Origin of the sequence: Streptomyces sp. NPDC004111 (assembly GCF_042874215.1) — a bacterium.
Taxonomy (GTDB): Bacteria; Actinomycetota; Actinomycetes; order Streptomycetales; family Streptomycetaceae; genus Streptomyces.
The window spans coordinates 168,768-209,251 of sequence record NZ_JBIAMU010000015.1; the positions used below are offsets into that span (position 1 = coordinate 168,768).

Consider the following 40,484-nt stretch of genomic DNA (forward strand, 5'->3'; position numbering starts at 1 on the left):
GCTGATCTCAACAGAGTGCCGTTGCCGGATCAAGAAAACGGATCACCGGAATTGATCACGGAAAAGCTTCCCGAAAAGATCGAGAAATACGAAAGGCCCTGCTGAGCAGGGCCTTTCGAAAATCATCGGGGCGACACACAGGAGATCCGTGCGCCTGCGAAGAATACCTTCAGGGCATTACCGCCGCGGAAGCGGTGGGCCAGCTCATCCGGATCACTCCGCCGTTTTCCCCGTCAATGACCTGGAGGTCGTCGACGAGCCCGCTGATGACGGCGAGACCCATGTCGTCCTCGCCGTCGGATTCGAGGTCCACCGATCCCGGTGCCGCGCCGGGCGCCACACGCGCCCCCGGCACCGCCCCGGCCGGCCCGGGAAGCTCGTCGCCGACCTCGATGGAGAAGGACTTCTCCTCCTCGGTCAGCGCGACCCGGACCGGTGCCGCGATGTTGTTCGTACGGTGCAGACCGACGGCCCGGGAGCACGCCTCACCCACCGCGAGCCGGACCTCGTCCAGCACCGCCTCGTCGACCCCGGCCCGGCGCGCCACGGCGGCCGCCACGAGGCGGGCCGTCCTGACGTGCTCGGGCTGGGCGCTGAAACGGAGTTCCACGGTGGCCATTGCGCTCCCCCTCGGACGTACGGGCGTGCGTCCGCAGGGGCCGGGCGGCAAGGCCCGGCACCCCACGTCGTACTTCTTGTTCTGCTCTTGGTTCAGCCTGCTTCCGGAAACCGGAAGCCGTCAGTCGGTGGCCGCGACGGCTTCGTCGACCGTGGTGTGAATCGGGAACACCTTGGTCAGCCCGGTAATCCGGAAGATCTTGAGAATGCGCTCCTGGTTGCAGACCAGGCGCAGCGAGCCCTCGTGGGCACGCACGCGCTTCAGTCCGCCCACGAGCACGCCGAGGCCGGTGGAGTCGAGGAAGTCCACGCCCTCCATGTCGACGACCAGGTGATAGCTGCCGTCGTTCACCAACTCGACCAACTGCTCGCGCAGCTTGGGCGCGGTATACACATCAATCTCGCCACCGACCTCGACGACCGTACGGTCGCCTGCGGGTCCGGTCACGTTGCGAGTCGACAGGGACAGGTCCACGGATCCTCCAGCACCTTGCTATCGAGCGGCCGTCCCCCTGTTGTCTCCCCGGCGGAGCCAGAGGACGGAACGCCAGCCGCGATGGCATTCAATCACTTACCAGCAGGCGAGCACGACGCCTTGGGTCCATTGTCCGTCACGCCAGTGACACACTCGGCGGTGATGGCCAAGAATCCCCGTCCCGGACGACCTCCCCAGAGCAGGGCCGATGCCCCGTCTCCCGGTGAGGTCCTCGCCCGTCTCACCGCAGGGGAGAGCCGGGCCGCTCGCGTCACTCATACGGAGCACTTGCCCCCGCGGGAGGGCAGCCATGCAGTATGGCCCGACCGCATCCGCGGCGAAGTGATCGCGGCGATCCAGGAAACCGGGATCGCGCACCCCTGGACCCACCAGGCACGGGCCGCGGAGCACGCGCTGGACGGCGAATCAGTGGTGATCGCCACAGGAACGGCCTCGGGCAAGTCGCTCGCCTACCTGGCGCCGGTCCTCACCGCCCTCCTGGACGGCTCCGAGGCCCCGAACGGCCGGGGGGCGACCGCGCTCTACCTCGCCCCCACCAAGGCGCTCGCCGCCGACCAGCGCCGCGCGGTGAAATCCCTCGCCGCGCCGCTCGGCAACGCGATCCGCCCCGCGGTCTACGACGGCGACACCCCGGTCGAGGAGCGCGAGTGGGTCCGCCAGTACGCGAACCTCGTCCTGACCAACCCCGACATGCTGCACCGCGGGATCCTGCCCTCCCACCCCCGCTGGTCCTCCTTCCTGAAGGCGCTGCGGTACGTCGTCATCGACGAGTGCCATACCTACCGGGGCGTCTTCGGCTCGCACGTCGCCCAGGTCGTACGCAGGCTGCGCCGCCTGTGCGCCCGCTACGGCGCCGAACCCGTCTTCCTGCTCGCCTCGGCCACCGCCGCCGATCCGGCCGTCGCAGCGAGCCGCCTGACGGGCCTGCCGGTCCAGGAGGTCGCCGACGACGCCTCCCCGCGCGGCGAACTCGTCTTCGCCCTCTGGGAGCCCCCGCTCACCGAGTTCCACGGCGAGAACAACGCCCCCGTCCGCCGCACCGCCACCGCGGAGACCGCCGACCTCCTCACCGACCTGATCCTGCACAACACCCGCACAGTCGCCTTCGTGCGCTCCCGCCGCGGCGCCGAGCTGATCTCCCTCATCGCCAAGGAACGCCTCTCCGAGGTCGACCGCACCCTGCCGCGCCGGGTCGCCGCCTACCGGGGCGGCTACCTCCCGGAGGAACGCCGCGCCCTGGAGGCGGCCCTGCACTCCGGAGAGCTCCTCGGCCTCGCCGCCACCACCGCCCTCGAACTCGGCATCGACGTCTCGGGCCTGGACGCCGTCCTCATCGCCGGTTACCCCGGGACCCGGGCCTCCCTGTGGCAGCAGGCCGGCCGCGCGGGCCGCTCCGGCGACGGCGCCCTGGCCGTTCTGGTGGCCCGCGACGACCCGCTGGACACCTACCTGGCCCACCATCCCGAGGCCCTGTTCGCCCAGCCCGTCGAGTCCACCGTCCTGGACCCCGACAACCCCTACGTCCTCGCCCCCCACCTGTGCGCCGCCGCCGCCGAACTCCCGCTCACCGAGCCCGACTTCACCCTCTTCGGCCCGGCCTCCGCCCCGCTCCTCCCGTCCCTCGAAGCCGCGAACCTGCTGCGCCGCCGCTCACGGTCCTGGTACTGGACCCGCCGCGAGCGGGCCGCCGACCTCACCGACATCCGGGGCGGCGGCGGCAACCCCGTCCAGATCGTCGAGGAGTCCACCGGCCGTCTGCTGGGGACCGTGGACGCCGAGGCCGCCCACACGGCCGTCCACGAGGGCGCCGTCCACCTGCACCAGGGCCGCACCTACCTGGTCCGCCGGCTCGACCTGGACGACTCCGTCGCCCTCGTCGAGGAGGCCGCCCCGCCGTACTCCACGACCGCCCGTGACACCACCGCCATCTCCATCCTCGCCACCGACGAGACCGTGCCCTGGGGCACCGCCCGCCTCCACTACGGCTCCGTCGAGGTCACCAACCAGGTCGTCTCCTTCCTGCGCCGCAAACTCATCACCGGCGAGGTGCTCGGCGAGACCAAACTCGACCTGCCGCCCCGCACCCTGCGCACCCGCGCCGTCTGGTGGACCCTCACCGAGGACGACCTCGACGCGGCCCGGCTGAACCCCGAGATCCTCCCCGGCGCCCTGCACGCCGCCGAACACGCCGCCATCGGTCTCCTTCCGCTCTTCGCCACCTGCGACCGCTGGGACATCGGCGGCGTGTCCATCCCGCTCCACCCGGACACGCTCCTGCCCACGGTCTTCGTCTACGACGGCCACCCGGGCGGCGCGGGCTTCGTCGAGCGCGGCTTCCACACCGCCCAGGCCTGGCTGACCGCCACCCGCGAGGCCATCGCCTCCTGCGAGTGCGAAGCGGGCTGCCCGTCCTGCATCCAGTCCCCCAAGTGCGGCAACGGCAACGACCCCCTCCACAAACGCGGCGCCCTCCGCCTCCTCACCACCCTCCTCAACGCGGCCCCACCCCCGAACACGCCCTCACCACCGCCCCCGACCCCGTAGCACCGCCCCTCCGGGCACCATGAGCAGCAGCCCGTTGCGGCCACAGTGGCCCTCCCCGTCCGCCCCGGAACTCCCAAGAGCCTCCCGAGCGGCCCAGCGGCCCAGCGGCCCAGCGGCCCAGCGGCCCAGCGGCCCAGCGGCCCAGCGGCCCAGCGGCCCAGCGGCCCAGCGGCCCAGCGGCTGCGGGAGCCAATCACATGCGGACCCGCCCGGCCCCGCCGCCCCCGGTCCGTCCCGACCGCTCCGCCTCATCCCGGCCCCGCCCGGGACCTCACCACCACCTCGTACGGCCCCACCTTCGCCCCCACCGAAACGTCCGCCACCTCCCCCCGCACCGCGCACCCCACCACCCGTACTCCCTGTGCCCGCGCCACCTCCGTGGCCCTTCCGCAGGCCGCGCTCTCGCCCCGTGTCCACTCCCCGGCCGCCGCCAGTGCCGCGAGGTCGGCGCCGCCGCCCGCCCGGTGCCGGGCCACCACCGCCTGGCCCATGGACAGCACCCCCGCGAACACCAGCCCCAGCACCGCGATCACCCCGAGCGCCCACACTGTCGCCGAGCCCCGGTCCCGGCCCGGCCCGGCCCCTAGGCCGCGCTCCGTCGCCGCCGCCCCTCGGTCTCCCTCCGCTGCCGCCCCTCGGCCCCGGCCGCTCCCCGTCCACCGGCCGGCCCGCCTCATGTGCCCGCCCCCACCGTCTCCTCGGCGAGTGCCACCGCTTCCGCGCGCAGTGTCAGCCCCAGGCCGCCGGGGCCCGGCGCGGGGGCCGTCACCGACACCCGCACCAGGTCGCCCTCCCGCCGGAGCGCGACACTCGCGCCGTCGGGTGCCGCTTGCCGGACCGCCGCCTCGGTCGCCGCCGGAGGCTCCTGGCGGGCCGCCGCCCGAGCCCCTGCCCGCGCCGCGTCCACGCACTGGATCTGCGCGGCAGCGGCCATCAGCGACCACACCAGAGCCATCCCGAACACCACCAGCACCGGCAGCACCAGCGCCGCCTCCGCGGTCACGAACCCCCGGTCCCCGGAGCCCGGCCCCGCACGGCCCCGCACCCCCGTCCGCTCAGAACTGCACATCGAGCGCCCTGCCCACCGCCGCCTGCAACGCCGCCGAAACCGCGCCACTGTTGACGACCTTGTAGAGCACCGCCGCGAAGGCACACGCGGCGATCGTTCCCACCGCGTACTCGGACGTGGTCATCCCCTCGTCACGAGCCCTCCGCCGCGCCGCCCAGGCACCTCGCACACCCGGTACCACCCAGCCCCGCATCCACTTCCGCATGACAACCTCCGTGATTTCCGCCTCAGTTCGTACGACTCCGCTCGCCCCGCCCCGTCCTGTCGGGCGGAACCCGTCCCTCACCCACCTCCCAGCAGCCCGTCCGCCAGACCGATCACCACCGGCGCGACCCCCATCACCAGGAACGCCGGCAGAAAGCACAGCGACAGCGGCATGACGATCAGTACGGCGGCCCGGTTGGCGCCTGCCTCGGCCCTGCGCGCACGTTCCGCCCGCAGCCGGTCCGCCACCCGGGCCACCGGTCCCGCCGCCGGAGCGCCGCTGCTGCCGGCCCGCTCCAGGCACCTGGCCAGCCCCTCCGCGCCCGGTATGGACCCCAACCGGCCCCACGCCTCGGCCGGTTCGCCACCGAGCCGCAGTTCGGCCGCCACCCGCGTGAGCCGCTCCCCGACCGGACCGCCGAGCGACGCCCCCACCGCCTCGGCCGCCTCCCTGGGCCCGGCCCCCGAGGCCACGCAGGCCGCCAAAAGGTCTGCTGCCAGCGGAAGTTGCCGCCCTGCGGCGGCCTCCTCCGCCGCCGCCTCACCCCGTGGCCGCCGCCCCCGCTGCCACCGCCGTACGCCGATCGCCGCGGCAGCTCCGAGCAGGCACCCCCACACCCCGCCCACCAACACGTACCCGGTGATCACCGCTCCGGCAGGCCCGCCCCAGTCCCGCGCCCACGCCGCCCCGCCGCGAAACCCTCCGCGCCGCCGCTCGGCGTACAGCGCCGCCTCGACCGCCAGCAGTGCCGCGAGCCGCCGTTTCGTCTCCTGCTCCCGGCGCCGGCCCGCCACCGCGAAGAGCAGACATCCCGCGGCCGAACCGGCCGACAGAACTACCCCCAGCCTGTGGACAACGTCCCCGTTCACGCGCCCTCCCCCTCTCCGCTCCGTACGATCCGGCGGGCCCACGCCAGGCCCCCGGCCTCCAGCAGTCCGCCCGCGACCAGGCATCCGAGCCCCAGCGGCGTGTGCAGGAGCACCCCGAGCGGGTCGGCGCCCATCGCGCTGCCGATCACCACCCCCACCACGGGCAACAGCGCGAGCAGCGCCACCGTCGACCACGCTCCGGACAGCCGGGCCCGCAACTGCTCGCGGCGGTCCCGCTCGTCCCGCAGGGCGGCCTCCAGCCGTTCCAGCCCGGCGGCGAGCCCGGCCCCGCTGCCCACCGACACCTGCCAGCAGACGGCGATCCCGACCAGTCCCCCGGCCCCCGGTTCGCCCGCCGCCCGGTGCAGCGCCACCGGCACATCACCCCCGAACCGGGCCGCCGCCAGCACCTCGGCCTCCGCGGCCCCGAGCCCTCCGGTGTCCGCGGCTGCCGCGCACAGGGCCTGCCCCGGCTGGCTCCCGGCCCGCAGTTCCCCGCTCACCGCACCGCACAGCGCGATCACCCGGTCCCCGCGCGCACCTCGTGCCCGCGCCAGCTCCCGCGCCCGCAACCGCCGTCCCACCAGGGGCACCGCCACCGCCCCGAGCACCAGCGGAATCACCGACTCGGCGAGCACGGCGACCAGGGCCGCCACCGGCACGCACAGCCACTGGGGCGGCACCCGCTCCCGCAACCGGCGCCACCACGCCTCCCACGGGGGCGCCCCCCGCTCCTCCGCCGGGCCACCGGCCACCACCAGGCGGGCCCGCCGCATCTCGTGCTCCCAGCCGACCAGCAGCCACGCCGCCAGCCCCGCGCACAGCATCGCCGCGTACCCGGCGGCTCCCACCGGGCTCACCACGCGTCCCCGATCAGCTCCCGCAACCGGGGCCAGCCGCGCTCCCGCACGAACCCCTCGGCGCCCCAGCGCAGCGCGGGCACCGTCACCACAAGCCCGGCCGCGTCCCGCCCGAGCACGTGCACCTCGGCGAGCCTGCGCCGCCCGTCGCGGTCCCGAACGAGGTGCAGCACCACCGACAGAGCGGCCCCCAACTGGCTGTGCAGCGCCGCCCGGTCGAGCCCCGCGGCCGTCCCCAGCGCCTCCAGCCGGGCGGGTACATGTGCCGCCGCATTGGCGTGCACCGTGCCGCAGCCGCCCTCGTGCCCCGTGTTCAGGGCCGCCAGCAGGTCGGTCACCTCGGCCCCTCGGACCTCCCCGACCACCAGCCGGTCGGGCCGCATCCGCAGCGCCTGCCGCACCAGGTCCCGCAGGGTGACCCGGCCTGCACCTTCCTGGTTGGGGGGTCTGGACTCCAGACGCACCACGTGCGGATGGTCGGGCCGCAGCTCCGCCGAGTCCTCGGCCAGCACGATCCGCTCGCGCGCGCCGACCAGCCCCAGCAGAGCCGAGAGCAGCGTGGTCTTGCCCGCTCCCGTGCCCCCGCTGATCACGTACGACAGCCGGGCCTCCACCAGCGCCCGCAGCAGTACGTCCCCGCCGGGCGGCACCGTGCCCGCCGCGACCAGTTCGTCGGGCCGGAACGCCTTCGGCCGCACCACCCGCAGCGACAGGCAGGTCGCCCCGACGGCAACCGGCGGCAGGACCGCGTGCATCCGCGTCCCGTCCGGCAGCCGCGCGTCCACCCACGGCCGGGCGTCGTCCAGCCGTCGTCCGGCGACGGCCGCGAGCCGCTGCGCCAGCCTGCGCACCGCAGCCGCGTCCGCGAAGGTCACCCCGGAGAGTTCCAGGCCCGCACCCCGGTCCACCCACACCCGGTCCGGCGCCGACACCAGTACGTCGCTCACGGACGGATCGGCGAGCAGCGGCTCCAGCGGCCCCGTACCCACCAGCTCGGACCTCAGCTCCGCTGCCGCGCCGAGCACTTCGGCGTCGCCCAGCAGCCGCCCCTGGGCGCGCAGCGCGGCGGCCACCCTGGCCGGTGTCGGCTCCGCGCCGCTCTCGGCGAGCCGCTGACGCACGGCGTTGAGAAGTACGGTCGCGCTCATCGGGCCGCACCCCCGACCAGTGCGCGCTCCCAGAAGGCCGTGCAGAACCGGGCCAGTGGCCCGCGCGTGCTGCTCCCCGGCGGGTCCCCGCCCGACAGGGCTTCCCACAGGCCGGGTTCGGGAGGAAGCTCGCCCACCAGTGGCAGGTTCAGGGTCTTGGCCACCCACTCCTCGTCGAGCCCCGCCGCGTACGGGCCCCGTACGACGGTGCGCAGGTCCGCCAGGACCATGCCCGCCGCCGAGGCGACCCGTTTGGCCGCGGCCACCGCCCGCAGTTCGCCCGGCACCACCAGCAGCCCCACGTCCAGCTGGGCCAGCGCCTCCGCCACGCTCTCGTCCACCCGGCGCGGCAGGTCCACGACCACCACTCCGCCGGCCCGGCGGGCCGCGGCCAGCACGGCCCGCATCGCCTCCGGCGGGATCACCACGGCGTCGCTGCGGTCCCAGCTCAGCACCCTCAGGTCGTGCAGCCGGGGCAGCGACTCCTCCAGCGCGGCACTGGCCACCCGCCCCCGGGAAGAGGCGAAATCCGGCCACCGCAGACCTTCCACCGCCTCACCGCCGAGCAAGACGTCGAGCCCGCCGCCGAGCGGGTCCCCGTCGACGAGCAGCGCCCGGCGGCCCGAGCGGGCCGCCGTGACGGCCAGCGCGCAGGCCAGGGTGGACGCCCCGGCGCCGCCGCGTCCGCCCATCACGCCGACGGTGAGTGCCTGACGGCCGACGCCCTCCGCCGCGTCGGCGATCTGGTTCACCAGCCAGTTCTCGGCGTCCGGCAGCCGCAGCACGTAGTCCGCGCCGATCTCGACGGCCCGCTGCCAGACCGACGGGTCGTCCTGGTCGTGCCCGACGAGCATGACGCCGCGTCTGCGCACGGCCCCGCGCACCCGGGCCGCCGCGTCGTCCCCGACGAGGACCAGCGGTGCGGACTCCCAGCTTCCGCGGCGCTCCGGCACTCCGTGATGGACTTCCGGCTCCGCTCCCGCCGCGGCACACAGCCTCAGCAGATCGTCGAGCAGTTCCACGTCCTCGGTGACGATCAGCGGTCCGCCGCGCCGCCCTTCGACGGCCGACAACCTGTCGGGTGTCATCGATCCAGCCACGATCCCCGCCCCCTCTCACTGCGATCTCAAGTGATTTGGACATCCGCTGAGTTCGCGGACTGGAATCACCGTGCAGCGATCTGGAAATCAATGTGGATCTTGCTCGAAAACTGTGGACAACTCCGCTCTTGTGAATATTCCGCTCACCCTTACCAGTGACTTCCAAGGGGAACGGAACAACTACACAGAGTAACGAGTTCACATCGTACGAAGCGAACACCGGAAGCCGGACAGCAGCGAGGGAGTCGAGCGATGAACACGTACGAGGGGCCGTACCGGAGCCGCAAAAAGCATCCGGACATGCGACGACCCCCGCCGGGGGGGAGAGCGGGGGTCGTCTGCCACGGTCCGACTCGGGGGGGGAGGAGCCGAACCGGGGTAGCACGGTCGCGAACGATCCGTGACTTCCATGGTGTACCCGAGAGCCTTCTCAGGCAAACCCACGCGCCCCAGCGTACGCCGAATGGTGGGCGCCTATGCTCGCCTCGTGGAAAACCACTCGTTGCCTCGTACCGCTGCCTTCTTCGATCTGGACAAGACTGTCATTGCGAAGTCGAGCACGCTGACCTTCAGCAAGTCCTTCTACCAAGGCGGACTGATCAACCGCCGGGCCGTTCTGCGAACGGCCTACGCACAGTTCGTCTTCCTGGCGGGCGGCGCCGACCACGATCAGATGGAGGGCATGCGCGAATATCTCTCCGCGCTCTGCAAGGGCTGGAACGTCCAGCAGGTACGGGAGATCGTCGCCGAGACCCTGCACGACCTGATCGACCCGATCATCTACGACGAGGCCGCCTCCCTGATCGAGGAGCACCACGCGGCCGGCCGGGACGTGGTGATCGTCTCGACGTCGGGCGCCGAGGTGGTGGAGCCGATCGGCGAGCTCCTGGGCGCCGACCGGGTGGTGGCCACCCGGATGGTCGTCGGCGACGACGGCTGCTTCACCGGTGAGGTGGAGTACTACGCCTATGGCCCCACCAAGGCCGAAGCGGTCAAGGAGCTCGCCGCATCGGAGGGGTACGACCTGACGCGCTGTTTCGCGTACAGCGATTCGGCCACCGACGTTCCGATGCTGGAGTCGGTCGGCAACCCGTTCGCGGTCAACCCGGACCGCGCGCTGCGCCGCGAGGCGACCGCCAGGGAGTGGCCGATTCTCGTCTTCAGCCGACCGGTCCGGCTGAAGCAGCGGATCCCTTCCCTCTCCATGCCGCCCCGCCCCGCCCTGATGGCGGCAGCGGCGGTGGGCGCGGCAGCCGCCACCGCCGGTCTCGTCTGGTACGCGAGCCGCCGCCGCGGCAGGCTCGCAGGAGACACCTCACTCGGACGCTTTGCCCGTATTTGAGAGTAAAAGTAAAGAAGTGCTGCCGGGGGTTCCGCTTCTCCGGCCAGGGGAGTACAAAGGACTCAACGGCCCGCGAGACCAGGGACATCCGAGAGGATCACCTTTCTACGCAGCACGGCCCCACGGACCGAAGCATGAAAGCCGAGCACCCACGCGACGTCGACCCGTCGATTACGGGCCAGCCGCACCAGGCCACGGGCGAAGATCCCGACCTGATGGGCAATCATTCGAGGACGCTTGGTAACCCGGCGGACATGCCAGCGGCGGTACCGATTCAGGTACCGCCGCATCTCTTTTCCGGCCACAAACCCCGGCGCGGCAGGGGCAGTTGAGGATCACCCCGGGACACCCCGACGCCGCACCCGACCTCGGCCGCGCTTCACGCCCCGGTCACGCCCCGCCTCGGGTGCCACTCGCACCCCGGCCGCACCGAGCGCGTCCGCCGCACCCCGCGCCCCGCTGCGCGAGAGCCTCAGGCCGCGCCCCGCTGCAGTGCCTCGCAGACCGCGGTCGACTCCCGGGCCCCCAGCTCCGCCGCGCGACCGCAGTGCGCGATCCACGCCGCCACACCCTCCGGCGTACCCGACACGTACCCCTCAAGGGCACCGACGTAGGCAGCCCGGCCCAGTTCCGCGTGGCCGACCTCGGCCGGGCAGACGGACTTCGGGTCGAGACCGCTGTTGATCAGGACGATGCGCTCGGCGGTGCGCGCGACCAGCCCGTTGTGCGAGCCGAACGGCCGCAGCGCCAGCAGCTCACCGTGCACCACCGCCGCAGTGACCAGCGCGGGAGCCGCGGCACCACCCGCGATGATCAGCTGGGACAGCCCTTCCAGCCGGCCCGCCACCTCGTCGGCACCCGGCAGCGGAAGCTCGATCAGCGGCTCGTCCACCGGTTCGCCCGCGAGCCGCGGCCTGCCCACCAGCTCGTCGGCGATCCCCGCACCCCCGGCCGCCACCAGGTGCAGACGCGCCAGCACCCGCAGCGGCGACTGGCGCCAGATCGACAGCAGCTGCCCGGCCTCGGCAGTCAGCCGCAGGGCGCCGCCGACCACCCAAGACTCCTCGTCCACGCTGAAGTCGGTACGCCGCCGCACCTCCTCCAACGCCCAGTCGGCACCGGAGAGCGCCGCCGAACCACGGGCTCCGCGCAGTGCGGCCTCCGCGGTGATCTCGTTGCTGCGGCGCCGCATGACGCGGTGTCCGTACACCCGGTCCACGGCCTTGCGCACGGAATCCACGGCCTCGGGCACACCGGTCAGCGCACCCAGCGCCGCGAGCGGGTCAGCGTTCGTACTCATAAGTAAGGAGCGTACGCACCGATCCCCCGCGCCCCTCCTCGCGCCACCTTGGAGTGGTCTTCTTCACTCATCGCGCACACCCAGCGCGTTCATGCAACTACGCTTGGTGAACATGAAGATCGCTTTCGTCGGGAAGGGCGGCAGTGGCAAGACCACGCTGTCCTCACTGTTCATCCGCCACCTCACCGCCAACGAGGCACCGGTCGTCGCCGTCGACGCCGACATCAACCAGCACCTGGGCGCGGCACTGGGCCTCAGCGAGGAGGAGTCCGCCGCGATGCCCGCGATGGGCGCGCACCTCCCGCTCATCAAGGACTACCTCCGCGGCACCAACCCGCGCATCGCCTCCGCCGAGACGATGATCAAGACGACCCCGCCCGGCGAGGGCTCCCGGCTGCTGCGGGTCCGCGAGGACAACCCGGTGTACGACGCCTGCGCGCGTCCCGTCAGGCTGGACGACGGCGAGATCCGGCTGATGGCGACCGGCCCGTTCACCGAGTCCGACCTGGGGGTGGCCTGCTACCACTCCAAGGTCGGCGCGGTCGAGATGTGCCTCAACCACCTGGTGGACGGCCCCGACGAGTTCGTGGTCGTCGACATGACGGCGGGCTCGGACTCGTTCGCGTCGGGCATGTTCACCCGCTTCGACATGACGTTCCTGGTGGCCGAGCCGACCCGCAAGGGGGTGTCCGTCTACCGGCAGTACAAGGAGTACGCCCGCGACTTCGGCATCGCGCTCAAGGTCGTCGGCAACAAGGTCCAGGGCCAGGACGACCTGGACTTCCTGCGCACGGAGGTCGGTGACGACCTGCTGGTCACCATGGGCCACTCGGACTGGGTCCGTGCCATGGAGAAGGGCCGCCCGTCCCGCTTCGAGCTGCTGGAGGCGGACAACCGGCAGGCCCTCCAGGTCCTCCAGGACGCCGCCGAGGACAGCTACGCGCACCGCGACTGGGCGCGCTACACCCGCCAGATGGTGCACTTCCACCTGAAGAACGCGGAGAGCTGGGGAAACGCGAAGACGGGCGCCGACCTGGCTGCCCAGGTCGACCCCGCCTTCGTACTGGACGAGCAGCTGGCGGTCAGTGCCGCTCAGCCGGCCTAGCGGCGTCAGGGGCACCCGGCGCGTGCGCGGCAGGTGCGTGGCCGGCCGGCCCTGCGGCGGCACCGGGGGCGAGGAAGGCCGCCCAGTCCGTCTTCGGTGCCTCGCCGACCTTCAGCGTGCGGAGCTTGGCCAGGACCTGCGGGTCCTGGGCGTCCAGCCAGTCGGCGAGCTGACGGAACGACACGCACCGCACCTCGCGCTGGGTGCAGACGCGCTTGATGGTGTCCTCGATGGCGCGCATGTACGTGCCGCCGTTCCAGGACTCGAAGTGGTTGCCGATGATCAGCGGGGCGCGGTTGCCCTTGTACGAGCGCTGGAAGGCCTGGACCAGGCCGTCGCGCATCTGGTCGCCCCAGTACTGGTGCTTGTCCTCGTCGCCCCGGGTCGCGCCGGACTGGTTCATGTAGAAGTTGTAGTCCATGGACAGGGTCTGGAAGGCGCGGCCGGGGACCGGCACCAGCTGCATCGACAGGTCCCAGAGGCTGCCCTGCTTCTCGGGCCAGATCTGGTCGTTGACGCCGCTGGTGTCGTAGCGGAAGCCCATTTCGGAGGCGGCGCGCATGAAGTTCTTGCGGCCCTCCAGGCAGGGGGTGCGGGCGCCGACGAGTTCCTTGTCGTAGTCGAAGGGCAGCGGCTTCAGGGAGGCCAGCGCGGCGTTCGTCTTCCAGTTCTTGACGAAGGACTTGGCCTGGGAGATCTCGCTCTTCCACTCCTCCTTCGACCAGGTGCCGACGCCGCCGTCCTTGCCGCAGAAGTGGCCGTTGAAGTGGGTGCCGATCTCGTTGCCCTCGAACCAGGCGCCGCGGATCTGCTCCACGGTGTCCTTGATTCCCTTGGCGTCGTTGAAACCGATGTCCGAGCGCCCGGCGGAGTGCTGGGGCGGGTCGTAGAGGTTCTTCTTGGCCTCGGGCAGGAGGTAGACCCCGCTCAGGAAGTACGTCATCGTCGCGTTGTACTTCTGGCCGACGCGGCGGAAGTGGGAGAAGAGCCGCTGGCTGTCCTCGCCCGCACCGTCCCAGGAGAAGACCACGAACTGCGGCGGCTTCTCACCGGCCTTGAGCTTGTGCGGTACGGGCTGGAGCGGCTGGACGCCGGTGTACGCGGTCGAACCGTCACCGATCAGCCGGACCGCGCTCTTGGGGGCACCGGCCGGCGCGTTCTTCTTGGCACCGTGGGCACCGCCCTGGCCGCCGCCCGCGGGGTCGGCCGAGCCGGCGCAGCCGGCCAGGGCCAGGGACAGCGCGGCGGCGGTGACGCCGAAGGTGAATCTCTTCGTGGCGGCCATCATCCGCCCACCCTCTTTCTCGAACGGCACTGTGATCGGGCTGTATCGGCCGATGCACAAATCAGCCGAAAATGCGCGGTAAACCTCGCACGCGCCCACAAACCCATTGATGCGACAAGCCGCACGAAACGCTTATTCACTAATTTGGGTGAAGAGTTAACCCAAATGCCCGCTATAGCACTGCTTGTTCTTTACTCTGAATTACGATTCATTTACCGAGAGTTTTAAGTCCCCCGCTGCATGCCGTGACCCACGGCCGCGATCCCTTGTTCCGCGACCCGCGCTGCCCCGGAGGAGACAGAAGCAATGTCTGCTTGCGTACCCACTCGCCCCGACCACACCTCTCGCACCAACCGAGCATCACGGTTCCAACGACCGCACAGCCCGCCGTCCGGCGACGGCGAAGGACCCGGGGGCCGGCGCCGCTTCCGTATCGCGGGCGGTGACCTCTCCGCCTCGATCACGGTCTTCCTGATCGCCGTGCCCATGTCCCTCGGACTGGCCGTCGCCATCGACGCACCGCTTCAGGCGGGCCTGATCGGCGCCGCCGTCGGCGGGATCGTCGGCGGGCTGCTCGGCGGATCGCCCCTCCAGGTCAGCGGCCCCTCGGCCGGGCTGACCGTCGTGACCGCCGAGCTGATCCAGCAATACGGCTGGCGCACCACCTGCGGAATCGTCATCTGCGCCGGTCTGGTGCAGATCCTCCTCGGCTCGCTCAGGGCCGCGCGCAGCGCCCTGGCAGTCAGCCCCGCCATCGTGCACGGCACCCTCGCCGGCATCGGCGTCGCCATCGCACTCGCCCAGCTGCACATCGTGCTCGGCGGCTCCCCACAGAGCTCCGCGACCGCCAACGCCCTCGCGCTGCCCGAGCAGTTGACGCACATCGGCCCGGCCGCACCCCTGATCGGCGGCCTCACCATCGCCGTCCTGGTGCTCTGGCCACGCCTGCCGGGCCGCGCCGGAAGAGTCCTCCGCAAAACCCCGGCCGCACTCGCCTCCGTGGCCATCGCCACTGCGGTCGCCGCCCTCACCGCCCCCGGGATCGCCCGGGTCGACCTGCCCTCCTGGCGCAGCCACGCGCTTCCCGAGATGCCGCAGGGCCCGGTGCTCGCGCTGATCGCGGCGGTACTGACCGTCACGCTGGTGGCCAGCCTGGAGTCGCTGCTGTCCGCGGTCGCCGTGGACAAGCTCGCCGCCGAGCGGCCGGGCACCGCGCCCGTGCCCCGCTCCGACCTGAACCGCGAGCTGCGCGGCCAGGGCGTTTCCAACATGGTGTCCGGGCTGCTGGGCGGACTGCCCATCTCCGGCGGCGCCGTCCGCTCGACCGCCAACGTCCGTACCGGGGCGGTCAGCCGGGCCTCCACCGTGCTGCACGGCGTATGGGTGATGCTCGCCGCCGCCCTGCTGGTCGGCGTACTGGAGTGGATCCCGCTGGCGGCGCTGGCCGCCCTGGTGATGATGGTCGGCATCCAGATGGTGAGCTTCGCCCACATCCGCAACGTCCACCGGCACCGGGAGTTCCTGGTGTACGTCACCACCGTCGGCGGCGTCGTGCTGTTCGGCGTCATGGAGGGCGTGGCGCTGGGCATCGCGGTGGCCGTCGCGGTCGCGATGCACCGCCTCGCCCGGACCCGGATCGTCACCGAGACCACCCCCGACGGCATTCACCACGTCAGGGCGCGCGGTCAGCTGACCTTCCTCGCGGTGCCCCGACTGACCCGCACGTTGACCCAGGTGCCCCAAGGAACCCACGTAGTCGTGGAGTTGGACGGATCTTTCATGGACCACGCCGCGTACGAAGCCCTGCAGACCTGGCAGGACTGTCATGTCGCGCAGGGCGGCCGGGTCGAGGTCACCGGGAGGTCCGGAATCCGGGTCTCCGGACCCGCGTCGACCGCCCCGCACACCTGCTGCCGCCCCTGGACCCCCTGGCGCAACCACCACTGCGACGAGCACGGCGGCCCGGTCCAGGAGCCGGTGTCGCGGCCGGCCGGGACGCGTCATCTGGCCAACGGGCTGAGCGCGTTCCAGCGCAACACCGCCCCGCTGGTGCGGGACGAACTGGCCCGTCTCGCCCGCGAGGGACAGAAGCCCACCCAGCTCTTCCTCACCTGCGCGGACTCCCGACTGGTCACCAGCATGATCACGTCCAGTGGTCCCGGTGACCTCTTCACCGTGCGGAACGTGGGGAACCTGGTTCCGCCGCCGGGTGCCGAGGGCGGGGACGAATCGGTCGCCGCGGCGATCGAGTACGCGGTGGACGTACTGGAGGTGGAGTCCATCACGATCTGCGGGCACTCCGGCTGCGGCGCCATGCAGGCCCTGCTCAACGGTCCCGCCGAGGGCAGCGAGGCGACCCCGCTGCGGCGCTGGCTGCGGCACGGGGCGCCCAGCCTCAAGCGGATGAAGAGCCGCCACCACGCCTGGGCCCGGATCTCCGGGCGGCTGCCCACCGATGCGGTGGAGCAGCTCTGCCTCACCAATGTGGTCCAGCAACTGGAGCATCTGCGGCGGCACGAATCGGTCCGGCGCAGGCTCGCCGAAGGGAAGCTGGAGCTGCACGGAATGTACTTCCACGTGGCCGAGGCGCAGGCATATCTGCTGGTGGACGGGGCACGGGTGGGAGAGACCATCGAGGTCTTCGACCGTGTCGCACCCCAGTCGGACACGGAGTTGGAGGACCTCAGCGCCTGAGCGGGCCGGTGGCCGCACCCGCCGCGGTGCACCGCCATGCCTGCCCGGCGCCCGAACCGTCGTGCCAGTACGTCCGTGAGACCTGATGGCCCCTTTTCCGCGTGCGTCCGCGGAGGGGGCCATTCGGGTGTCGCACCTGCTCATAGGTCTAAACCAATTTCCGGATGGCTCTTGTCACCCGGCCCACGGACTGATGAGCTAGGCCCCGGGACACATCGGACGCCCTGGGAATGGGAGATGTCGTGAGCAACGAAAGCCTGGCCAACCTCTTGAAGGAAGAGCGTCGATTCGCTCCTCCCGCCGAGCTGGCCGCGAACGCCAACGTCACTGCGGAGGCGTACGAGCAGGCCAAGGCCGATCGTCTCGGCTTCTGGGCCGAGCAGGCACGCCGGCTCACCTGGGCCACCGAGCCCACCGAAACGCTCGACTGGTCCAACCCGCCCTTCGCGAAGTGGTTCGCGGACGGCGAGCTGAACGTCGCGTACAACTGCGTGGACCGCCACGCCGAGGCGGGCAACGGCGACCGCGTCGCCATCCACTTCGAGGGCGAGCCCGGCGACAGCCGCGCGATCACGTACGCGGAGCTCAAGGACGAGGTGTCGCGTGCCGCGAACGCCCTGACCGAGCTGGGTGTGCGCAAGGGCGACCGCGTCGCGATCTACCTCCCGATGATTCCCGAGGCCGCCGTCTCGATGCTGGCCTGCGCCCGCATCGGCGCCGCGCACTCGGTCGTCTTCGGCGGGTTCTCCGCCGACGCCGTCGCCTCCCGCATCCAGGACGCGAACGCGAAGATCGTCATCACCTCCGACGGCGGCTACCGGCGCGGCAAGCCGTCCGCGCTGAAGCCCGCGATCGACGAGGCCGTGGCCAAGTGTCCGCAGGTCGAGCACGTGCTGGTGGTGCGCCGCACCGGGCAGGACACCGCATGGAACGAGCGCACCGACGTCTGGTGGCACGACGTCGTCGGCCGGCAGTCCGCCGAGCACACCCCCGAGGCGTTCGAGGCCGAGCACCCGCTCTTCATCCTCTACACCTCCGGCACGACGGGTAAGCCCAAGGGCATCCTGCACACCTCCGGCGGCTACCTCACCCAGGCGGCCTACACCCACCACGCCGTCTTCGACCTCAAGCCGGAGACCGACGTCTACTGGTGCACCGCCGACATCGGCTGGGTCACCGGGCACTCGTACATCGTCTACGGCCCGCTGGCCAACGGCGCGACGCAGGTCATGTACGAGGGCACGCCCGACACCCCGCACCAGGGGCGCTTCTGGGAGATCGTGCAGAAGTACGGCGTCAGCATCCTCTACACCGCGCCGACCGCGATCCGTACGTTCATGAAGTGGGGCGACGACATCCCCGCGAAGTTCGACCTGTCGTCGCTGCGCGTCCTCGGGTCGGTCGGCGAGCCGATCAACCCCGAGGCATGGGTCTGGTACCGCAAGCACATCGGCGCCGACAAGTGCCCGATCGTGGACACCTGGTGGCAGACCGAGACCGGCGCGATGATGATCTCGCCGCTGCCCGGCGTCACCGAGACCAAGCCGGGCTCGGCGCAGCGCGCGCTGCCGGGCATCTCCGCGACGGTCGTCGACGACGAGGCGAACGAGGTCCCCGACGGCGGTGGCGGCTACCTCGTGCTGACCGAGCCGTGGCCCTCCATGCTCCGTACGATCTGGGGCGACGACCAGCGCTTCATCGACACCTACTGGTCGCGCTTCGAGGGCAAGTACTTCGCCGGTGACGGCGCGAAGAAGGACGACGACGGCGACATCTGGCTGCTCGGCCGGGTCGACGACGTGATGCTGGTGTCCGGCCACAACATCTCCACCACCGAGGTCGAGTCGGCCCTCGTCTCGCACCCGTCGGTCGCCGAGGCCGCCGTGGTCGGCGCCGCCGACGAGACCACCGGGCAGGCGATCGTCGCCTTCGTGATCCTGCGCGGTACGGCGACGGAGACCGAGACGCTCGTCACCGACCTGCGCAACCACGTGGGTGCCACGCTCGGCCCGATCGCCAAGCCGAAGCGGATCCTGCCGGTGGCGGAGCTGCCCAAGACCCGGTCCGGCAAGATCATGCGGCGGCTGCTGCGCGACATCGCCGAGGACCGCGAGCTGGGCGACGTCTCGACGCTCACCGACGCCTCGGTGATGGGCCTGATCCAGGCGAAGCTGCCGAGCTCGGCGGGCAACGAGGACTGATCCCGCTCCCCGAACAGCCCAAGGGCACCCCGCGCTCCCCGCGCCGGGTGCCCTTTTCGCTCGTAAAGTGAAGATCGCCGGATACGCCCTTGCGCACCGCGGGTACAGTTGTCTGCGCGTCAGGAACGCGTCAAAACTCAACAGGTGCGCCGGGAAGTCTGGTCGGCAATGTGCTCCATGCTGCCCACCCGACCGGAGGTATTCACCCGTGGCCGCGCCCACTCCCCCGTCCGCACCGACGCCGCCCAGCAGCCGCAAGGTCCTCGGCCGCCTCTCGCTCCCCGAGCGGAAGTACGTCGCGGACGCCCTCCGCACCGAAACGGTCGGCGGTGTACTGCTGCTGGTCGCCGCGATCGCCGCGCTGATCTGGGCGAACACCTTCGGTTCCGGTTACGAGGCGTTCCGCGGTCTGCACTTCGGGCCCGGCTTCCTCGGCCTCGACCTGTCCGTCCAGCACTGGGCCGCCGACGGGCTGCTGGCCATCTTCTTCTTCGTCGCGGGCATCGAGCTCAAGCGCGAGCTGGTGGCCGGCGAACTGCGCGACCCGAAGGCGGCGGCGCTGCCCGTGATCGCGGCCCTCTGCGGCATGGCGGTCCCGGCCCTCGTGTACGTCGCGGTCAACGTCCTCGGTGACGGCGACACCGGCGGCTGGGCCGTACCGACGGCGACCGACATCGCCTTCGCCCTGGCCGTCCTCGCGGTGATCGGCACCTCCCTGCCGTCCGCGCTGCGGGCCTTCCTGCTGACCCTGGCCGTCGTCGACGACCTCTTCGCGATCCTGATCATCGCGATCTTCTTCACCAGCGACCTCAATTTCCTGGCGCTCGGCGGCGCCTTCGTGGGCCTGGCCCTCTTCTGGCTGCTGCTGCGGGCGAACGTGCGCGGCTGGTACGTGTACGTGCCGCTGGCCCTGGTCATCTGGGGGCTGATGTACAACAGCGGCGTGCACGCCACGATCGCCGGTGTGGCCATGGGCCTGATGCTGCGCTGCTCGCGCCGGGAGGGCGAGGAGCACTCGCCGGGCGAGCACATCGAGCACTTGGTGCGGCCGTTGTCGGCGGGGCTCGCGGTGCCGCTGTTCGCGCTGTTCTCCGCCGGTGTCTCCGTGTCGGGCGGTGCCATCGCGGACGTCTTCACCAAGCCGGAGACGCTGGGTGTGGTGCTCGGCCTCGTGGTCGGCAAGGCGGTCGGCATCTTCGGCGGCACCTGGCTCGCGGCCCGGTTCACCAAGGCGGAACTGAACGAGGACCTGGTCTGGCCGGACGTCTTCGCCGTCGCCACCCTGGCCGGCATCGGTTTCACCGTCTCCCTGCTGATCGGCGAGCTGGCCTTCACCGACAACCTCGAACTCGCCGACGAGGTCAAGGCGGCCGTCCTCATCGGATCGCTGATCGCCGCCCTGCTGTCCTCCGTGCTGCTGAAGCTGCGCGTCCGCAAGTACCGTGCGCTCTACGACGAGGAGGAACGCGACGAGGACATGGACGGCATCCCCGACATCTACGAGGTCGGGAAGCCCGAGTACCACCTGCGGATGGCGGAGATCCACGAAGCGAAAGCGGCGGAGCACCGGCGGCTGGCGACGCTCTGCGTGGGCGCCGGAGCCGACACCGGCACCGCAACGGACGACAATGTGCCGGGGGCGGCGCGCGACGGCCGCGGCGGTCCGGCATGATCTGACATCGGATCCGGCATCAATCCGGCATCGGACCCGACGTCGGATCGGGACACCGATGAGACTTCAGGTCCGAAAGGGATCAGACTTCAGGTCGGACACGGATCCGCCAGGCCCGAACCGGCTTGAACATGCTTGAACAGAAGAGGGAGAGAGCGATGAGCGACCCCGCCCGCAACGCCTCCGACGCGCAGAGCGTCCACGGCGTCGAGAGCGCCGACCGCAGCCTGGGCCAGTTGGTCGCCACGGCGACGACCGAGATGTCCGCGCTGGTGCACGACGAGATCGCGCTGGCGAAGACGCAGCTGCGGCAGGACGTGAAGCGGGGGGCGGTCAGCGGCGGTGCATTCGGCGCGGCCGGCCTCGTACTGGTCTTCTCGCTGCCGATGCTCAGCTTCGCGCTGGCGTACGGCTTCGAGGCCTGGACCGGCTGGAACCTGGCCTGGTGCTTCCTGCTCTCCTTCGCCGTGAACGTCGTGGTGGCGCTGCTGATCGCGCTGGTCGGCGTGGTCTTCGCGAAGAAGGCCAAGAAGGGGCAGGGCCCGCAGAAGGTGGCGGCATCCGCCAAGGAAACGGCGGCCGTCCTCGGAAACGCGAAGCCGCACCCCCGCGAGGACAGCACGGTCGTTGTGGCACGCTCAACGGTATGACCGCCCTTGATACCAACGGCTCCGGTAGTTCCGCTTCGTCCGCCCCGGCCCCCGCAGCGGGCGCCTCGGCCGCTTCCGTCGTACGGCTCGACGGCCCGTGGACGCACCGGGACGTGGCCGCCAACGGTGCGCGCTTCCACATCGCGGAGCTCGGCGAGGGCCCGCTGGTGCTGTTGCTGCACGGGTTCCCGCAGTTCTGGTGGACGTGGCGGCACCAGCTGACCGCGCTCGCCGACGCCGGGTACCGGGCGGTGGCGATGGACCTGCGCGGGGTGGGCGGCAGCGACCGTACGCCGCGCGGCTACGACCCGGCGAACCTCGCTCTCGACATCACGGGCGTCGTACGGTCCCTCGGCGAGCCGGACGCGGCGCTCGTCGGGCACGACCTGGGCGGGTACCTGGCGTGGACGGCGGCGGCGATGCGGCCCAAGCTTGTGCGCCGGCTGGTCGTCTCCTCGATGCCGCATCCCAGGCGCTGGCGCTCCGCGATGCTCTCGGACTTCGCCCAGTCGCGGGCCGGCTCGTACGTCTGGGGCTTCCAGCGGCCCTGGGTTCCGGAACGTCAGCTCGTCGCAGACGACGCGGCGCTGACGGGACGGCTGATCCGGGAGTGGTCGGGGCCTCGGCAGCCCGCCGACGAGGCGGTCGACACCTACCGCCGCGCCATGACGATCCCCTCCACGGCCCACTGCTCGATCGAGCCGTACCGGTGGATGGTGCGCTCGCTGGCCCGGCCGGACGGTCTCCAGTTCAACCGCCGGATGAAGGCTCCGGTGCGGGTGCCCACCCTGCATCTGCACGGCTCGCTGGACCCGGTGATGCGCACCCGCAGCGCGGCGGGCTCCGGGGAGTACGTGGAGGCGCCGTATCGCTGGCGGCTGTTCGACGGCCTCGGGCACTTCCCGCACGAGGAGGACCCGGAGGCCTTCTCCACGGAACTGGTGAACTGGCTGAAGGACCCGGAACCGGACCGCTAGCCGGAGAAGAAATTGTCCACACCGGACGGTCGTCCCCGGGCCGGCAAGCCCGGGACAGGCCGCACGGTTGAACACTTGTTCTACGAACAGCCAAATGCCTCCCGCATAAGCCAATTGGCGGGCCGTCAGGCGATTACCGACCATGGGCCCCGGGCACACGTCGGGGTATGGGCTGGACGCACGACTACGGTGACTCAGCACGAATCCGCCACTCGGCCGCAGCGCCGATCATCTCCGAGAGGGGACGCCCGCACGATGAGGGTCATGAACACCCCGGTCAGGCAATGGGTATCCCGCGCATTCTCCGACGCCGCGCCCGGTGGATGTCCGCGCGGCTGAGGCATCAGCGGACCTGATCACTGGTTCCTGAGGCCAGTCCTTTCCGAGGGTCGGTCCTTCCTGAGGGTTCTTGAGGTACGTCCTTCCTGAAGGTCAGTCCTTCCTGAGGTAGTCGAGTCCCGGGTGTGCGCTGCGGTAGCCCGCCAGCAGCCGGTGCGCCACCTGGACGGAGTCGACGAGCGGATGCAGGGCGAACGCCTTGACCGCCTCGCGCTGCGACCCGCTCTCCCCCGCACGCAGCACGCATCGCTCCACGGCCTTCACGGCGGCCACCAGGCCCGCCTCGTGGCCTGTCAGCGGTGACACCGCGAGGGGGCGGGCCCCGGCGGCGTCGACCTGGCACGGCACCTCGATGACGGCTGCCTCGTCGAGGACGTCCACCACCTGGCCACCGGCCTCACCGGTGCCGCTTCCGCCACGGCGGTTGCGGACGTTCAGGATCAGCCGCGCCGGTTCGTCGCGGGCGATGGCCCGCATCAGGGCCAGCGCCACGTCCTCGTACCCGCCGGACTCCAGGTCGTCGGCCGCGCGCTCGCCCGCGCCGGCCGCCTCCCGGTTCTCCGCCATGTACGTGGCCTCGCGCTCGGCCCGCGTACGGTCCCAGGCCGTCCAGGCGGCGCCCGGAGCGGCTGCGGCGGCCGCCCCTGCCTCCGGGGGCTTCCGCGCCGTCGAGGGCTTCCCCGCCACCGTGGACGCCCCGGCCGCCAGGGGGGCCAACTGGTCGTAGAAGCGTGCCTGTTGGTCCTGGAGGAAGGCGCCCCGGGTCTGCTCGGCCAGCTGGTAGGCCCGCACCGCCTCGCGGTTGAAGTAGTAGTAGTGCAGATACTCGTTGGGCACGGAGCCGAGCGAGCGCAGCCAGTCGGCGCCGAAGAGCTTGCCCTCCTCGAAGGACGTCAGCCGGCCCTCGTCGGCGAACAGCTCCGGAAGCACGTCACGGTCGTCGACGTACAGCCCGCGCAGCCAGCCCAGGTGGTTGAGGCCGACGTAGTCGATGCGTACGCCGGACGTGGTGGGGTCCGGCACGCCCAGGGTGCGGGCCACCCTGCGGGCCAGCCCCACCGGCGAGTCGCAGATGCCGATGACCCGGTCGCCGAGATGGCGGGACATGGCCTCGGTGACCAGACCGGCCGGGTTGGTGAAGTTGATGACCCAGGCGTCCGGTGCCAGCCGGGCCACCCTGCGCGCGATGTCCACGGCCACCGGCACGGTCCGCAGCCCGTACGCGACACCGCCCGCGCCGACGGTCTCCTGGCCGAGCACTCCCTCGTCCAGGGCCACCCGCTCGTCGGCGGCCCTGCCCGCCAGACCGCCCACCCGGATCGCCGAGAACACGAAGTCGGCGCCGCGCAGCGCCTCGTCCAGGTCGGTGGTGACGGTGACCTCGGGGGCGGGAGGCACGTCGGGGGCGCCAAAGGCCCGCGCCCTGGCCGCCTGGTCGGAGAGGACCCGGGCGATGGCGGCCAGCCGGGCCGGGTCGAGGTCGTGAAGGGTGACGTGGGTGACGCGGCCCTCGGCACGGTCGCGCAGCAGCGCTCCGTACACCAGAGGGACGCGGAATCCGCCGCCGCCCAGGATCGTCAGTCGCATGCTTCAGCCTCTCAGGTCCGGGCCGCCCGGCGGATCAACCCGTGGGTCGGTCTTCGGTGTCCACCCACGGGTTGATCCGCCCTCGGAGCGCTCGGGGCGATCCGCCCTCAGAGCGCGCAGCCCTGGCTGTCCACCTGCTGGTTGGCCGTGCGGCCGACCTTGATGTCGTCGCGGATCTCGTCGACCGTCAGCGCGTAACCGGTCTCCGGGTCGTCCAGGGACTTGGCGAAGACGACGCCGTAGACCTTGCCCTCGGGGGTCAGCAGCGGGCCGCCGGAGTTGCCCTGGCGGACCGTCGCGTACAGCGAGTAGACGTCGCGGCGGACGGTGTCGCGCTTGTAGATGTCGGGGCCCTTGGCGTTGATCCGGCCGCGGACCCGGGCCGAGCGGACGTCGTAGGCGCCGTTCTCCGGGAAGCCGGCGACGATCGCGCCGTCACCGGTGCGGGCGTCGCCCTCGGTGAACTGCAGCGGGCGTGCCTTCAGGTCGGGCACGTCCAGTACGGCGATGTCGCGCTTCCAGTCGTAGAGCACGACCTTCGCGTCGTACAGCTTGCCCTCGCCGCCGATCTGCACGGTCGGCTCGCTGACCCCGCCGACGACGTGCGCGTTGGTCATGACGCGGCGCTCGGAGAAGACGAAGCCGGTACCCTCCAGGACCTTGCCGCAGCCCGGCGCGGTGCCGACGACCTTGACGATGGACTTCTTGGCGCGGGCCGCGACCGGACTGCCGGCCAGCTTCGGGTCCGGTGCCTTGACCTCGGTGATCGGCTCGTTGGAGAACGGGCTGAAGACCTGCGGGAAACCGTTCTGCGCCAGTACGGAGCTGAAGTCGGCGAACCAGGTGCCGGCCTCGCCGGGCACCACCCGGGACACCCCGAGCAGCACCTTCGAGCTGCGCACCTCCTTGCCGAGGGTGGGCAGCGAGGAGCCCGCGAGGGCGGAGCCGATCAGCCAGGCGACCAGCAGCATCGCCGCCACGTTGACCAGCGCGCCGCCCGTCGCGTCCAGGGCGCGGGCGGGTGACCAGGTGATGTGTCTGCGGAGTTTGTTGCCGAGGTGCGTGGTGAAAGCCTGGCCGACCGAGGCGCAGATGATCACGATCACCACCGCGACCAGGATGCCGGTGGTGGAGTCGCCGAGCGAGGACCCGTCGGCGAACCACTCCCAGATGACGGGGAGCAGATAGACCGCGACGAGACCGCCGCCGAGGAACCCGATCACCGACAGAATGCCGACGACGAATCCCTGGCGGTACCCGATGACCGCGAACCACACGGCAGCGACCAGCAACACAATGTCCAGGACGTTCACGCCCGCCACCCTGTCATGTCCGTCATGCGTGCCAATCGAGCGGGACCTCGCGGGAGCGGTCCCAGGGCCGCTCCCAGCCCGCGAAGTGCAGCACCTTGTCGACCACTCCCGCGGTGAACCCCCAGAGCAGCCCGTGGTCGAGGAGGAAGGCGGCGCCCCGGTGCCCGCGCGGGTGCACGCTCGTCGCCCGGTTCGCCGGGTCCGTGAGGTACGACACGGGGGTCGTGAAGACACGGGCGGTCTCGCCCTGGTCGACGGCGCCGACCGGACTGCGGTCGCGCCACCAGCCCAGTACGGGGGTCACCACGAAGCCGCTCACCGGGATGTACAGGCGGGGCAGCACACCGAAGACCTGGACACCGGAGGGATCGAGGCCGGTCTCCTCCTCGGCCTCCCGCAGCGCCGCCCTGAGCGGCCCGGTGGTCTCCGGATCGCCGTCCTCCGGGTCCAGGGCGCCACCGGGGAAGGAGATCTGCCCCGCGTGCGAGCGGAGACTGCTCGCACGCTCCATCAGCAGCACCTCGGGCCCCTGCGCCCCCTCGCCGAAGAGAACGAGCACGGCGGACTGCCGCCCTCCGCCGCCCGCCGGCGGCAGGAACCGGCTGAGCTGCTCCGGCCTGATGTCGCGGGCCACCTCGGCCACGGGGTCCAGCCAGCCGGGCAGGCCCCGGTCGGAGACGTCGACCTGCGGTGTCACCGCCACCGCGCCCGCCTTCCCGGCCCCGCTCCCGTACGCCTCACCCGTGGCGCTCGCGTACGTCTCGCTCGCGGCACTCGCCGCCCCTGCACGTCTCATAGGCACCCCCGTACTGTCCCAACGTCCGCCCCCGCCACGATCGTTCCGGATTCCGTCGCCCGGATCGGTCACTTTCCGGCTTGCCCCGCTCCGAGCGGCGGTGCGGGCTTCCCGCCCGCGTCGAGGAACGACTGCGGGGGCTTCAGCCGCTGCCCCGGGTAGCCGCCCTTCTCGTACTTCAGCAGCTTCTCGGCCTTCTCCGGGTCCGTCTCGCCGACCCCGTACGACGGGCACAGCGCGGCGATCGGGCAGGCGCCGCAGGCGGGCTTGCGGGCGTGGCAGATCCGGCGGCCGTGGAAGACGACGCGGTGCGAGAGCATCGTCCACTCGCTCTTCGGGAAGATCTCGGCGACCACCGCCTCGACCTTCACCGGGTCCTCCTCGTCCGTCCACTTCCAGCGGCGCACCAGGCGGCCGAAGTGGGTGTCGACCGTAATGCCGGGGACACCGAAATAGTTCCCGAGGACGACGTTGGCCGTCTTGCGGCCGACGCCCGGCAGTTTCACCAGATCGTCCAGCCGGCCCGGCACCTCGCCGCCGAACTGGTCCCGCAGGGCCGCGGAGAGCCCCATCACGGACTTGGTCTTGGCCCGGAAGAACCCGGTCGGCCGCAGGATCTCCTCGACCTCCTCGGGCACCGCCGCCGCCAGGTCCTCGGGGGTGGGGTACGCGGCGAACAGGGCCGGCGTGGTCTGGTTGACCCTCAGGTCGGTGGTCTGCGCGGAGAGGACCGTCGCGACGAGGAGCTGGAACGGATTCTCGAAGTCCAGTTCCGGATGGGCGTACGGATAGACCTCGGCGAGCTCGCGGTTGATCTTGCGGGCGCGGCGGACCATCCCGAGGTGCGACTCGGGCTTCGCCGCGGCCTTCCTCGGCTTCGCGGCAACTTTCTTCGGCTTCGCCACGGCCTGTTCGCCCACAGCGGAATTACTGCCTGCTGTCACCTGTCCGGCCCCCTTGACCTGCGCTCTCACCGGCTTGTTGGACACCCGGCCAGCCTAGAGGCAGGCACTGACATCTGCCTTGGTCATGGGCCAATGCCTACCCAATCAGCCCCCTGAAGCACGACCAGGCCCGCCAGTAAGTCATCCTTAGTGATTGATCGCACTGTTTTACCGTCCGGCATCATGGGGACCACGGTCCCCTGAGCAGGTCGACAAGGAGAGAACACGTGGACGACGTTCTGCGGCGCGCCCCGCTCTTCGCGGCGCTCGATGACGAGCAGGCCGCGGAGCTGCGCGCCTCCATGAGCGAGGTGACCCTCGCACGCGGTGACGCCCTGTTCCACGAGGGCGACCCCGGTGACCGCCTTTACGTGGTGACCGAGGGCAAGGTGAAGCTGCACCGCACCTCCCCCGACGGCCGGGAGAACATGCTGGCCGTACTGGGCCCCGGCGAGCTGATCGGCGAGCTCTCGCTGTTCGACCCGGGCCCCCGCACCGCCACCGCCACGGCCCTCACCGAGGTCAAGCTGCTGGGCCTGGGCCACGGCGACCTCCAGCCCTGGCTGAACGTACGCCCCGAGGTCGCGACCGCGCTGCTGCGCGCCGTGGCCCGCAGGCTGCGCAAGACCAACGACCAGATGTCCGACCTGGTCTTCTCCGACGTGCCGGGCCGTGTGGCCCGTGCGCTCCTGGACCTGTCGCGCCGCTTCGGCGTGCAGTCCGAGGAGGGCATCCACGTCGTGCACGACCTCACCCAGGAAGAGCTGGCCCAGCTGGTCGGCGCCTCCCGCGAGACGGTCAACAAGGCACTCGCGGACTTCGCGGGCCGCGGCTGGCTGCGCCTGGAGGCGCGGGCCGTGATCCTGCTGGACGTGGAGCGCCTGGCGAAGCGCTCGCGCTGACGCCGGCCGACGCTGTCGGAGTGGCCGCGCCGGTGCTTCCGGCCGGCCGCACGAAGGGCGGGCCGCCCCCTTTACCGGGGGCAGCCCGCCCTTCGTGCGTCGCGGGCCCGCTCCGTACGCCGCGGGCCCTTCGTATGCCGCGGGCCCGAGCGGCAGGTCAGTCCTTGCCGTCCCCCACGATCACCGGGGTCTTGCTGCCGGAGCCGCACGGCACCGCGTACACCGGGTGCTTCTGGGCGGCCTCCCGGTAGGCGTCGATGCACTGGTTGGTGAGGACCTTGTCGGTGAGCGAGTTGTTCAGGATGCGGTTGGCCTGGGCGATGCCCTCGGCCTCGATCTTGCGGCGCTTGGCCTCAGCGGTGGCCGTCCTGGTCGCCTCCTCGGCCCGCTCGGTGGCCTGCTGTTGCTGGATCTTCCGGTCGATCTGGCTCTGGAGCTGCGCCGAGGGCTTCACATTGCGCAGGTTGACGGCCGTGACGGCGATACCGCGCGGGGCCAGCCGCTCCTTGATCAGGTCACCGATCTCGGCGTTGATCTTCTCGCGGGCCGAGGAATAGCCCTGCTCGCTCGTGTGGCGGGCGAACACGTTGCGGATGATCTCGCGGCTGTCCGGCTGCACCAGACGCTGCTGCACGGAATCCTCGCTGCCCGCCAGCCGGTACAGCTCCACGACCTTGTCCGGGGTCACCGCCCACTTCACGGTCACCTCGACCTCCATGACACCGCCCTGCGAGGAGCGGACCTCCACGACGTCCTTGTCGGAGAGGTTGAGGTCCACGGGGCGGGTGGAGAAGGAGGTGACGGTGGTGAACGGTGACCGGAAGTGCATCCCGGACACCATCGGCCCGCCGACCTTGCCGAAGGTGACCGGCACTCCGACCTCGTACGCGCTCATCACGTACAGACAGCTGGATATGCCCGTGATCAGCCCGGCGAGCAGCGCCCCCGCCGCCCCGAGCTTCAGCCCGCGGGCGTCTTGCGAACGCCCCACGAGGAACAGCACCACCGCGGCGACGACAAGCAGGATGGACAGCACAAACACAGTGGTTCCCCCCAGGAACGGCAAGCGCGGCGCGGATGCGTGACACGGACGCGCGACACGGGCGCACGACGCGGATGTAAGCGGAGCGTAAGCCATGAACGCGACGGCGGGGAGGGAAATGTGAGGCGCCGGGAACTCGGCGGTGACCACGTGCGTTCTCTCTGTGTACACCGAGGATCACGGTCTGCGACCGGCGAACGAACGCTTCGCGGTCCACGACCGCAGGACCCCTCGGCCGTACGGAAGTTCCGCAGGTCGAAGGGCCCTGGCGCCCCCGCAGCTTGAGAACTGCACAGGGAAGAAGAGCGGTGGTGCGACGCCGGCCGGCGTCAGATCAGGCCGTGCTCCCGCAGATACGCCAACTGCGCCCGTACGGAGAGCTCGGCCGCCGGCCACAGCGAACGGTCCACGTCCGCGTACACGTGCGCCACCACCTCGGACGCACTCACGTGCCCGTTCTCCACCGCCGTCTCCACCTGCGCCAGCCGGTGGGCCCGGTGCGCCAGGTAGAACTCCACCGCGCCCTGGGCGTCCTCCAGCACGGGCCCGTGGCCGGGCAGGACGAGACGCACCCCGTCGTCCACCGTCAGCGACCGCAGCCGCCGCAGCGAGTCGAGGTAGTCCCCGAGCCGCCCGTCCGGGTGCGCCACCATGGTGGTGCCCCGCCCCAGGACCGTGTCCCCCGTCAGCACGGCCCTGTCCGCGGGCAGGTGGAAGCAGAGCGAGTCCGCGGTGTGCCCCGGCGTGGGCACCACCCGCATCTCGATTCCGCCCGTGGTGACCACGTCCCCGGCCGCCAGCCCCTCGTCCCCGAGCCGCAGTGCGGGGTCGAGCGCCCGCACCGGGGACCGGGTCAGCTCGGCGAACCGCGCGGCGCCCTCGGCGTGGTCCGGGTGCCCGTGCGTCAGCAGGGTCAGCGCGACGCGCTTGCCCGCCTTCTCCGCCGTGTCGATCACCGCCCGCAGGTGTACGTCGTCCAAGGGACCCGGGTCCACGACGACGGCCAGGTCGGAGTCCGGCTCGGACACGATCCAGGTGTTGGTGCCGTCCAGCGTCATCGCCGACGGGTTGGGGGCCAGTACGTTGACGGCGCGCGCGGAGGCGGGGCCGGAGAGCACCCCGCCCCTCGGCTGGCCCGGCAGGGCGGCTGCGTCCGTCACTGGGTGCCTCCCGCGGCCGGAGCCTCGCCCGCCGGAATGTGCTTGGTGAACTCGTCGTGGCCCGGCCAGCTGAGCACCAGTTCCCCGCCCTCCAGCCGCGCCTGTGCGAGCACGGGCGTCATGTCCCGGCCCGCGGCACCGGCCAGGACCTCTGCCACCGTCCCGTACGGCTGGAGCTGCCGCAGTGTGGAGATGGTGGGCGGCATCATCAGCAGCTCGCCCCGGTCGTACCCGGCGGCGGCCTGTCCGGGGGCGATCCACACGGTCCGGTCGGCCTCGGTGGAGGCGTTGCGGGTGCGCTGTCCGGCCGGCAGCGCCGCGACGAAGAAGAAGGTGTCGTACCGCTTGGGCTCGAACTCGGGGGTGATCCAGCGTGCCCACGGGCCCAGCAGGTCGGAGCGCAGCACCAGCTTGCGCCGGTCGAGGAACTCGGCGAAGCCGAACTCCCGGGCCACCAAGGCCTGCCGGTCCGCCTCCCAGTCCTCGCCCGTGGTGTCGTCGACCACGGTGTCGGCGGTGGGTCCGGCGAGGAGGACGCCCGCCTCCTCGAAGGTCTCGCGCACCGCGGCGCAGACCACCGCCTGGGCGCCGCCCAGGTCGTCCCCGAGGCCCAGCAGACCCGCCCACTGGGCCAGGGAGGGGCCCGCCCAGCGGACCAGCGAGTCGTCGTCCCGGGGGTCCACACCGCCCCCCGGATACGCGTACGCGCCCCCGGCGAAAGCCATGGAGGCGCGTCTGCGCAGCATGTGCACGGAGAGTCCGGCGTCGCCACCGCCCGTGGCGCTGTCGCTCAGCAGCAGCACGGTCGCGGCCCGCTTCGGGGCCGCGGCGACGAGTTCGCCGTTCGCCAGCGCGCGGATGCGGTCGGGCCATTCGGGCGGGTACCACTGACCATTGGACATGGCCGGATGCTACGGGCAACCGCGCCGATGTTCGAGAGGCAGTTGTACCCCGCACCCACCGGACTGCCGCAGCCACTGACCTCGCGAGTCGGCGCCCCCGGGGCCACCGGCCTCGGCAGAGCGCAACCCTCGGGAGGCCACCGGCCTCCGCAGGTCACTCGGAGACGAGCTCCACCTGGATCTCCACCTCGACCGGGGCGTCCAGCGGCAGCACGGCGACGCCGACGGCGCTGCGGGCGTGCACGCCCTTGTCGCCCAGGACCTCGCCGAGCAGCTCGCTCGTACCGTTGATCACGGCGGGCTGGCCGGTGAAGTCGTGGGCCGAGGCGACGAAGCCGACGACCTTCACGACGCGCGCGATGCGGTCCAGGTCACCGGCGACGGACTTCACGGCGGCCAGGGCGTTCAGCGCGCAGATCCGCGCGAGTTCCTTGGCCTCCTCGGGGGTGACCTCGGCGCCGACCTTGCCGGTGACCGGAAGCTGTCCGTCCACCATCGGCAGCTGGCCCGCGGTGAACACGTACACCCCGGACTGCACAGCCGGCTGGTAGGCGGCCAGCGGCGGAACCACTGCGGGCAGGGTCAGGCCGAGCGAGGCGAGCTTCTCCTCGACGGCGCTCATGCGGCCTTCTCCCGCTTGAGGTAGGCCACCAGCTGCTCGGGGTTGTTCGGTCCCGGCACGACCTGGACGAGCTCCCAGCCGTCCTCGCCCCAGGTGTCCAGGATCTGCTTCGTCGCGTGGACGAGGAGGGGGACGGTCGCGTATTCCCACTTTTTGCTCATGCGGGCGACTCTAGCCGGTGAGTATGCGTGGGAAGGACGGCCTCCTGATTGGCTCGCGGGACGACTGGTTAGGCTCGGATACGTGAGCAGGCTCCAGGTCGTCAGTGGCAAGGGCGGTACCGGCAAGACCACGGTAGCCGCGGCACTCGCGCTCGCCCTCGCCACCGAGGGCAAACGCACCCTCCTGGTGGAGGTCGAGGGCAGACAGGGCATCGCGCAGCTCTTCGAGACGGAAGCCCTTCCGTACGAGGAGCGCAAGATCGCTGTCGCGTCGGGCGGCGGGGAGGTGTACGCCCTCGCGATCGACGCCGAACGCGCGCTGCTGGACTACCTCCAGATGTTCTACAAACTGGGGAGCGCCGGGCGGGCGCTGAAGAAGCTCGGTGCGATCGACTTCGCGACGACCATCGCGCCGGGACTGCGGGACGTCCTGCTGACCGGCAAGGCCTGCGAGGCGGTCCGCCGCCGGGACAGGAAGAACGCGTACGTCTACGACTACGTGGTGATGGACGCCCCGCCCACCGGCCGGATCACCAAGTTCCTGAACGTGAACGACGAGGTCGCGGGCCTGGCCAAGTTCGGGCCGATACACAACCAGGCGCAGGCCGTGATGCGGGTGCTCAAGTCTCCGGAGACGGCCGTGCACTTCGTGACGCTGCTGGAGGAGATGCCGGTCCAGGAGACCGCCGACGGCATCGCCGAGCTGCGGGCCGCCGAGCTGCCCGTCGGCAACGTCATCGTGAACATGGTCCGCCCGCACCTGGTGGACGAGGACGCCCTGCGGACGGCGGCGGGCGAGCAGCGTGCGGACGTGGCGCGGGCGCTGTCCCGAGCGGGACTCGGCGGCGCCCGCCGCGGTGGGCTCGCCGAGCGCCTGGTGGACCCGCTGCTGGAGCAGGCGGCGGAGCACGCCCAGCGGGTCGAGCTGGAGCGGGAGCAGCGGGCCGCACTGGCCGGGATCGGGCTTCCGACCTACGAGCTCCCGCTGCTGGGCGAGGGACTGGACCTGGCCGGCCTCTACCGGCTGGCGCGGACACTCCGCACCGACCTCGGTGCGGACCGGGCGCAGGGAGCGGCATGAGCATGGACTCGTCACCGGCACCGGACCGGACGGCAGCGTCGGCGACCGCACGCCCCCGAGCGGGCGCGCCACGGCCGGCAACGGCACCGGCGCCGACGGCCCCGACGGCGGACGTGGCGGCCGGGCTGGACGTCTCGCCGCTGCTGGACGTCGACCCGCTGCTGGACGACCCCGCGACCCGCATCATCGTGTGCTGCGGGTCCGGCGGCGTCGGCAAGACGACGACGGCGGCGGCCCTGGGGGTGCGGGCGGCTGAGCGCGGGAGGCGGACGGTGGTGCTGACCATCGACCCGGCGCGCAGGCTCGCCCAGTCGATGGGCATCGACTCGCTCGACAACGTGCCGCGCCGGGTGAAGGGCATCGACGACACGGCGGGCGGTGAGCTGCACGCCATGATGCTCGACATGAAGCGGACCTTCGACGAGATCGTCGAGGCGCACGCGGACGCGGACCGGGCCCGCGCCATTCTGGACAACCCCTTCTACCAGTCCCTGTCGGCCGGGTTCGCCGGTACGCAGGAGTACATGGCGATGGAGAAGCTGGGCCAGCTCCGCGCGGGCGACGAGTGGGACCTGATCGTCGTGGACACCCCGCCGAGCCGCTCTGCACTCGACTTCCTCGACGCGCCCAAGCGGCTCGGTTCCTTCCTGGACGGGAAGTTCATCCGGGTGCTGATGGCGCCGGCGAAGGTGGGCGGCCGGGCCGGGATGAAGTTCCTCAACGTCGGCATGTCGATGATGACGGGCACGCTCAGCAAGCTGATGGGCGGTCAACTGCTGCGCGACGTGCAGACGTTCGTGGCGGCGATGGACACGATGTTCGGCGGGTTCCGCACCCGGGCGGACGCGACGTACCGGTTGCTCCAGGCACCCGGTACGGCGTTCCTGGTGGTCGCCGCCCCGGAGCGGGACGCGCTGCGCGAGGCGGCGTACTTCGTCGAGCGGCTCGCGGCGGAGGAGATGCCGCTGGCCGGTCTCGTACTGAACCGGGTGCACGGCAGCGGTGCCCCGCAGCTGTCGGCCGAGCGGGCACTCGCCGCCGCGGAAAATCTTGAAGAGGGCGGCATTGTGGATCAACGGGACGGGAATGCTGGACTTCGTGGCTCCACGGCCACTCCTCCCGAGCACTCCGCGGACTCCCCCGCGGGCACGACGCCGACCGTGGCCCACCACACCATCGAGGACGATGCCCAGGACGCCGAAGATGCCGACGACAGCGCCAGGGGCAGCACCGATGACGCCGACGTCAACACCACGGACGAGGCCGACGGCACCACCGACGGCGGCGTCGCGCACCTGACCGCGGGTCTGCTGCGGCTGCATGCCGAACGCATGCAGGTGCTCGCGCGTGAACAGCGAACGCGCGACCGCTTCACCGCGCTCCACCCCGAGGTGGCAGTGACCGAGGTCGCCGCCCTGCCCGGGGACGTACACGATCTGGCCGGTCTGCGGGCCATCGGCGAGCAGCTGGCGACCGGCCAGGCATCCCCGCCCGGACCGTCACCCGCCACGCCGCCGCCCTCGGCCTAGCCGACGACGGTTCGTGCACTCGCGCCCGGCACCGCACTCGCGGGGCCGGCCGCCACGTATGGTCCAGGCCGTCACGTTCGGCCTAGCCCACTGCGGCGTACGTCTCCTCGTAGACCTCGTCGTCCTCAAGCACCGCGGGCAGGATGCCCGCACCGCGCTCGTACTCCGTACGCGCGGTCTCCAGGAGCCTGCGCCACGAGGTGACCGTCGGACGCCTGCGCAGCAGTGCGCGGCGCTCCCGCTCCGTCATGCCACCCCACACGCCGAACTCGACGCGGTTGTCCAGCGCGTCCGCCAGGCACTCGGTCCGCACCGGACATCCGGTGCACACCGCCTTTGCCCGGTTCTGCGCCGCTCCTTGTACGAACAGTTCATCCGGATCGGTAGTGCGGCAGGCTGCCTGCGCACTCCAGTCGGTTACCCAGCCCATCCCGGCGCCGTCCTCTCCCGAATCGAGGCTCCCCCACGGCGGCAGCGGCATATTCACCGCTGCCAGTTGAGGACGTTACGGAAGGTGGGCACACCGCAACACCCCCTTCGGGCCCAATCTTGAATGGCCCGAACGGACTATGCGTATGCGGCAGATCACCCAGGGGAGTGAGCTGGGGACATGCGTCATCTACCCGACGAATCGGGACAGTTCAGCTGGATCGCGGTGGACTCGGGACCGACCGCGGGGTCACTCGGACGAGTTCCGCGGCGCCGATGCGGAACGGTTCTGCCGTGACAGCCGAGAGCAGCTTAGGCCAGAGCCTTTACATGTGTCCGGCGAATGAGAACGTAGGCTGCTTCCCATGGCAAAGAAGCGCTCGGGCGGGGGTCTCACGGGGACCCAGCAGGCCGCCAAATTCCTCGGTGTCAGCGTGCTCTCCGGAGCCGTGCTGGCAGGTATCGCCCTGCCCGCCGCCGGCGCGCTCGGCCTCGCGGCCAAGGGCACGGTCGAGGGATTCGACACCATCCCCGCGAACCTCAAGCGCCCCCCGCTGAGCCAGCGCACCACCATCCTGGACAGCCAGGGCGGCAAGATCGCCGACGTCTACTCCCGCAACCGTACGGTGGTCGAGCTCAAGGACATCTCGCCGTACATGCAGAAGGCGATCGTCGCGATCGAGGACAACCGCTACTACGAGCACGGCGCGGTCGACATGAAGGGCATCCTGCGCGCCCTCAACCGCAACGTGCAGTCGGGCGGCACGGCGCAGGGCGCCTCCACCCTGACCCAGCAGTACGTGAAGAACGTCTTCGTCGAGGAGGCCGGTGACGACCCCGACAAGGTCGCCCAGGCCACCCAGCAGACCCTCGGCCGCAAGATCCGCGAGCTGAAGTACGCGATCCAGGTCGAGAAGGAACTCGGCAAGAAGCGGATCCTGGAGAACTACCTCAACATCACCTTCTTCGGGCAGCAGAGCTACGGGGTCGAGGCCGCGTCGCAGCGCTACTTCAGCAAGCACGCCAAGGACCTCAAGCTCGAAGAGGCCGCGATGCTGGCCGGCCTCGTCCAGTCGCCGACCCGGTACGACCCGGTCAACGACTCCGCCGAGGCCACCAAGCGCCGCAACGTCGTGCTCCAGCGGATGGCGGACATCCGGGCCATCTCGCCCGCCGAGGCGGCCCGCGCCAAGGCCCAGCCGCTGAAGCTCAAGGTCAACAAGGCGAAGAACGGCTGCATCACCGCCGTCAGCGGCGCCGGGTTCTTCTGCGACTACGTCCGCGAGGTGTTCCTCAACGACCCGGTCTTCGGCAAGTCCCGCGAGGACCGCGCCAAGGTCTGGAACCAGGGCGGTCTCACCATCCGCACCACCCTGGACCCCAAGGCCCAGCGCTCCACGCAGGCCTCGATCAAGGACCACGTCTACAAGAGCGACAAGGTCGCCACGGCCGTCACCCTGGTCGAGCCCGGCACCGGCAAGATCCTCGCGATGGGCCAGTCCAAGCCGTACGGCTTCGGCACCAACGAGACCCAGATCAACTACTCGGTCAACAAGAAGATGGGCGGCTCGAACTTCGGCTTCCCGACCGGTTCGACCTTCAAGCCGTTCCTGGCCGCCGCCGCGCTGGAGCAGGGCAAGCCGCCGACGCAGGTCTACTCCTCGCCGTACCAGATGCCGTACCCCGAGCGGGTCACGACGTGCAGCGGAAAGCCGTGGGTCAACAACGGCGGCTACAAGCTGGAGAACGAGGACGAGAGCGAGGTCGGCCCGTACCCGCTCCGGGAGGCGATGAACAAGTCGGTCAACACCTACTTCGTCCAGATGCTCCAGGACATCGGGATGTGCCCGGTCTCGCAGCTCAGCGACAAGATCGGCCTGGTGCAGGGCGACGGCACGAAGATCCCCGAGGTCCCGTCCTCGCTGACCCTCGGCTCGACCGGTATCTCGCCGCTGACGATGGCCAGCGCGTACGCGACCTTCGCCAACCGGGGCACGTACTGCACGCCGGTCGCCATCGAGGCCATCACCGGCCCCGGCGGCAAGGCGCTCCCGGTGCCGAAGACCTCCTGCTCGCTGGCGATGGCCGAGCAGACCGCGGACACCATCAACACCCTGCTGCGCGGAGTGGTCGACTCCGGTACGGGTAAGCAGGCCGGGCTCCAGAACGGCCGGGACAACGCGGGCAAGACCGGTACGACAGACGCCCGCCGCAACGCCTGGTTCGTCGGCTACACCCCGAACCTGTCCGGCGCCGTCTGGGTCGGCAGCGCGTCGCAGCAGGTCAAGATGGAGAACCTCACCATCGGCGGCGAGTACCAGGAGAAGGTGTACGGCGGTCAGGTGCCGGGTCCGATCTGGAAGGACGCGATGACCGGCGCCCTGGAGAGCAAGGACTCGCCGAAGTTCAACACCGTCGACATCCCCGAGCCCGACAAGAACAAGGACAAGGACAAGGGCAAGAACCGGCCGGGCGGCGGCGACAACAAGCCCCCGAACACCGACCCCGGTCAGGACGCCGGCGGCCGCCCCGGAGGCAACAACGGCGGCGGTAACAACGGCGGCGGCAATGACGGTGGCGGTAACAACGGCGGCGGGGACGGCGGCTGGCCCGACATCCTCGGCGGCAACTGGCCGTAAGCCAGACCGGCACTCGCTCACCCGCTCACCCGCTCACGGAAGAGGGGCTCCACCCGATCACGGGTGGAGCCCCTCTTCGCAGATCCGGAACCCTCTCCTCGGATCCGCAGTGGCTCGGAGCAGATCCGGGGTTCCCGGGCCGCTTCCTCAGCCGGCCAGCAGCCGCTTCACCGAGGCGGCCACCCGGCCGCCCTCGGCGCGGCCCGCGACCTTCGGGTTGACGATCTTCATGACCGCGCCCATCGCGCGCGGACCCTCGGCGCCGCCCGCCTTCGCCTCGGCGACGGCCTGCTCGACGATCGCGTTCAGCTCGTCGTCGGTCAGCTGCTGCGGCAGGTACGTGGCGAGGATCTCGCCCTCCGCCCGCTCCCGCTCCGCCTGCTCGGTCCGGCCGCCCTTGGCGAAGGCGTCCGCCGCCTCGCGGCGCTTCTTGGCTTCCTTGGCGATCACCTTCTCCACCTCGGCGTCGGTCAGTTCGCGGGCCTCCTTGCCGGAGACCTCCTCGACCTGGATCGCGGCGAGAGTGAGCCGGAGCGTGGAGGAGCGGAGTTCGTCACGCGCGCGGATGGCGTCGGTGAGTTCGTCCTTCAGCTGGGACTTGAGCGTGGTCATGACGTAAGTGTGGCAGGTCGTACGGCCCCGGCGCCCGCCCATTTCCTCGGCGGCACGGGGCTCCGTGACGGTCTGCGACGATGGAGGCATGCGCGCACGTTACGGAGTACCCCTGGGAATCACGGCTGTTGGAGCGGCCGGCATCGCCTACGCAGCGGGGTTCGAGGCCCGCTCCTTCCGGCTCCGACGAGTGACGGTCCCCGTTCTGCCACCGGGTGCGAAGCCCCTGCGTGTGCTCCAGGTCTCCGACATCCACATGGTGAGCGGCCAGCGCAAGAAGAAGCGCTGGCTCCAGTCGCTGGCCGGCCTGCGCCCCGACTTCGTGGTCAACACGGGCGACAACCTCTCCGACACGGAGGGCGTGCCCGAGGTCCTGGACGCCCTCGGCCCCCTCATGCAGTTCCCGGGCGTGTACGTCTTCGGCTCCAACGACTACTACGGACCGATGCTGCGCAACCCCGGCCGCTACCTGATCGAAAAGGTCAAGGGCAAGCACGGCCTGAACGGCAACGCGCCCATCACCGGTGCCGTGCACAACCCCTGGGAGGACCTCCGTGACGGCTTCGACGCCGCCGGCTGGGTCAACCTCACCAACACCCGGGGCCGCCTCAAGCTCCCCACCGCCGACGGTTTCGACCTTGCCTTCACCGGCCTGGACGACCCGCACATCAAGCGCGACCGCTACTCCGCCGTGGCGGGCGGCCCGGACACCTCCGCCGACTTCTCGATCGGCGTCGTGCACGCCCCGTACCTCCGGACGCTGGACGCCTTCACGGCCGACGGCTACCCGCTGATCCTGGCCGGCCACACCCACGGCGGCCAGCTGTGCATCCCCTTCTACGGCGCCCTGGTCACCAACTGCGACCTGGACACCGACCGGGTGAAGGGCCTCTCCACCCACGAGGCCGAAGGCAACCGCGCCAACCTGCACGTCTCGGCCGGCTGCGGCACCAACCGCTACACCCCGGTCCGCTTCGCCTGCCCCCCGGAGGCGACGCTGCTGACACTGACGGAACGGGAGCGCTAGCGGGGAGGGGTGGGTACCGGGGCCACGTCGTCCCGCTCGCACCGCCACTCACCCTCCGACCGGGCACTCACACCCCGCAAGCCCCCCACTTCCCCCCACTCCCCTCCGCGCGCCCTCCGGCCCGCTCGCCCGTACCGTGGGGATCATGATCGCCCCGATCCCCACGGGCGTGCCCGCTTCCGCCGCAGGTCCGGCCCGCCGCCGCCCGTACGCCGCGCTCTTCCGCGCGCTCCTGTGTCTGACCGCGGTCACCGGCGTCGCGATCGACATGACCGTCGGCGACCCGCTCCGGGTCGCGATCTACTTCACGATCCAGTCGAACGTGCTGCTGGCCGTGGTGGCCGGCTGGTCGGCGGTCCGCGCCTGGCAGGGCCGCGCGCCCCTCTCACCGCGCCTGACCGGTGGAGCACTGCTCTTCATCGCGATCACCGGTCTCGTCTACCACCTGATCCTGGCCAACGCCTCCAGCGGCTTCTCCATGACCGACGACCCCGACCACGCCATCACCGGCTGGCGCGCGGTCTCCAACCAGCTCCTGCACACGGTCACGCCCCTCGGAGCGGTCCTGGACTGGCTGCTCCTCACCGCCCCCGGCAGCCTCCTCTTCCGCTACGCCGCCCAGTGGCTCCTCTACCCCGCCGCGTACTTCGTCTTCGCCCTGACCCGCGGCGCGGCCCTCCCCCCGGACGCGGAGGCCCGCTACCCGTACCCCTTCCTGGACGTCACCCAGCACGGCTACGCGGGCATCGCCACGAACGCCCTGTTCCTGGGCCTGGCCTTCTACGCCCTGGCACTGGCCCTGGTCGCCCTGGACCGCGTACGCCCCGACCTGCGAGGCCCCAAAAACCGGATTTCGCCTCAGCGCGCGGGTGGGCTAAAGTAATCGATGTCGCCACGGCAACGCGGTGGACATCGGGGTGTAGCGCAGCTTGGCAGCGCGCTTCGTTCGGGACGAAGAGGTCGTGGGTTCAAATCCCGCCACCCCGACAGCTGAAACACCAGATCAGGCCTGGTCTTCCTATTCGGAAGACCAGGCCTGATCTGCGTTGTGCGGACGCTCGGGAGTGAGCGGGGAGTGGATCAAGGAATCCACAACCCCGGAGAGCGACGCGGGAATTGCGGTGCGGGCAGCACCGGCACCCCCGGGCGCCGCGACCACCAGTCACAAGCGGACCCGCATACACGCGTCGGGGGGGGGGGGGGGGGGGGCGGGCGAGCGGGGGGGGCGGGGGCGGGGCCCGGGGGGGGGTTTGATCCGCACCAC

Annotated in this window: 37 protein-coding genes and 1 tRNA gene; 16 read left to right on the forward strand and 22 right to left on the reverse strand. The window is 71.2% G+C overall.

The features are described 5' to 3' along the window. Positions 1-169 precede the first annotated feature (169 nt). Together ACFYVL_RS27990 and ACFYVL_RS27995 are read right to left on the reverse strand one after the other, a co-directional pair. A complete protein-coding gene (locus ACFYVL_RS27990) occupies positions 170-619 on the reverse strand; it encodes an ATP-binding protein (RefSeq protein ID WP_389249554.1) in 450 nt (149 codons plus the stop codon). A 120-nt stretch (positions 620-739) separates the two neighbouring features. After that, positions 740-1,093 (reverse strand): STAS domain-containing protein, encoded by a 354-nt coding sequence (locus ACFYVL_RS27995; RefSeq protein WP_185033884.1) that lies wholly within the window; start codon positions 1,091-1,093, stop codon positions 740-742. Between the two features lie 81 nt (positions 1,094-1,174). Here ACFYVL_RS27995 and ACFYVL_RS28000 point away from each other — a divergent pair, with 81 nt between their 5' ends. Next, on the forward strand, positions 1,175-3,658 hold the full coding sequence (locus ACFYVL_RS28000; RefSeq protein WP_389249557.1) for a DEAD/DEAH box helicase: 2,484 nt from the start codon (positions 1,175-1,177) through the stop codon (positions 3,656-3,658). A 248-nt stretch (positions 3,659-3,906) separates the two neighbouring features. On the opposite strand, the gene ACFYVL_RS28005 is transcribed toward ACFYVL_RS28000, so the two are convergent. From ACFYVL_RS28005 to ssd, 7 genes are all read right to left on the reverse strand, one after another. Further along, entirely contained in the window at positions 3,907-4,191 is a 285-nt protein-coding gene (locus tag ACFYVL_RS28005) for an Rv3654c family TadE-like protein (RefSeq protein WP_389249559.1), read from the reverse strand. Between the two features lie 140 nt (positions 4,192-4,331). Continuing rightward, positions 4,332-4,727: a TadE family type IV pilus minor pilin gene (locus ACFYVL_RS28010; protein WP_389249561.1), complete on the reverse strand. Its 396-nt coding sequence runs from the start codon at positions 4,725-4,727 to the stop codon at positions 4,332-4,334. Next, positions 4,714-4,932, reverse strand: coding sequence for a DUF4244 domain-containing protein (locus ACFYVL_RS28015; protein ID WP_389249563.1), 219 nt, complete (start codon positions 4,930-4,932; stop codon positions 4,714-4,716). The genes ACFYVL_RS28010 and ACFYVL_RS28015 overlap by 14 nt, the downstream gene beginning before the upstream one ends. Before the next feature lie 77 nt (positions 4,933-5,009). After that, entirely contained in the window at positions 5,010-5,801 is a 792-nt protein-coding gene (locus ACFYVL_RS28020; RefSeq protein WP_389249565.1) for a type II secretion system F family protein, read from the reverse strand. Next, positions 5,798-6,628, reverse strand: a complete 831-nt coding sequence (locus ACFYVL_RS28025) for a type II secretion system F family protein (protein ID WP_389249783.1) — start codon at positions 6,626-6,628, stop codon at positions 5,798-5,800. The genes ACFYVL_RS28020 and ACFYVL_RS28025 overlap by 4 nt, the downstream gene beginning before the upstream one ends. 29 nt (positions 6,629-6,657) lie before the next feature. After that, positions 6,658-7,809 (reverse strand): TadA family conjugal transfer-associated ATPase, encoded by a 1,152-nt coding sequence (locus ACFYVL_RS28030; protein ID WP_389249567.1) that lies wholly within the window; start codon positions 7,807-7,809, stop codon positions 6,658-6,660. Further along, the gene (gene ssd, locus ACFYVL_RS28035) at positions 7,806-8,897 is read right to left on the reverse strand and encodes a septum site-determining protein Ssd (RefSeq protein ID WP_389249569.1); all 1,092 of its coding nucleotides are present in this window, start codon (positions 8,895-8,897) and stop codon (positions 7,806-7,808) included. Before ssd ends, ACFYVL_RS28030 begins: the two co-directional genes overlap by 4 nt. 475 nt (positions 8,898-9,372) lie before the next feature. Between ssd and ACFYVL_RS28040 the strand changes: the two genes are divergently transcribed. After that, positions 9,373-10,251, forward strand: a complete 879-nt coding sequence (locus ACFYVL_RS28040) for an HAD family hydrolase (RefSeq protein WP_389249571.1) — start codon at positions 9,373-9,375, stop codon at positions 10,249-10,251. 472 nt (positions 10,252-10,723) lie between these two features. On the opposite strand, the gene ACFYVL_RS28045 is transcribed toward ACFYVL_RS28040, so the two are convergent. After that, positions 10,724-11,551, reverse strand: a complete 828-nt coding sequence (locus tag ACFYVL_RS28045) for an oxidoreductase (protein WP_389249573.1) — start codon at positions 11,549-11,551, stop codon at positions 10,724-10,726. A 112-nt stretch (positions 11,552-11,663) separates the two neighbouring features. Between ACFYVL_RS28045 and ACFYVL_RS28050 the strand changes: the two genes are divergently transcribed. Further along, positions 11,664-12,656, forward strand: coding sequence for an ATP-binding protein (locus ACFYVL_RS28050; protein ID WP_389249575.1), 993 nt, complete (start codon positions 11,664-11,666; stop codon positions 12,654-12,656). On the opposite strand, the gene ACFYVL_RS28055 is transcribed toward ACFYVL_RS28050, so the two are convergent. Then, complete coding sequence (locus ACFYVL_RS28055; RefSeq protein WP_389249577.1) at positions 12,634-13,944, reverse strand: hypothetical protein; 1,311 nt, start codon at positions 13,942-13,944, stop codon at positions 12,634-12,636. The genes ACFYVL_RS28050 and ACFYVL_RS28055 overlap by 23 nt on opposite strands. Positions 13,945-14,247: 303 nt before the next feature. Between ACFYVL_RS28055 and ACFYVL_RS28060 the strand changes: the two genes are divergently transcribed. From ACFYVL_RS28060 to ACFYVL_RS28085, 6 genes are all read left to right on the forward strand, one after another. Next, complete coding sequence (locus tag ACFYVL_RS28060) at positions 14,248-16,635, forward strand: bifunctional SulP family inorganic anion transporter/carbonic anhydrase (protein ID WP_389249579.1); 2,388 nt, start codon at positions 14,248-14,250, stop codon at positions 16,633-16,635. 230 nt (positions 16,636-16,865) lie between these two features. Beyond that, complete coding sequence (gene acs, locus ACFYVL_RS28065; protein WP_389249581.1) at positions 16,866-18,836, forward strand: acetate--CoA ligase; 1,971 nt, start codon at positions 16,866-16,868, stop codon at positions 18,834-18,836. 208 nt (positions 18,837-19,044) lie between these two features. Then, positions 19,045-20,508 carry a Na+/H+ antiporter NhaA gene (gene nhaA, locus ACFYVL_RS28070; RefSeq protein ID WP_389249583.1) on the forward strand — a complete coding sequence of 488 codons (1,464 nt, stop codon included), beginning with the start codon at positions 19,045-19,047 and terminating at the stop codon, positions 20,506-20,508. A gap of 158 nt (positions 20,509-20,666) precedes the next feature. Continuing rightward, positions 20,667-21,158 carry a phage holin family protein gene (locus tag ACFYVL_RS28075; RefSeq protein ID WP_389249585.1) on the forward strand — a complete coding sequence of 164 codons (492 nt, stop codon included), beginning with the start codon at positions 20,667-20,669 and terminating at the stop codon, positions 21,156-21,158. Beyond that, a complete protein-coding gene (locus ACFYVL_RS28080; protein ID WP_389249587.1) occupies positions 21,155-22,135 on the forward strand; it encodes an alpha/beta fold hydrolase in 981 nt (326 codons plus the stop codon). Before ACFYVL_RS28075 ends, ACFYVL_RS28080 begins: the two co-directional genes overlap by 4 nt. A 167-nt stretch (positions 22,136-22,302) precedes the next feature. After that, positions 22,303-22,491, forward strand: a complete 189-nt coding sequence (locus ACFYVL_RS28085) for a hypothetical protein (protein WP_389249589.1) — start codon at positions 22,303-22,305, stop codon at positions 22,489-22,491. A 76-nt stretch (positions 22,492-22,567) separates the two neighbouring features. Here ACFYVL_RS28085 and ACFYVL_RS28090 read toward each other — a convergent pair whose 3' ends face one another. From ACFYVL_RS28090 to nth, 4 genes are all read right to left on the reverse strand, one after another. Continuing rightward, positions 22,568-24,061, reverse strand: a complete 1,494-nt coding sequence (locus ACFYVL_RS28090; RefSeq protein ID WP_389249591.1) for a 6-phospho-beta-glucosidase — start codon at positions 24,059-24,061, stop codon at positions 22,568-22,570. Between the two features lie 107 nt (positions 24,062-24,168). Continuing rightward, positions 24,169-25,374 (reverse strand): MarP family serine protease, encoded by a 1,206-nt coding sequence (locus ACFYVL_RS28095; protein ID WP_389249593.1) that lies wholly within the window; start codon positions 25,372-25,374, stop codon positions 24,169-24,171. Between the two features lie 22 nt (positions 25,375-25,396). Beyond that, positions 25,397-26,170, reverse strand: a complete 774-nt coding sequence (locus tag ACFYVL_RS28100) for an NUDIX hydrolase (protein WP_389249595.1) — start codon at positions 26,168-26,170, stop codon at positions 25,397-25,399. A gap of 68 nt (positions 26,171-26,238) precedes the next feature. Next, positions 26,239-27,075 carry an endonuclease III gene (nth, locus tag ACFYVL_RS28105; protein WP_389249785.1) on the reverse strand — a complete coding sequence of 279 codons (837 nt, stop codon included), beginning with the start codon at positions 27,073-27,075 and terminating at the stop codon, positions 26,239-26,241. 266 nt (positions 27,076-27,341) lie between these two features. Between nth and ACFYVL_RS28110 the strand changes: the two genes are divergently transcribed. Beyond that, positions 27,342-28,016, forward strand: coding sequence for a Crp/Fnr family transcriptional regulator (locus tag ACFYVL_RS28110; protein ID WP_123460131.1), 675 nt, complete (start codon positions 27,342-27,344; stop codon positions 28,014-28,016). Between the two features lie 157 nt (positions 28,017-28,173). Here the strand turns inward: ACFYVL_RS28110 and ACFYVL_RS28115 are convergent, their stop codons facing one another. From ACFYVL_RS28115 to ACFYVL_RS28135, 5 genes are all read right to left on the reverse strand, one after another. Continuing rightward, a complete protein-coding gene (locus ACFYVL_RS28115; protein WP_389249598.1) occupies positions 28,174-29,052 on the reverse strand; it encodes a prohibitin family protein in 879 nt (292 codons plus the stop codon). A 335-nt stretch (positions 29,053-29,387) separates the two neighbouring features. Then, a complete protein-coding gene (locus ACFYVL_RS28120; protein WP_389249600.1) occupies positions 29,388-30,218 on the reverse strand; it encodes an MBL fold metallo-hydrolase in 831 nt (276 codons plus the stop codon). Beyond that, complete coding sequence (locus tag ACFYVL_RS28125; protein ID WP_389249602.1) at positions 30,215-31,120, reverse strand: NUDIX hydrolase; 906 nt, start codon at positions 31,118-31,120, stop codon at positions 30,215-30,217. Before ACFYVL_RS28125 ends, ACFYVL_RS28120 begins: the two co-directional genes overlap by 4 nt. A 154-nt stretch (positions 31,121-31,274) precedes the next feature. After that, on the reverse strand, positions 31,275-31,742 hold the full coding sequence (locus tag ACFYVL_RS28130; protein WP_389249604.1) for a RidA family protein: 468 nt from the start codon (positions 31,740-31,742) through the stop codon (positions 31,275-31,277). Further along, the gene (locus ACFYVL_RS28135) at positions 31,739-31,903 is read right to left on the reverse strand and encodes a DUF4177 domain-containing protein (RefSeq protein ID WP_389249606.1); all 165 of its coding nucleotides are present in this window, start codon (positions 31,901-31,903) and stop codon (positions 31,739-31,741) included. Before ACFYVL_RS28135 ends, ACFYVL_RS28130 begins: the two co-directional genes overlap by 4 nt. Before the next feature lie 64 nt (positions 31,904-31,967). Here ACFYVL_RS28135 and ACFYVL_RS28140 point away from each other — a divergent pair, with 64 nt between their 5' ends. After that, positions 31,968-32,984 carry an ArsA family ATPase gene (locus tag ACFYVL_RS28140; protein ID WP_389249787.1) on the forward strand — a complete coding sequence of 339 codons (1,017 nt, stop codon included), beginning with the start codon at positions 31,968-31,970 and terminating at the stop codon, positions 32,982-32,984. Next, positions 32,981-34,513 (forward strand): ArsA family ATPase, encoded by a 1,533-nt coding sequence (locus tag ACFYVL_RS28145; RefSeq protein WP_389249608.1) that lies wholly within the window; start codon positions 32,981-32,983, stop codon positions 34,511-34,513. Before ACFYVL_RS28140 ends, ACFYVL_RS28145 begins: the two co-directional genes overlap by 4 nt. Positions 34,514-34,595: 82 nt before the next feature. On the opposite strand, the gene ACFYVL_RS28150 is transcribed toward ACFYVL_RS28145, so the two are convergent. After that, entirely contained in the window at positions 34,596-34,943 is a 348-nt protein-coding gene (locus tag ACFYVL_RS28150) for a WhiB family transcriptional regulator (protein WP_389249610.1), read from the reverse strand. Between the two features lie 364 nt (positions 34,944-35,307). Between ACFYVL_RS28150 and ACFYVL_RS28155 the strand changes: the two genes are divergently transcribed. After that, positions 35,308-37,581 carry a transglycosylase domain-containing protein gene (locus ACFYVL_RS28155; protein ID WP_389249612.1) on the forward strand — a complete coding sequence of 758 codons (2,274 nt, stop codon included), beginning with the start codon at positions 35,308-35,310 and terminating at the stop codon, positions 37,579-37,581. 147 nt (positions 37,582-37,728) lie between these two features. Here ACFYVL_RS28155 and ACFYVL_RS28160 read toward each other — a convergent pair whose 3' ends face one another. Then, positions 37,729-38,193 (reverse strand): GatB/YqeY domain-containing protein, encoded by a 465-nt coding sequence (locus ACFYVL_RS28160; RefSeq protein WP_389249614.1) that lies wholly within the window; start codon positions 38,191-38,193, stop codon positions 37,729-37,731. 88 nt (positions 38,194-38,281) lie between these two features. Between ACFYVL_RS28160 and ACFYVL_RS28165 the strand changes: the two genes are divergently transcribed. From ACFYVL_RS28165 to ACFYVL_RS28175, 3 genes are all read left to right on the forward strand, one after another. Beyond that, a complete protein-coding gene (locus tag ACFYVL_RS28165) occupies positions 38,282-39,220 on the forward strand; it encodes a metallophosphoesterase (RefSeq protein ID WP_389249616.1) in 939 nt (312 codons plus the stop codon). A gap of 145 nt (positions 39,221-39,365) precedes the next feature. Beyond that, positions 39,366-40,103 (forward strand): Pr6Pr family membrane protein, encoded by a 738-nt coding sequence (locus ACFYVL_RS28170; RefSeq protein ID WP_389249618.1) that lies wholly within the window; start codon positions 39,366-39,368, stop codon positions 40,101-40,103. A gap of 30 nt (positions 40,104-40,133) precedes the next feature. Beyond that, positions 40,134-40,207: transfer RNA gene (locus ACFYVL_RS28175), tRNA-Pro, on the forward strand. Positions 40,208-40,484 lie beyond the last annotated feature (277 nt).

What these genes read in the sequence shown, in the direction of transcription:
- ACFYVL_RS27990 (WP_389249554.1), bottom strand. Translation starts at nt 619, where the DNA reads ATGGCCACCGTGGAACTCCGTTTCAGCGCCCAGCCCGAGCACGTCAGG.
- ACFYVL_RS28000 (WP_389249557.1), top strand. Translation starts at nt 1,175, where the DNA reads ATGGCATTCAATCACTTACCAGCAGGCGAGCACGACGCCTTGGGTCCA.
- ACFYVL_RS28010 (WP_389249561.1), bottom strand. Translation starts at nt 4,727, where the DNA reads ATGTGCAGTTCTGAGCGGACGGGGGTGCGGGGCCGTGCGGGGCCGGGC.
- ACFYVL_RS28015 (WP_389249563.1), bottom strand. Translation starts at nt 4,932, where the DNA reads ATGCGGAAGTGGATGCGGGGCTGGGTGGTACCGGGTGTGCGAGGTGCC.
- ACFYVL_RS28025 (WP_389249783.1), bottom strand. Translation starts at nt 6,628, where the DNA reads ATGCTGTGCGCGGGGCTGGCGGCGTGGCTGCTGGTCGGCTGGGAGCAC.
- ACFYVL_RS28030 (WP_389249567.1), bottom strand. Translation starts at nt 7,809, where the DNA reads ATGAGCGCGACCGTACTTCTCAACGCCGTGCGTCAGCGGCTCGCCGAG.
- ssd (WP_389249569.1), bottom strand. Translation starts at nt 8,897, where the DNA reads ATGACACCCGACAGGTTGTCGGCCGTCGAAGGGCGGCGCGGCGGACCG.
- ACFYVL_RS28040 (WP_389249571.1), top strand. Translation starts at nt 9,373, where the DNA reads ATGGTGGGCGCCTATGCTCGCCTCGTGGAAAACCACTCGTTGCCTCGT.
- ACFYVL_RS28045 (WP_389249573.1), bottom strand. Translation starts at nt 11,551, where the DNA reads ATGAGTACGAACGCTGACCCGCTCGCGGCGCTGGGTGCGCTGACCGGT.
- ACFYVL_RS28050 (WP_389249575.1), top strand. Translation starts at nt 11,664, where the DNA reads ATGAAGATCGCTTTCGTCGGGAAGGGCGGCAGTGGCAAGACCACGCTG.
- ACFYVL_RS28055 (WP_389249577.1), bottom strand. Translation starts at nt 13,944, where the DNA reads ATGATGGCCGCCACGAAGAGATTCACCTTCGGCGTCACCGCCGCCGCG.
- ACFYVL_RS28060 (WP_389249579.1), top strand. Translation starts at nt 14,248, where the DNA reads ATGTCTGCTTGCGTACCCACTCGCCCCGACCACACCTCTCGCACCAAC.
- acs (WP_389249581.1), top strand. Translation starts at nt 16,866, where the DNA reads ATGGGAGATGTCGTGAGCAACGAAAGCCTGGCCAACCTCTTGAAGGAA.
- ACFYVL_RS28075 (WP_389249585.1), top strand. Translation starts at nt 20,667, where the DNA reads ATGAGCGACCCCGCCCGCAACGCCTCCGACGCGCAGAGCGTCCACGGC.
- ACFYVL_RS28080 (WP_389249587.1), top strand. Translation starts at nt 21,155, where the DNA reads ATGACCGCCCTTGATACCAACGGCTCCGGTAGTTCCGCTTCGTCCGCC.
- ACFYVL_RS28085 (WP_389249589.1), top strand. Translation starts at nt 22,303, where the DNA reads ATGGGCTGGACGCACGACTACGGTGACTCAGCACGAATCCGCCACTCG.
- ACFYVL_RS28090 (WP_389249591.1), bottom strand. Translation starts at nt 24,061, where the DNA reads ATGCGACTGACGATCCTGGGCGGCGGCGGATTCCGCGTCCCTCTGGTG.
- ACFYVL_RS28100 (WP_389249595.1), bottom strand. Translation starts at nt 26,170, where the DNA reads ATGAGACGTGCAGGGGCGGCGAGTGCCGCGAGCGAGACGTACGCGAGC.
- ACFYVL_RS28125 (WP_389249602.1), bottom strand. Translation starts at nt 31,120, where the DNA reads ATGTCCAATGGTCAGTGGTACCCGCCCGAATGGCCCGACCGCATCCGC.
- ACFYVL_RS28130 (WP_389249604.1), bottom strand. Translation starts at nt 31,742, where the DNA reads ATGAGCGCCGTCGAGGAGAAGCTCGCCTCGCTCGGCCTGACCCTGCCC.
- ACFYVL_RS28135 (WP_389249606.1), bottom strand. Translation starts at nt 31,903, where the DNA reads ATGAGCAAAAAGTGGGAATACGCGACCGTCCCCCTCCTCGTCCACGCG.
- ACFYVL_RS28145 (WP_389249608.1), top strand. Translation starts at nt 32,981, where the DNA reads ATGAGCATGGACTCGTCACCGGCACCGGACCGGACGGCAGCGTCGGCG.
- ACFYVL_RS28150 (WP_389249610.1), bottom strand. Translation starts at nt 34,943, where the DNA reads ATGGGCTGGGTAACCGACTGGAGTGCGCAGGCAGCCTGCCGCACTACC.
- ACFYVL_RS28155 (WP_389249612.1), top strand. Translation starts at nt 35,308, where the DNA reads ATGGCAAAGAAGCGCTCGGGCGGGGGTCTCACGGGGACCCAGCAGGCC.
- ACFYVL_RS28160 (WP_389249614.1), bottom strand. Translation starts at nt 38,193, where the DNA reads ATGACCACGCTCAAGTCCCAGCTGAAGGACGAACTCACCGACGCCATC.
- ACFYVL_RS28165 (WP_389249616.1), top strand. Translation starts at nt 38,282, where the DNA reads ATGCGCGCACGTTACGGAGTACCCCTGGGAATCACGGCTGTTGGAGCG.
- ACFYVL_RS28170 (WP_389249618.1), top strand. Translation starts at nt 39,366, where the DNA reads ATGATCGCCCCGATCCCCACGGGCGTGCCCGCTTCCGCCGCAGGTCCG.